General features: G+C 41.9%; 49 protein-coding genes. 21 read left to right on the top strand and 28 right to left on the bottom strand.

Annotated elements, in window-relative coordinates; all coding sequences use genetic code 11:
- Positions 1–278: 278 nt before the first annotated feature.
- Both V7L07_RS31730 and V7L07_RS31725 read left to right on the top strand, forming a co-directional pair.
- Positions 279–719, top strand: coding sequence for a DUF2127 domain-containing protein (locus V7L07_RS31730; protein WP_335063438.1), 441 nt, complete (start codon positions 279–281; stop codon positions 717–719).
- Between the two features lie 240 nt (positions 720–959).
- Positions 960–2366, top strand: coding sequence for a 1-acyl-sn-glycerol-3-phosphate acyltransferase (locus V7L07_RS31725; RefSeq protein WP_335063437.1), 1407 nt, complete (start codon positions 960–962; stop codon positions 2364–2366).
- 774 nt (positions 2367–3140) lie between these two features.
- On the opposite strand, the gene V7L07_RS31720 is transcribed toward V7L07_RS31725, so the two are convergent.
- Complete coding sequence (locus V7L07_RS31720; RefSeq protein ID WP_335063435.1) at positions 3141–4319, bottom strand: sulfate ABC transporter substrate-binding protein; 1179 nt, start codon at positions 4317–4319, stop codon at positions 3141–3143.
- 297 nt (positions 4320–4616) lie between these two features.
- On the opposite strand from V7L07_RS31720, the gene recQ reads away from it, so the two are divergent.
- Positions 4617–6776, top strand: a complete 2160-nt coding sequence (gene recQ, locus V7L07_RS31715) for a DNA helicase RecQ (RefSeq protein WP_335063893.1) — start codon at positions 4617–4619, stop codon at positions 6774–6776.
- A gap of 149 nt (positions 6777–6925) precedes the next feature.
- Here the strand turns inward: recQ and V7L07_RS31710 are convergent, their stop codons facing one another.
- The 3 genes from V7L07_RS31710 to V7L07_RS31700 all read right to left on the bottom strand — a co-directional run bounded on the left by V7L07_RS31710 (position 6926) and on the right by V7L07_RS31700 (position 10222).
- Positions 6926–7096, bottom strand: coding sequence for a hypothetical protein (locus tag V7L07_RS31710; protein WP_335063433.1), 171 nt, complete (start codon positions 7094–7096; stop codon positions 6926–6928).
- Between the two features lie 4 nt (positions 7097–7100).
- Complete coding sequence (locus V7L07_RS31705; RefSeq protein WP_335063431.1) at positions 7101–8702, bottom strand: AAA-like domain-containing protein; 1602 nt, start codon at positions 8700–8702, stop codon at positions 7101–7103.
- A 113-nt stretch (positions 8703–8815) separates the two neighbouring features.
- A complete protein-coding gene (locus V7L07_RS31700; RefSeq protein ID WP_335063429.1) occupies positions 8816–10222 on the bottom strand; it encodes an AAA-like domain-containing protein in 1407 nt (468 codons plus the stop codon).
- Between the two features lie 713 nt (positions 10223–10935).
- Between V7L07_RS31700 and V7L07_RS31695 the strand changes: the two genes are divergently transcribed.
- The 3 genes from V7L07_RS31695 (at position 10936) to V7L07_RS31685 (ending at position 13490) form a co-directional block, all read left to right on the top strand.
- Positions 10936–11895: a protochlorophyllide reductase gene (locus V7L07_RS31695; protein WP_179067186.1), complete on the top strand. Its 960-nt coding sequence runs from the start codon at positions 10936–10938 to the stop codon at positions 11893–11895.
- 174 nt (positions 11896–12069) lie between these two features.
- Entirely contained in the window at positions 12070–12522 is a 453-nt protein-coding gene (locus V7L07_RS31690; protein WP_335063427.1) for a DUF29 domain-containing protein, read from the top strand.
- A 347-nt stretch (positions 12523–12869) separates the two neighbouring features.
- On the top strand, positions 12870–13490 hold the full coding sequence (locus tag V7L07_RS31685; RefSeq protein ID WP_334768679.1) for a TMEM165/GDT1 family protein: 621 nt from the start codon (positions 12870–12872) through the stop codon (positions 13488–13490).
- A gap of 74 nt (positions 13491–13564) precedes the next feature.
- On the opposite strand, the gene V7L07_RS31680 is transcribed toward V7L07_RS31685, so the two are convergent.
- A complete protein-coding gene (locus tag V7L07_RS31680; RefSeq protein WP_335063425.1) occupies positions 13565–14458 on the bottom strand; it encodes a tetratricopeptide repeat protein in 894 nt (297 codons plus the stop codon).
- 379 nt (positions 14459–14837) lie between these two features.
- Between V7L07_RS31680 and V7L07_RS31675 the strand changes: the two genes are divergently transcribed.
- Positions 14838–15863 carry a hypothetical protein gene (locus tag V7L07_RS31675; protein ID WP_335063423.1) on the top strand — a complete coding sequence of 342 codons (1026 nt, stop codon included), beginning with the start codon at positions 14838–14840 and terminating at the stop codon, positions 15861–15863.
- Positions 15864–15974: 111 nt separating this feature from the next.
- On the opposite strand, the gene V7L07_RS31670 is transcribed toward V7L07_RS31675, so the two are convergent.
- A complete protein-coding gene (locus V7L07_RS31670) occupies positions 15975–17144 on the bottom strand; it encodes a homocysteine biosynthesis protein (RefSeq protein WP_335063891.1) in 1170 nt (389 codons plus the stop codon).
- A 698-nt stretch (positions 17145–17842) separates the two neighbouring features.
- Here V7L07_RS31670 and V7L07_RS31665 point away from each other — a divergent pair.
- Positions 17843–18721, top strand: coding sequence for a DUF4231 domain-containing protein (locus V7L07_RS31665; protein ID WP_335063421.1), 879 nt, complete (start codon positions 17843–17845; stop codon positions 18719–18721).
- A 348-nt stretch (positions 18722–19069) separates the two neighbouring features.
- Here V7L07_RS31665 and V7L07_RS31660 read toward each other — a convergent pair whose 3' ends face one another.
- Both V7L07_RS31660 and V7L07_RS31655 read right to left on the bottom strand, forming a co-directional pair.
- Positions 19070–19753, bottom strand: a complete 684-nt coding sequence (locus tag V7L07_RS31660) for a pentapeptide repeat-containing protein (RefSeq protein ID WP_442936102.1) — start codon at positions 19751–19753, stop codon at positions 19070–19072.
- Positions 19754–19950: 197 nt separating this feature from the next.
- Complete coding sequence (locus V7L07_RS31655) at positions 19951–20625, bottom strand: cadmium resistance transporter (protein WP_334980547.1); 675 nt, start codon at positions 20623–20625, stop codon at positions 19951–19953.
- 758 nt (positions 20626–21383) lie between these two features.
- On the opposite strand from V7L07_RS31655, the gene V7L07_RS31650 reads away from it, so the two are divergent.
- A complete protein-coding gene (locus tag V7L07_RS31650; RefSeq protein WP_179067769.1) occupies positions 21384–21851 on the top strand; it encodes a Crp/Fnr family transcriptional regulator in 468 nt (155 codons plus the stop codon).
- On the opposite strand, the gene V7L07_RS31645 is transcribed toward V7L07_RS31650, so the two are convergent.
- Positions 21838–23262 carry a cobyrinate a,c-diamide synthase gene (locus tag V7L07_RS31645; RefSeq protein WP_335063419.1) on the bottom strand — a complete coding sequence of 475 codons (1425 nt, stop codon included), beginning with the start codon at positions 23260–23262 and terminating at the stop codon, positions 21838–21840. The two genes, V7L07_RS31650 and V7L07_RS31645, sit on opposite strands and share 14 nt — an antisense overlap.
- Positions 23263–23934: 672 nt before the next feature.
- Positions 23935–25854 (bottom strand): ATP-binding protein, encoded by a 1920-nt coding sequence (locus V7L07_RS31640; protein ID WP_335063417.1) that lies wholly within the window; start codon positions 25852–25854, stop codon positions 23935–23937.
- A gap of 316 nt (positions 25855–26170) precedes the next feature.
- Here V7L07_RS31640 and V7L07_RS31635 point away from each other — a divergent pair, with 316 nt between their 5' ends.
- Together V7L07_RS31635 and V7L07_RS31630 are read left to right on the top strand one after the other, a co-directional pair.
- Positions 26171–26374: a hypothetical protein gene (locus V7L07_RS31635; RefSeq protein ID WP_179067772.1), complete on the top strand. Its 204-nt coding sequence runs from the start codon at positions 26171–26173 to the stop codon at positions 26372–26374.
- Positions 26375–26661: 287 nt separating this feature from the next.
- Positions 26662–27516, top strand: a complete 855-nt coding sequence (locus V7L07_RS31630) for a cyanophycinase (protein WP_335063415.1) — start codon at positions 26662–26664, stop codon at positions 27514–27516.
- 250 nt (positions 27517–27766) lie between these two features.
- Here the strand turns inward: V7L07_RS31630 and V7L07_RS31625 are convergent, their stop codons facing one another.
- The 7 genes from V7L07_RS31625 to V7L07_RS31595 all read right to left on the bottom strand — a co-directional run bounded on the left by V7L07_RS31625 (position 27767) and on the right by V7L07_RS31595 (position 34015).
- Positions 27767–28318 carry a hypothetical protein gene (locus tag V7L07_RS31625; RefSeq protein WP_335063414.1) on the bottom strand — a complete coding sequence of 184 codons (552 nt, stop codon included), beginning with the start codon at positions 28316–28318 and terminating at the stop codon, positions 27767–27769.
- A 349-nt stretch (positions 28319–28667) separates the two neighbouring features.
- Entirely contained in the window at positions 28668–29582 is a 915-nt protein-coding gene (locus V7L07_RS31620) for a M23 family metallopeptidase (RefSeq protein WP_335063412.1), read from the bottom strand.
- A gap of 370 nt (positions 29583–29952) precedes the next feature.
- Entirely contained in the window at positions 29953–30954 is a 1002-nt protein-coding gene (locus tag V7L07_RS31615; protein WP_335063411.1) for a phycobilisome rod-core linker polypeptide, read from the bottom strand.
- A gap of 533 nt (positions 30955–31487) precedes the next feature.
- The gene (locus V7L07_RS31610; protein WP_335063409.1) at positions 31488–31793 is read right to left on the bottom strand and encodes a CpeR family transcriptional regulator; all 306 of its coding nucleotides are present in this window, start codon (positions 31791–31793) and stop codon (positions 31488–31490) included.
- 29 nt (positions 31794–31822) lie between these two features.
- Positions 31823–32452, bottom strand: coding sequence for a chromophore lyase CpcT/CpeT (locus V7L07_RS31605; protein ID WP_335063407.1), 630 nt, complete (start codon positions 32450–32452; stop codon positions 31823–31825).
- An 88-nt stretch (positions 32453–32540) separates the two neighbouring features.
- Positions 32541–33077 carry a phycobiliprotein lyase gene (locus tag V7L07_RS31600; RefSeq protein ID WP_335063405.1) on the bottom strand — a complete coding sequence of 179 codons (537 nt, stop codon included), beginning with the start codon at positions 33075–33077 and terminating at the stop codon, positions 32541–32543.
- Positions 33078–33256: 179 nt separating this feature from the next.
- Entirely contained in the window at positions 33257–34015 is a 759-nt protein-coding gene (locus V7L07_RS31595) for a phycobilisome rod-core linker polypeptide (RefSeq protein ID WP_335063403.1), read from the bottom strand.
- Positions 34016–34736: 721 nt separating this feature from the next.
- Here V7L07_RS31595 and V7L07_RS31590 point away from each other — a divergent pair.
- Positions 34737–35399, top strand: coding sequence for a HEAT repeat domain-containing protein (locus tag V7L07_RS31590; RefSeq protein ID WP_335063402.1), 663 nt, complete (start codon positions 34737–34739; stop codon positions 35397–35399).
- A 581-nt stretch (positions 35400–35980) separates the two neighbouring features.
- Positions 35981–36181 carry a hypothetical protein gene (locus V7L07_RS31585; RefSeq protein ID WP_335063400.1) on the top strand — a complete coding sequence of 67 codons (201 nt, stop codon included), beginning with the start codon at positions 35981–35983 and terminating at the stop codon, positions 36179–36181.
- 101 nt (positions 36182–36282) lie between these two features.
- On the opposite strand, the gene V7L07_RS31580 is transcribed toward V7L07_RS31585, so the two are convergent.
- Complete coding sequence (locus V7L07_RS31580; RefSeq protein ID WP_335063399.1) at positions 36283–37107, bottom strand: pentapeptide repeat-containing protein; 825 nt, start codon at positions 37105–37107, stop codon at positions 36283–36285.
- A gap of 116 nt (positions 37108–37223) precedes the next feature.
- On the opposite strand from V7L07_RS31580, the gene V7L07_RS31575 reads away from it, so the two are divergent.
- The 3 genes from V7L07_RS31575 (at position 37224) to V7L07_RS31565 (ending at position 39642) form a co-directional block, all read left to right on the top strand.
- Entirely contained in the window at positions 37224–37802 is a 579-nt protein-coding gene (locus tag V7L07_RS31575; protein WP_335063398.1) for a phycobiliprotein lyase, read from the top strand.
- Between the two features lie 221 nt (positions 37803–38023).
- Positions 38024–38758 (top strand): 15,16-dihydrobiliverdin:ferredoxin oxidoreductase, encoded by a 735-nt coding sequence (locus V7L07_RS31570; RefSeq protein WP_335063396.1) that lies wholly within the window; start codon positions 38024–38026, stop codon positions 38756–38758.
- A 137-nt stretch (positions 38759–38895) separates the two neighbouring features.
- A complete protein-coding gene (locus V7L07_RS31565; RefSeq protein WP_335063393.1) occupies positions 38896–39642 on the top strand; it encodes a phycoerythrobilin:ferredoxin oxidoreductase in 747 nt (248 codons plus the stop codon).
- A gap of 58 nt (positions 39643–39700) precedes the next feature.
- Here V7L07_RS31565 and V7L07_RS31560 read toward each other — a convergent pair whose 3' ends face one another.
- Positions 39701–40597, bottom strand: coding sequence for an ATP adenylyltransferase family protein (locus tag V7L07_RS31560; protein WP_335063391.1), 897 nt, complete (start codon positions 40595–40597; stop codon positions 39701–39703).
- A 440-nt stretch (positions 40598–41037) separates the two neighbouring features.
- Here V7L07_RS31560 and V7L07_RS31555 point away from each other — a divergent pair, with 440 nt between their 5' ends.
- Positions 41038–42300, top strand: coding sequence for an HhoA/HhoB/HtrA family serine endopeptidase (locus tag V7L07_RS31555; RefSeq protein WP_335063390.1), 1263 nt, complete (start codon positions 41038–41040; stop codon positions 42298–42300).
- A 181-nt stretch (positions 42301–42481) separates the two neighbouring features.
- Here the strand turns inward: V7L07_RS31555 and aroF are convergent, their stop codons facing one another.
- The 5 genes from aroF to V7L07_RS31530 all read right to left on the bottom strand — a co-directional run bounded on the left by aroF (position 42482) and on the right by V7L07_RS31530 (position 47098).
- On the bottom strand, positions 42482–43540 hold the full coding sequence (gene aroF, locus V7L07_RS31550; protein ID WP_335063388.1) for a 3-deoxy-7-phosphoheptulonate synthase: 1059 nt from the start codon (positions 43538–43540) through the stop codon (positions 42482–42484).
- A gap of 430 nt (positions 43541–43970) precedes the next feature.
- Positions 43971–44441, bottom strand: a complete 471-nt coding sequence (locus tag V7L07_RS31545; RefSeq protein WP_335063386.1) for a PAM68 family protein — start codon at positions 44439–44441, stop codon at positions 43971–43973.
- 11 nt (positions 44442–44452) lie between these two features.
- Positions 44453–44722: a 30S ribosomal protein S15 gene (gene rpsO / locus V7L07_RS31540; RefSeq protein ID WP_094343580.1), complete on the bottom strand. Its 270-nt coding sequence runs from the start codon at positions 44720–44722 to the stop codon at positions 44453–44455.
- Between the two features lie 216 nt (positions 44723–44938).
- Positions 44939–46882 carry a DNA primase gene (gene dnaG, locus V7L07_RS31535; protein WP_335063384.1) on the bottom strand — a complete coding sequence of 648 codons (1944 nt, stop codon included), beginning with the start codon at positions 46880–46882 and terminating at the stop codon, positions 44939–44941.
- 90 nt (positions 46883–46972) lie between these two features.
- Entirely contained in the window at positions 46973–47098 is a 126-nt protein-coding gene (locus V7L07_RS31530) for a hypothetical protein (protein ID WP_335063383.1), read from the bottom strand.
- A 126-nt stretch (positions 47099–47224) separates the two neighbouring features.
- On the opposite strand from V7L07_RS31530, the gene tftA reads away from it, so the two are divergent.
- The gene (gene tftA, locus V7L07_RS31525) at positions 47225–48577 is read left to right on the top strand and encodes a hormogonium tapered terminus morphoprotein TftA (protein WP_335063381.1); all 1353 of its coding nucleotides are present in this window, start codon (positions 47225–47227) and stop codon (positions 48575–48577) included.
- Between the two features lie 366 nt (positions 48578–48943).
- On the opposite strand, the gene V7L07_RS31520 is transcribed toward tftA, so the two are convergent.
- A complete protein-coding gene (locus V7L07_RS31520) occupies positions 48944–50788 on the bottom strand; it encodes a tetratricopeptide repeat protein (RefSeq protein ID WP_335063379.1) in 1845 nt (614 codons plus the stop codon).
- Between the two features lie 221 nt (positions 50789–51009).
- Here V7L07_RS31520 and V7L07_RS31515 point away from each other — a divergent pair, with 221 nt between their 5' ends.
- Positions 51010–51300: a Nif11-like leader peptide family RiPP precursor gene (locus V7L07_RS31515; protein ID WP_335063378.1), complete on the top strand. Its 291-nt coding sequence runs from the start codon at positions 51010–51012 to the stop codon at positions 51298–51300.
- 186 nt (positions 51301–51486) lie between these two features.
- Positions 51487–54795 carry a type 2 lanthipeptide synthetase LanM family protein gene (locus tag V7L07_RS31510; RefSeq protein ID WP_335063376.1) on the top strand — a complete coding sequence of 1103 codons (3309 nt, stop codon included), beginning with the start codon at positions 51487–51489 and terminating at the stop codon, positions 54793–54795.
- A gap of 223 nt (positions 54796–55018) precedes the next feature.
- On the opposite strand, the gene V7L07_RS31505 is transcribed toward V7L07_RS31510, so the two are convergent.
- A complete protein-coding gene (locus V7L07_RS31505; protein ID WP_335063374.1) occupies positions 55019–55141 on the bottom strand; it encodes a hypothetical protein in 123 nt (40 codons plus the stop codon).
- An 83-nt stretch (positions 55142–55224) separates the two neighbouring features.
- On the opposite strand from V7L07_RS31505, the gene V7L07_RS31500 reads away from it, so the two are divergent.
- Positions 55225–56340 (top strand): type I restriction endonuclease, encoded by a 1116-nt coding sequence (locus V7L07_RS31500; protein WP_335063372.1) that lies wholly within the window; start codon positions 55225–55227, stop codon positions 56338–56340.
- Positions 56341–56433: 93 nt separating this feature from the next.
- On the opposite strand, the gene V7L07_RS31495 is transcribed toward V7L07_RS31500, so the two are convergent.
- Positions 56434–56760 carry a helix-turn-helix domain-containing protein gene (locus V7L07_RS31495; RefSeq protein WP_335063371.1) on the bottom strand — a complete coding sequence of 109 codons (327 nt, stop codon included), beginning with the start codon at positions 56758–56760 and terminating at the stop codon, positions 56434–56436.
- A complete protein-coding gene (locus tag V7L07_RS31490) occupies positions 56757–57143 on the bottom strand; it encodes a type II toxin-antitoxin system RelE/ParE family toxin (RefSeq protein ID WP_335063370.1) in 387 nt (128 codons plus the stop codon). The genes V7L07_RS31495 and V7L07_RS31490 overlap by 4 nt, the downstream gene beginning before the upstream one ends.
- Positions 57144–57671 lie beyond the last annotated feature (528 nt).

Raw genomic sequence — 57671 nt, 5'->3', positions numbered from 1 at the left:
AAGGTGAGATGCTTCCATCAACTACTGCTACAATAAGCGTCTGAGTTGGCATAATCCAAAGCCAGCTAATTAATTTTTGACAATACTCAGTCCTGAGTGTTGAATAAGTAAAAAACTACTCAGCACTTATGTACTTGGTACAAGCCCCGCCTCTTGTAGGCGGAATCTTCATGCATTGAGAGAAGGTTGATACCCCACCCGCAAGTGGTGTGGTCTTTTAACTCAGCACTCAGCACTCGGAACTCAGCACTCTTCATTTAGTATACTTAGGGGGTTGTTTGGAAAAGCGTCCATTGGGGTTAGTGGCAATTGTTCTTTACAAATCATTTGCCGCCTTGCTGCTTATGGTTACTTCGATCGCTTTATTATTGACATTAAAAAATTATCAAACTCTAGAGGCATTTTCAGACGACTATGTTTTAGAAGGTAAATCGATAATTATTGATTGGCTTTTAAGGAAAGTTATTAACTTAAATCCTAGAACTCTGGCATTTAGTGGTATTGGATCAGGAATCTATGCCATCGTTACGGCTATTGAAGCCGTTGGTTTATGGTACGAAAAGCGTTGGGCACACGTCTTGGTATTGGTGCTTGTCGGTATCAGTATTCCACCAGAGATTTATGAATTAATTCGGGGAATATCTCTGATAAAAGTAGTTGTTTTTGTGTTGAATTTAGCTGTATTTGGCTATTTACTCCGAAATTTTCCTAAACATTAAAACTAATTTTTTATGTTAACAAAAATGAACAAGGCTGAAACCCTCTTGACTTGAAAGTGCTGGGTGCTAAGTGCTGAGTGCTGAGTGATGGTGAAATAACTCCTGCCCCCCGCCCCCGCTCCCTGCCTTATCCCAACAACCTTATGGGGATTGAAATGTTTGACGACAAGAGGCTACAGGTTTACGCAAAACCAAGACCCCACGTTGTACAATCACTAGAAATACAATCGGGAGAGCGACTTGCCTAGATCGATTCAGTCTACTCAACCACCACTAAAATTTATTCCCCAACGGTTGAACCCGCTGGTACTCCAGATTGTTAGGTGGTTATTGCCGATCGCACTACGGTTTCGTACTCGCCCTTGGCTACCGGCTGGAATTGTCAAAATTGAAGCCCAGAATGTTGAGGTATTAGCTGAACTTTATCAACAATTCCAGGCTGGAAAAATTCGCCTTTTGTTGGCATTTCGCCACCCAGAGGTGGAAGATCCCCTCTGTATGCTGTATTTGCTTTCTCGCATTGTACCAAAAGTTGCTCGTCAAAAAGGGATTACACTACCATCCCTAGTTCACAGCTATTTTCTTTACGATCGCGGTATGACAGTTTGGGCAGGAAAGTGGCTAGGTTGGCTGTTTTCTCGCATAGGAGGTGTGCCCGTTCGTCGCGGTAGGCGACTAGATCGGCAAGCGATCCAAACTGCACGGGAGTTGTTTGCTAATGGCGAACTACCGATCGCAGTAGCACCAGAAGGCGGTACTAATGGTCATAGTGGTATTGTTAGCCCCTTGGAACCTGGTGTTGCTCAAATGGGTTTCTGGTGTGTAGAAGACTTACAAAAAGCTAACCGGACTGAGACTGTAATCATTGTACCGATCGCTATCCAATATAGTTACGTTGAGCCACCTTGGTCTAAACTAGATTGGCTATTGAGTCAGTTGGAAGCTGATAGCGGCTTGGTAGTTAGGGAAATTGATTCGGGTAATCGCGAAGAGATTTACTATCAACGTCTCTTTAGGTTGGCTGAATATCTGATTACCGAGATGGAAGAGTTTTATCGTCGCTTCTATCATCAAGACATCCCTAAAACCATCTTAATTGATGAATCTGCTAATACTAATCAAGTATTAATTGCCCGACTCCATCGTTTACTAGATAAGGCTTTACAAGTTACTGAGCAATATTTTGAAGTTCAAGGACAGGGTAATTTTATTGACCGTTGTCGCCGCTTAGAAGAGGCTGGCTGGAGTTACATTTACCGAGAAGATTTGCCAGATATTAATGCTTTAGCACCCTTCAAACGCGGTTTAGCAGACTGGATTGCAGAGGAAGCCGACTTGCGAATGCGACACATGCGGATAGTGGAAAGTTTTGTTGCAGTCACAGCTACTTATATTCAGGAAGAACCAACGGCGGAAAGGTTTGCAGAAACAGCTTTGCTTGTATTCGATATGCTTTCTAGAATTCAAGATACAACACTTCCAGGACGACCTCGGTTAGGTCTGCGACAGGCACAAATCACTGTGGGGGAGCCAATTTCAGTTACAGAACGCTCTCGGAATTGTCAGGGCGATCGCCAGGCGGCTAAACAAGCTGTGAGCGATTTGACAAAAGATTTGCAAATCGCTTTAGAGAAGATGATTAGTTGAAGAATTCAGAATCAAGATGCTCGTGAATGAACAAGGCAAAAGTAAAAAGTAAAAAGGTAAAAGAAAGAAAAAATTGTAGGTTGGGGAGCCACTGCGTTGCGCGGGTTAAGAGCGTTGTAGCAAGTGGCGTTGGAGGCTTTGCGTAACCCAACATTCTGATATATGTTGGGTTGCGCTCCGCTCCACCCAACCTACGTCTAATGCACTTTTTACTTCTTAATCACTATCCGCCAGGCGTACAGAATTCATTCTGACTCCTGACTCCTGACTCCTGAATTCTGTTCGATAAGGGAACTCCAAGAAATAAATTATCCAATATTGTGGGGTGGGCATCTTGCCATAGGTGTCAAGTTAAGCTCAAACTTTCTATGTCAATAAGCATTTATGCTGATAAATTCGGTTTGAAAGGGAAAAAAAACGAACTTTTTCAGGGACTATGAATGCTTTGTTTATTAGCATTACTCCCAGCTAGCGTCTAAAAGTCAGAAAAAAGTTCACCTTTATACTTCGCTCCTAACAAAACCCATCGTTGACAAATGGGTTTTAACCTTAAGTTGACACTAATGGCATCTTGCCCGCCCAGTCTATAGGGCAATACAGTTCAGTTAAGCTTCTCTTCCTTTGCGTCCTTTGCGTCCTTTGCGTCCTTTGCGGTTCGTTAAAAAAAAGAATTTTAGCCTTAACTGAACAGTATTGGTCTATAGGGCTATCGTGTCGCCCACCTCACAAGAGTTAATTGGATATTTTTTTATTTGGAAGTCCCTAACAAAAATTCTAAGACTTTTTCGCTCGAATTTTGTCAAAGATTGCACCTTCATCAAAGAATTTTTTCTGAATCTCGTCCCATCCTCCTAAATCTTGAGCTTTAAAAACAGTTTTAATTTTGGGAAATTTACTTTCCACTTCTTTGGTAACAGTCAAGTCAACGGGACGAAATCCTAATTTGGTAAACTCTCGTTGCGACTCTGGGGTGTAAAGAAATTTGATAAATGCTTCTGCAATTGCTCTAGTACCATGTTTATCGACATTTTTATCTACAACAGCAACAGGATTGTCAATGGAGATATTGACATCAGGCACAACATACGAGATTTTTTGGCCATTTTTTGCTAACAAAATCATCTCGTTTTCGTAGTTGAGCAGAACATCACCTTTATTATCATTGAAGAATAGTTCAGTGGCATTTCGAGCCGTTTTAGGCAACAAAGGGGCATTGTTATAGACTTTAGAGGTAAAGTCTATTGCTTGATTTTCATTTCCGCCGGTTTTTGTCACAGAACCCCAGAGACTAAGGAAATTCCAGCGAGCGCCGCCAGAGGTTCTAGGATCAGGTGTAAGTACATTTACGCCATTTCGAGCCAAATCTGCCCAAGTTTTGATATTTTTGGGATTACCTTCACGAATAGCGATCGCATCTAAAGATTTGGTAACAATTGCATCATTAGGCGCTTCTTTTTCCCAACCTGGTTGAATAAAACCTGCTTGCACAAGTTTATTAATATCAAGGGCAAGTGATAGGTGTACCACATCAGCTTCTTTACCATCAATCACGGCAAGAGTTTGGGAACCTGACCCATCATAACTTTGATTGAAAGTGACATTTTGATTATGTTCTTTCTTCCACTGTTCGATAAACTTGGGAATTATTTGCTGGTATGCTGCATTAGTAACTGAGTAAGAAACAAAGTTTAAGGTTACATCACTTTGGGAAGTTGTACCAGCATTATCAGTAGGATTATTGGCATTAGGTGGAGAGCAGGCAGCCATCACGATACTCAAGCTAACTCCGACGAAGAATAGGGACGCAACACCCCACGAAGAATACTTATACAACCAATTTCCTATTAGTTGTACGCGCCATTGTCTGGCAGCGTGTAAAGCTTTCACAATATAAGTCTGAACTAATTCAGTCAAATATTTCCTTGATTTAGGATTACGTTGCCCCTGGTTCATCAAATTTTCCCCTGAATCTGCGATAACTTGAGCAAGATGCTGTAGTTAAGGGGCATTATAAAACAATGGTTAAGGATAAATAACTTTTTATTAACCTAAATTTAAACAAGTTATTTAAGGGAAGTGGGAGGCTGTGAAAAGTCAGAAAAGCCTACTTGATACCAAAAAGCATAGTAGAGAAAGGCAAGTCTGACCAAAGCTAACGATGAAGTGAGTTAAAATCCTGATATCTTCAATAACTAACCCACGCAGAACGCCCCCGAAAAAGCGTTGGCAAAGCCCACCGTAGGTATCGCTATGCTTCAGTACCCCAATCTCGAACAAGCGCTAAAATATCACTTCGGTTACGACAGATTCCGCCCCGGACAACGGCAAATTATCGAAGATGCGCTGCAAAATCGAGATTTATTGATTGTTATGCCTACGGGCGGGGGTAAATCTCTGTGCTTTCAGTTACCTGCATTGATCAAAAAAGGTTTAACGGTGGTGGTGTCGCCATTAATCGCTTTGATGCAAGACCAAGTGGAAGGATTGCGGAATAATAACATTGCTGCCACATTTTTAAATAGTAGTCTGAATCCTTATAAAGTGCGATCGCGGGAAGAAGCCATCCTCAGCGGCAAAGTGAGATTACTTTACGTTGCCCCAGAACGTCTGTTGAGTGAAAGATTTCTCCCATTTCTCGATTTAGTTAAGGAAAAAATTGGCATTGCGGCCTTTGCCATTGACGAAGCTCACTGCGTCTCTGAGTGGGGACACGACTTCCGCCCAGAATACCGTCAGATGAAATCTCTGCGGAAACGTTATCCTGATGTTCCTACCCTTGCCCTGACTGCCACAGCAACCGATCGTGTCCGGGCTGATATTATCCAACAATTAGGGCTAAAGCAACCCAGTATCCACATTGCTAGCTTTAACCGTCAAAATCTTTACTATGAAGTTCGTTCTAAAAGCAAGTCTGCTTATGCTGAATTATTAGAACTAGTTCGAGAAAGTGATGGTTCAGCAATTATTTATTGTCTGACGCGAAAAAAAGTTGATGAACTCACCTTTAAATTACAAAATGATAAGATTGCCGCCTTGTCTTATCATGCCGGATTAACTGATGAAGAACGCAGCAGCAATCAAACTCGATTTATTCGAGATGATGTGCGTGTCATGGTGGCAACAATTGCCTTTGGGATGGGCATTAATAAGCCAGATGTGCGGTTAGTAATTCACTTTGATTTACCGCGTAATTTAGAAAGTTATTATCAAGAATCAGGGAGGGCGGGAAGGGATAGCGAACCATCACGTTGTACACTTTTTTTCAGTTTTAGTGATATTAAAACCATTGAATGGAGTATTGATCAAAAAACCGATCCTCAAGAACAGTTGATAGCTAAACAACAACTGCGTCAAGTAATTGACTATGCTCAAGGTACTGTCTGCCGCCGGACAATTCAGCTAGGTTATTTTGGAGAACGTTTTCCGGGAAATTGCGGTAACTGCGATAATTGCCGTTATCCCAAACCAATGCAAGATTGGACAATTGAAGCCATGAAGTTTTTATCTTGTGTGGCACGTTGTAAAGAAAGATTTGGGATGCTGTACATTATTGATGTATTGCGGGGGGCAAAAAGCCAGAAAATCGTCCAAAATGAACACGATCAACTTTCTACCTACGGTATTGGCAAAGATAAAAGTGTGGATGAATGGCGAATGTTGGGGCGATCGCTTTTACATCAAGGATTGCTAGAACAGACTAGCGATGGTTACTCGGTTTTGAAGCTTAACCCTCTCAGTTGGGAAGTGATGCGGCGACAGCGTACAGTTTCCCTTGCTGTTCCGGTAGCACAGAAGATTAATTGGGAAGAAGGCAGTGAAAAAGCTGTTGAAGCGGAGATATTAATGCAGAGGTTGCGATCGCTCCGTAAACAACTTGCCGATGAACAAGCCGTTCCACCTTACGTTGTCTTTCAGGATTCTACCCTGAAATTAATGGCACAGCAACAGCCTACAACAATAACCGAATTTGGTAAACTTTCAGGCGTTGGCAGTCACAAACTTTCCCAATATGGCGATAAATTTCTCACAGAAATTCGCGCCTACCGCCAAGAAAAAGGTTTGCTAGATCCACCACCGGCTAATTTTACACCCTCTATTAGTTTACCTTCCGACACAGAAGTATTCACATTCCAATTGCATAAACAAGGTTTGAGTGTTGATGAAATTGCCAAAAAACGCAACATTCGCCCTACAACAATTATTCGTCATTTGGCAGATTTAATTGAAAAAAATCAGCCTGTAGATTTAAATCAGTTAGTATCTCTTGAACATCAACAAAAAATTTGGCAAGTTTTAGAAGTGCTTGGTGATATCTCTTTGACACCAATTCGAGAACAACTAGGTGAAAGCTATAGTTTTGATGAAATTCGCTTAGTACGCGGTAAGTGGCGGCGCGAAAATCGCAAGTGATCGTATTTTTCTCTATTACCTAATTTTCTTGAGCAGAATTCAGGAATCAGGAGTCAGAATGAATTCTGTACGAGTGGCAGATAGCCCAGCGTAAAGCCTTACGTCGATCTACTTAAGAGTATTCCAAAAAATAAATGATCCAAAACCCGTCATTGCGTTCGCTTCGCTTCGTTCGCAATTGTTGTGTAGCCTGAAAGCCTTAGTGATGTGAAAGTTTCATCTCCCCAATAAATCTTTTTATCTAAATTCAGTAGACCGAAAACTTTTGCGATCGCACACAGAGCGATACCTATAAAGCCGACTGTTGTCAAAAAAACCATATTCTTAGATACATTTTTTAGAAAACTCCTTGAGCAACTTTAAATAGCATCCATCTAACCGAGAATTTGTATTTATTACTTTACCCTCATGCTCCATCTGCGTGCATTTTAACTGTGATTCTAAAGCATCAATCTTTCTTAAAAGCGACACTCCCCACAATATAGAAATCACCAATTTAATTGTCATACCCGCCAGCAAAAGTGTCACGATTGTAGCAGCTCTCTTTTGTTGAGCCAGTCTTTTTTGTTGTTCTGTAAGTCGTGCTTCGACTTCTTTGGCACGTTCAGCTTCTAATGCCTGCTGCACTTCTCGCCGATCTAATTCTTCACTAGCAGCTAAAAATCGATAATCTAAATTGCTCAAGCTTTTACCATTTGCCCAAGTTTGGGCATCAATCAAGGCTTGTCCGCGCAATAGGCGAGATTTATCCTTTTCCTTTGAGGCTACCCAGGCATTGAAGGCTTCATAGTAGGGACGCAAATAAGCTAATTTTTTTCCAACCCATTCTAAATTGAAAACTTCTTGATAAATGCGGTTTTTGATTTGGAGAAAACCTTGCTTTTTAACCACCAAACCAGAGAGCAACAGTTCTACCTGTTCTCGACTATCGTCGGCTGCTACTTTTGCTCCTTGGAGAATTTGCTGATAGATTCCTAGCAATCTAGCGGCAATTTGTTCGTTTCTGAGGATGCGATCGCGAATTGTTCGCAAATGCTCCGGTTCGTCTTGTGATTCCCATTTCTCGATCATGTACGATCGCACCACATTTTCTATCCAAAATTCTTCTGTGCCAGGGGGAATTTTCAGCTTTCTACCAACATCATCTTGAGATAAATTTACCAGTAACCGACACAGCTTTTGAGTAAGAAATGGTTGCCCTTCTGTCCATGCTAATACTTCTTTCAAAACTTTCTGGGGATGATTGTCTTTAATATCCAGCCCCAAAGATAGTGGTTGAGCTTCTTCAAAAGTGAAACCATTTACTTGGATGGTTTTACCAAGATTAAATGGGGTGGTATGATTTCTATTTAGAATTAAGTCTGAAGGTGTCGCAACCCCAAAAATTGCAAATGTAATCCGATGATACTCTGGATCAATTGCTCTTTGATTATAACAGAACCGAATCAAGTTAAAAAAGTCATCGACAGAAAAATCAAGGCTGAGAATACTATCAATTTCATCAATAAAAATAAATAATCTTTCGTTAGGAAACTGAGCTAAGAGATTTTCTGTAATAAACCGACTAAGTTTCTGAAGCAAAGAAATATCATTGTGTTCTTGCCACCAGCTTTTTAAATTGACTTTTCCTAATAGTTTAAAACTTAACCAGATATCACCAACAACTCCCTTGTACCATTGTTCTGGAGTTATATTTTCACAACCAATATTAGTCATATCAACGGTGGCACATCTAAAGCCCTCTTGTTGCAAGCGGTGCTTTGTTTTTACCATGAGTGAAGATTTCCCCATTTGCCTACAGCTGAGAATGTAGCAAAATTCACCCTGTTTCAATGCTTCATAAAGCTCTATATCTGCTCTGCGCTCGACATAGCTAGGAGCATCACTGGTGAGCGTACCACCAACTTGATACCGATAATTATTCATTTTATTGATTTTAAATTCGTTTTATATCTAAATCAAGGAATTTGTCTTGGAAAATCTGAGAAAATTTATATAGTTATTGATAGTAATCAAGTTCTTATTAAAAACCCTCAAAACTAGCTTAAAAACTTCCTAGAAGCATTAGCGTCATTTTGCTTTCCCAACTGTTGGCTAAAATAAAGACGGTATAACTCACACATGGCGCTAGCTTGATTGCCGTTCAATTGAACCAACCCCATACTTTCTAATTTATAAGCTGCGATCACCTCTAACTCCACTTTTTCATCTGTTGCAATTACTTGTTGCATAGCTGACATTAATTCTGGTTCTCTTTGCAGTAGTGTCAACAGTTCTCGTAAATGCTGACCGTAAATTCCTATTGGTGTAGATGCAGTTTCTAATAACACCTCCAGCGTCATTTCTCCCTGACAGAGATGATAAAATGCAAGGCTTACCAGATAGGGATGTCCTCCTACCATTGCTTGTAGGGATGCAAGGCATTTTACCCCTTCCGAGTTTCCTGCACAATCTAATCCGTAACGTAATGCTAAATTCTGTACCTGCTTGAGGGTAAATGGTGGCAGTGTAATTGTTAGCCCTACATTGAAAGGCGATTGGTTGAGTTTCAGCGGAATATAAATTTCTGTGGTGTGAACCACTACCATCCGCAGTTTTTGCCAAGTTTCATCTTGCTTTGCTTGTTCATGCCAAAATCGCAGCATTGGCAGAAAGTCTTGGGCAATATTGGGATGTTCAAAAACCCGATGGACTTCATTTAAAGCCAAAACTATAGGATTATCATTAACGTATTGCAACAGATATGCTTCAAAATAGATTTTGCAGCTTACTTTGCTACCCATTTCTATATCCCAAAAATCATCTAGACAGGGAAAAAGATTGAATTGCCTACTGACATTTATACAAAACCAACGCAAAAATTTATCCAGGGAAGCAAAAACGTCTTGATCAGCTTCTTGAAAGTCTAAATAGACAATTTGATAATCTCGCTCTCTAGCGTAAGCAATCATCCGATTCAGTAGAGAACTTTTTCCCATCTTTCTAGGTGCTTTGATGCGGATTAAGCAACCAGGATGTAAAATCTCATTACAGACAAGTTCTTCCAGGGAAGGGCGATTGATGTAAAGAGGAGAACCCAAGGCAACAGGGCCGCTAGGAAATTCTATCTTGCTTGCTGAAAAAAAGTCTGGAGAAACCATTTCTAAGCTAGATTCTGCGCCGAACTTTGGTTGGATCTGATTTTCTTGATTACCGATCTCGTCTTGCAGGTGATTGTTCAAGGCTAAGTGGAGATTTTTTTTCGTTACTCTTTTTCCAAGTGCGATGGAAAGGTCTTGCCATAACTCAGAGCCAACTTCCTTGATGTAATTGTTGCCGTAGCCTGATGCCTCTGCCATTTCACCGTAAGTTTTGCCCAACCATGATTGATATAGCACAAACCACTGAATTGAACCGAGAGGCTTGTCTTGCAGAATTTTTTTTACAGATTGTAGAAGCTTATCCACAGCGTATAAATTGTTAAGCAGCTAGGAAATTTACTTATACTTTTTAGAGGATGTTTGAAAAGTATTGGGCGAATACAATGAGACTGTTGGTCAATTCACGGTGGGTTTGACCCCTCACCCCTAAAACATTGGTTTGGCGTTGCTTTCCCCCCCTGAAATAAATTTCGGGCTAATAGCTCAAGTCCGTTGAAACAGACCCAAATCAGAGTAATCAGGAATGATGGGTTAGACCCCCTATTAATTCGCCAACAGTCTCATAGAATTCGCTACTACACAAAACTTAGTCCACCTTTCCTGCGGAACGCTACGCGAGCATAGACTAAGAGAAAATCAAGAGTTTTTAACCCACGGACGTGGGTTTGGTTTGTGTAGCCGCGACTTCCAGTCGCCCGATGAATAATAAATTAGACTTTTCAAACAACCTCTTAGACTATTTAATAATATACATCTGAATACATCTGAAAAAATACTTAAACACACAAAAATCCCAGATTGCATTGATACAGTTTTCAACTCTATCAATACATCACAATGATTATTCTATTTATATATTTTTAAATATTCTTTGTATAATTATATATTTTTATCTTAAAGATTAGTCCTTGCTACTTGGAGTAAGAGGTTAGTTCAGCCGAATACAACTTTGAAAAGCTAGTGATAACGATGGTTCACTGGTGTGAGATCCTAGAAAGAGTCAATGGAGTGCGAACAAAATGGAACAACATCAGAAGCCAACGGTTGTAATTACGGGTGCCTCTTCGGGGGTGGGTTTATATGCTGCAAAAGCTCTTGCTGACAAGGGATGGTATGTAGTACTCGCATGTCGGGATTTAGCGAAGGCACAAAAAGCAGCCCAAGCTGTGGATATCCCCTACAACAGTTATACCAGCATACATATTGACCTTGGCTCCTTGGAAAGTGTTCGACAATTTGTGAAGAACTTCCGAGCAACTGGAAAGTCTCTAGACGCTTTGGTGTGCAACGCTGCAATTTATATGCCCTTAATCAAGGAGCCGTTACGCAGTCCAGAAGGCTACGAGTTAACTGTCACCACCAATCATCTGGGTCATTTCCTATTGTGCAACCTAATGCTAGAGGATCTGAAGAAATCATCTTTAGAGCCAAGGCTCGTAATTTTAGGAACCGTCACCCATAATCCAGACGAACTGGGTGGGAAAATTCCGCCACGTCCTGATTTGGGAGATTTACAGGGTTTTGCAGAAGGGTTTAAAGAACCGATCGCAATGATTGATGGCAAGAAATTTGAGCCAGTCAAAGCTTACAAAGACAGCAAGGTTTGCAACGTACTAACTATGCGAGAACTGCACGATCGCTATCACGAGTCAACTGGTATCGTCTTCAATTCTCTCTATCCGGGATGTGTTGCCGAAACACCGCTATTTAGAAACCACTATCCCCTGTTTCAGAAAATCTTCCCATTATTCCAGAAGTATATCACTGGGGGATACGTGTCTCAGGAGTTGGCAGGAGAAAGGGTTGCTGCCGTGGTTGCCGATCCTGAGTATAATCAATCCGGTGTCTATTGGAGTTGGGGAAATCGCCAGAAGAAAGATGGTAAGTCCTTTGTACAAAAGGTTTCTCCTCAAGCCCGTGATGATGACAAAGGCGATCGCGTATGGGAACTCAGCGCTAAGTTGGTTGGACTTGCGTAATCAGACAGGAGGTAGTGTTAACCTTGTGCATGATTCATTGATTTATTTTTTTGAATGAATTGGCATTGTGTGCAATTACTTTAGCCCATAGGGTGCGTTACACTGTGTCAACGCACCAATCTTAATTGTAAAAAGATGCGAAAAGTTATCTAAACATTTCTTATAGAAACTGCCATGTCTTCCCTAAAGGCGCATTCCCAAACCCTATATGAGACTGATTACTTGCAATGGCTAGAAACGACTGTAGAAAAATTGCAAAATCAGGATTACGCAAATGTTGAGTGGGAGAACCTAATTGAAGAAATTGCCGATATGGGAAGGAGTGAGCGCCGCAGTCTCAAGAGTAATCTGATTGTAATTCTGGTGCATTTGCTCAAATGGCAGTTTCAGCCTGACAAAAGAAACGGAAGTTGGGAAGGAAGCATTATTGAACATCGTAGACGTGTCAAAGAAGCTCTAGATGATTCACCAAGTCTCAAATCCTATCTTGAGATAGTTTTTGCTGAGTGTTATGCACAAGCGGTTAAGCAAGCAAAAGCTAAAACTGGCTTGTCAATGGAATCCTTTCCTCTGAACTGTCTATACCAGCTAGCAGAAGTCACAGATGATGAGTTTTTACCTCAGTAAGCCCTGAATCGGTCTGTATAGCAAAAGTTGCTGCCCAGATCCCCGACTTCTCGAAGAAGTCAGGGATCTAAATCTAGGTTAAGTAAGTGCTATTTGTCCCTAAACTTGACTGATACATGTAAAATATTGTATGATCGTAAACGCATAGAAGGGGAGTAGCTGCTGGCTAAAAAAAGCCAGTACATCTGAATCAACATACTGGCGATGAGCCTGGTTCAGGTGGCAAATAATAAATATTTGATAGCGAGACCTTCACTAAGTTCACACCGAAAAGTGTAAACTTGGTGAGGTCTTTTGGCTCTCATCAAGCTTCACATCGGTAAACGATTCTTTAGGAGCTTGAGAGAGTGTTAACAGCTTTTACCGCAGCTTTATTACTAATTACAGTTTCAGAATTAGGCGATAAAACATTTTTTATTGCTGTAATTTTGGCAATGCACCACCCGCGGCGGCTGGTATTTATCGGTGTTACATCTGCTTTGGCAGCGATGACAATCCTTTCGGTGATATTTGGACAAGCGGTATCTCTGTTACCAAAAGTTTATATTCATTATGCCGAAATAGCTTTATTTATTGCCTTTGGAATCAAGCTGCTATACGACGCTAGTAAAATGTCCGCTGCTGCTTGTGATACCGAAGTTGTAGAAGAAGCCGAAGCTGCGGTGAAACAAGCAGATTTGCAATTACCAAAGCATAAGACATCCTTGGCAATTATCATAGAAGCCTTTGTGTTGACATTTATGGCAGAGTGGGGCGATCGCACCCAAATTGCCACCATTGCCCTAGCCGCAGGTAATAATCCTGTTGGAGTGACAATAGGTGGAATTTTAGGACATGCCATTTGTGCTGCGATCGCAGTTATCGGTGGCAAAATGATTGCCGGACGAATTTCTGAGCGTCAACTTACCCTAATTGGCGGATTCCTGTTTTTAGTCTTTGGTGTCGTTGCCGCCATTGAGGGAGCGTAAGGGGAAGCAGGGGAGGCAGGGGAGGCAGGGGGAGAATTAATAATCAATGCTCAATCCCCAATCCCCAATCCCCATCATTTCGGCTTACTTTCCAATGAAGGCGCGGAAGATGGAGCAGATTTAGGAATAGGAGGAAGCGTTGCTGCCTTTTTAATTTCGTCTTTGTACTGAGCAGGTGCTAAAGCTGCGGCACTATCAAACAAAGGTTTTGCCTCTGCGTCTTTGCCCTGTTGTTTAAAAAGCATGGCTTTTGCCACAACGGGGCGAAAATCCTTGGGATCTTTCTTAATTGCCTGGTCATAAGCAGAGCTAGCTTGAGCATAGCGTTTCTGAGAAGCATGAACAGAACCTAACAGCACTTGCACGGCTACCGTATCTACACTTCCAGGCTGGATTGTATTTGCTTGGGCTGCATTAGAAAGGGTTTCTTGTAACAAACCAATGGCTGCTTCGGGGCGTTGTTGACTCATTAACAGAGCCACCATTCCTTGCAAAGCCTTCAAATCGCCTGGCTTTGTAGACAAAATCGAGCGATAAGCTTGAGCGGCTCCTTCGCGATCGCCAATTTGCTGTTTGGCTTGAGCTAGTAGCACTGAATACTCAGACTGTTCGGGATTTAGCTTGGCCAGCTTTTCTAGTGGTTCAATGACTACTTGGATATCAGCAGGTTTTACCTCACTTTTTTCTTTTTGACTTAATAGTTGCAGCCGCGCCTGTAATAGGCCCTTAAGCGCAGTCTGATTTTCTGGTTCCCTTTGCAAAACCTGTTCATAACCTCGTGCTTCGTCTTCCAGTTTTGATTTTTGGTCAGCGGGGGACAAACTGCCTTTGGTGCTAGCAGTATTTTGACTTGAGGATGGCGTATTATTAAATGCTCCAATTATGGGAATCACCGAAACACCCACAAAAGCAAGAATTGCCAGCGCCAAGATGACTTGAACTATCCAGCGATTGCGTGTTTGAGACACAGTTTTGTCTTTCTCCTAAATTTTAATGACATGAGCATTTACACAAATCGTAAAGTTAAAAATTTCCAAAACTTTGCGGAATACTGCCAATTGCCTGTGAATTTTATAACAATTAACTATCTACACTGCTAAAGTAAGTGATGACTTTAGGAGGAGCCGTCAAAATTGTAGCTATGATATGCTTCCGAAACTAGTGTAAAGCCGCTAAATTAGACATTTAGTGTTTATACACTAAATTTAGCGCCTTTAGGATTGTCTAGAGTACCCTGGTGTGACTTTGTGAAAAGCCAATATACTTTCAATCAGTCGCACAAATGCTCTTTCCAGCTGCCTTTGTAAAATCCCACAATGGGATGTGTCTCCGCCGCAAGGAGTTTTTATGAATTCCGACCTGATGCCGTTGCCTGAATCTTCCAATTCTTCTGCCTCTAACCAGGGCCCAACTAAAATAGAGGCAGCCGCTAATGTTCATCACATAGCAGCCCACTCCTCTAAACCTGAAAATTCGCCTGTCAAACCCAGCGAGACTGACTCAAATGGGAACTTGATCAATCGACAGCAACCGATTCCGCCTCCCAGTGAACCGATGCAGTATCGAGCGATCGGATTAGTCCGGGGTCGCTATCATGCTAGCAGCGAACAATTTACTCAAGGTACTCTGCTGACCGCAGATGGTGTAGAACTCAATGCCGTCCTCCTAGGCCGGATTATGAGCTTAGTCAAGAATCACCTAGACTTAGAAAAAGAACACCTTTGGGTAGTATATCCACGTACAAGACAAGAAAATGATACCTTGCACATCCAAATCGTCGGAGTTTGGGAGCCAGAAAATCTGGCTAAAAACTCAACAGATGAGGACGAGTCAGATTTGGAATTGCAAGATTTACAGACACCCGATGATGGCTTATCCGAAAATTCTGAACTAAACACAGCCATAATACCCTCATCAGAAGTTGCAGATGGTGGTTTTTCTGTTCGTGGTGAAGTAGTATACCAGTCTTTTGATGCTAAAAGTTTGGTAGTCAAAATTAGGCAGGCTCCACGCAAATCAACTGATAAACCCAAATATTTTAAGTTGAAATTGAGGGGTGTGCTGACCACTAAAGCAGTAGGAAAATTCTGGGACTTCCAAGCCAAGCGAGAAGCTGACGTTTTGATCGTAGAAAAAGCTGAGGCGATCGCTGATTTGCCCAAAAAACGCAAACCACCATTCAAAGGTGCGCCTCGTGCTGGCGGTGGTGGTGCTGGTGGAAGAAAACCATTCCCCCCCAGACGCAGCAGTGGCGAAACCCCTCGTCCCATCAAGAAAACAGGCGTAAGCAGCGACCCCTCTGTGGTGTCAAAGCCTATACCAAAAACACCCACTCCTAAACCCATCAAGCGACCGAAACCGACTCAAGAGTAGGGATTGGGTATTGGGTACTAGGGATTAGGGATTGCGGATTAGATTAAATACTACAGTTCAACTAATTTTTCCAGTCCCCAGTCCCCAGTACCCAATACCCACTCCCCAGCCTCAAAAATCCGTCCGCCGGTCTTGGGGTAGAAAAGATCGCTCCATTGGAATTGGAGAAACTGGTTCTGTAAGGGTAAACGTACCTGCTTCGATCCACTTTTTCAACTCTAGAGCGACTTGCCTAGAAAAAAACAAACTTGCTAAGGGGGCAGAGCGTATAGCTTTGCCCTCTATAGTGATCCGACCAGATTTGAGTTGAGCGTAACTCACCAAACCAAAGGTGGGACGGACACGCCGGGGAATAGAAAAATCCACTATTGGCGCGACTAAATCTTGATCTTGCACAGCACAGTATTCAACTACTTGTTCATTTAATACAGGGAGTGGTACACCAACACCTAGCATTAATGAGGGGCCATAACTTTTGAAGTAACACCCCCGCACCCAATGAGCATCCATTTGCTTGGCATCACCAATTAAAGCTAAAGTCGCAGAAGGCCCAATCGGTGTACGATTAGGTAAACGCTTTTGTAAGGGAAAATGCTGAGTACCTTCCCAGGCAACATAGCCAATACCACCGCCTAAAAAAATTCGAGTACCTATACCAACGAGTTGCAAATCGGGGTCGTTGAGTAAAGGAGAAATAGCACCAGGGTTAGAGTAAACGGCATTCCCTAGACGTGGTTGCAATGGGCCGAGATAGGTAAAAAGGGGGCGATCGCCACCATTTACACCAACAATAAAATTTTGATAAAGATTGCGCGGATTGAATAAATAAAACTGATTAATCGTTTCACTGGTAATTGTAGTTTCAAAATTTGCTCTGGGGTAACAATCTGTTACTTGTCCTTGGGCTTTTACGTGTATGGGTTTACCAGCGATCAAATCTTCGATTACATGACCGCCGCCACGTTCTCGGACTTCTTCACCGTCCATCGCTTCCATAGCACAACTCGCACCCAAATATAAATCTACTGCCCCAAAACCAGAGTATGCTGGCACGCCATCCAACCAGCAGCGACGAATTTTGATTGGGGGATCAGTGTGTCCCAAATTAATAATTGCACCACTTGACTCCATCGGCTCAAAAGTGCCAGTGGTAATTACATCAACTTCTTTAGCAGCTTTAGTAACACCGATTTCTACAACTCGTGCTTTTAACTCTTCAGTTGTCAACACTACTGCACGTTGGCGGCTGATTTTCTCGTTAATTTCTGCAATTGTTCGCATTTTATCAGTGCTAGCGCTTCCTGGTGAATGGGGAAAAGAAATCTTCATTGCTCATTGTGAGCGCAGATTATGGAGACTCTTGTATTGTTTCATCTTGAAATAGTTGTCGCCAATCTCTGCGCGAAAGATTAACACTCTAGATGAGGTTAAAATCCATAAAAAAATAATTCAACTATTGCAAAGTCCAAATCATATATTTTTTTGGGGCAAGTACAATACTTATGTTAAAAATATCTTTTATCTAAGTAAAATTACTATCTAAAAAGCCTTGCATTATCAATCAAATGTATGTATGGTTAAGATTGATTAGACTTACTGGACTTAAATGATTTTACGTAAACCAAAAGAAACATTTCTGTCTTTGGTAAAGCATTCTAAACCATCTAGTCGATCGCAAAATGCAAAACAATAGCACATTATAGAAAGTTTTGGGAAGGGAGAAACTACTTAAGAGTGGGAATAAAAGGGATGTTGCCAAAGTTAGAAGGCTAACTATTTATAGTGAAGCTGCTCTATATGGCGGTTCTCGTTCACGTGAGGTACACCAGTAGGGGCAATACCCTGCGGGAAGCCGCAACTTTTGGAGACGCACTCGCGTTCGCGTCTACATGAATTGCCCTTACTCCTCAAAGCAATTCTACTTGTTGCTATTCGTTTTATTGCTACATTTCACCCCATAACGAATTGAGTAAGAGGCAATGACTACTTCTGAATTAACTAATTTTGACCAAAGAAACCAAAGTAAGATTTCCAATAGAATTGAAAACTTATCTTCACCATCAGATGAAAAAAAGTTGTTTAACTTGAAAGTAATAGAATATTTGTTACTTGCAGCTTTTTTCTCTGCTGGACTCATTATTATTTTTCTTTCAGATGATAAAGCAGTTGTAATTTCTGGGGCGGTATCTCTGACTTTTTTGTTTTTCTTATGGCTCATCAACAAACAAGTATTCCAGAACTATAAACAGGCTGCTTATCAGTCTGAACTCACCAAAAAAGCTGAACTTTATAGTTATCTATTGACCAATCCTAATTCTTGGGATAAAGATACGCTGACTCTGACAAGAGGGAAGGCTTTACAATACAGTCAAGACTTGATTGACGATTATAAAAAAATTAGGAGTGTATCAAGGAACCTTTATTATAGTTTACAAATTTCGACAGTGATTTTATCAGGAGTCACACCAATTTTAGTTCTGGTAGATAAATTAGAAGCAGGACAAGCTTGGCTCAAGTGGCTCCCTGTGCTTTGTCCAGCTATTGCTTCTATAGTCGCTAGTATAGTTACGTCTTTTCCTTTTCAGAAGAATTCACTTGCTGCTAATACAGCTGTTGAATTGCTAGAAGCTGAACAAGAGAAATTTATATTGGGCGTGACTCCGCCTTATCGTTGCTATGATATATCTGACGAAACCCAACAGCAACAAAAGGCAAGTCAAGCATTAGAATACTTTATTGTTCAAGTGAACAATATTCATCTCAACCAATTGCAGCAAACAAGTGAGACGCAATCAGAGAAGACAGAATCAGCTTCATCTAATGAGTCAAACAAAGTAGGAGCAGAGGTAACGAAATAGAAGGATAACTGATTAGCTATTAGCTAATTTTAGTCAATTAATTTTGGATTTTAGATTTAACAGTGTCGCAAAGCTCCCCAATTCTGAAAAGGTTGGGGATTTTGTTGTTCATAAATAATTAGAATACTCTAACCATTTATCTTTACAGGGAGGCAAGCAAGTTGTAGGGGCACGGCAGTGGTCATTGGTGTCAACTTAGGGACTTGCAATTAAATAATGTACCGATATACCAATCAGGTTTTACCGTTTTATGATGGATTCAGGGTTTTCAACTGGTACTTTATTTTAGCGCGAGTCCCTAAGTTGACACAAATGCCCATTGGTGTGCCCCTACCGTGTGGTCTGTAATTACTGAATAGCGAATCCTTCTGGTCTGATTGCATCGTCCAAATCAACACCCATCAGGTTAGCTCCCTGGATGTTTGCATTTGTGAGATTTGTATTTTCCAAGTCTGCGTTTTGTAAGTTAGCAGTTTGCAGATTTGCCCCCAAGAGGTTGGCTTTTTCTAGGTCTGCATCAAATAGGTTTGCTCCTACCAGATTTGCTCCCAAAAGGTTTACTTTGCCTAAATCTGCTCCTTGAAAGTTAGCCCCTTGTAAGTTTGTTTGCTGTAAGTTAGCCCTTTCTAAGTCTGCATTTTGTAAGTTAGCACCCTCCAAGTTTGCCGCTTGCAGGTTTGTATCCTTTAACATTGCGCCAGTCAGGTTACAGCCGACACATTCATTGGTTTGTAATAAATGTCTAACGTTTGCTGCTACAGAGATTATTGGGGGTACAACCGGTGATATGACTGGTGCTGTCACAGGCTCCATTGGAGGTACAACTGGAGATATTACTGGGGCGGTTACAGACTCCATTGGCGATTCAACTGGAGCTAGTTCAGATTCCGCAGATATCGATGGTGTTAGTGTTTGCGCTCTAGCGCTGGGCTGGATAAGCAGAGTAAATCCGGCTATAACTACCAGAAATACTGCTTTTACGAGCCACTGAGTTAATTTTTTAGAGTTTGATTGATTCATTAGTTCCTTCATAATCTGATTCCTATTGGTGGGCTTGCTTTTATAAGAGCCATTGATAATGTGCTTTATTCTCACTTTAAATAACTTGATTGATAAGAGCAAATATTATTTGTATTCATATTGATAAATTTAAGTGATTAATAAATCTTTGTGGATGGGAAACGATCGCTGATTTTTTGTTTACATCAGGAATTGCGATCGCCTCATACTTAGTTCCCAAGCATTGCCAGACTAGGTAAAAGTCGATATGTTTCACTTTTAATCAAGATGGAGAGTCCCAAGTAAATTAAGACAAAGGGGAAGATTTTCCGACCATAGCGAGTTAAAACGGGAGCCATGAGAGGATTACGAGTCAGGTTGTAAGAGAGAAAACACCATACCCCAACAGTGAAATAGCAAACACACAGAATTACGCCCAAACTTGGAAGATTGCTACTGGCAAACAACGGTACATAAATTCCAATGTTGTTTCCTCCATTGGCAATGGTGACACTGGAAACACGGTAGGTTTGCGGATCGCGGATGGTTGCTAATAGTGATTTCTTCTGGCGTCCAGATTTTGCAGGAGAGGTTAAATCAACTGATACCGCTTGTACTGTCTCTCCTTCTTCTTCTCGATTGATGAGATTACTGATACCAATAGCCACGGGAAGCAAACCTAGCAAACCAATCCAGGTAGTGGGAATAATCAAACCACCAAAGAAACCAGGCAGACTAGCAAACACTAAGGCTGTGAATCCCAGAAATTCACCGATCACAACATGCTTAGGACGAAAGCTACGATTGACTTTCCCGAAGAAGGCAGTCAAGTATAAATTGTCGTCAAAGGTGGTTGCAAAAGCAGCAGAGATTCCAATAATTAACGTACTAATTAGCCAACTCATAATTCTTACTCACAGTAATTCAATGCTGTTTGTCTTAGTCCTTCTCTGCTTCTGCCAATGAGAGCAGTTAAGGAAATTTTGTGGCTGTTTTACCTAACGACAACTGATCGATATTCGTTGTTAATTAGCCAATTACCCAATTTTTAGAGGCGATCGCCTCTAAAAATTGGTACTTTTTTCTCAGCAAGGTACCTTGGGAGCTCATGGACTCAATATTATGACTTTCAAGGAAATAAGGTCAAATACTCTTGTTTTTTAAAAGGATAAATAAAAGTGATTGACAAATGTACTGTAATTAACAAAAAGACTTTTGGCTAAACCGCATAGGGGTTCGTCAGCAAGAGGAAAAGGGGCAGGGGGAGAACCCCATACATAAATGTAGGAGCTTGAACTAAGGACGCATTATTTCTCTCTACGAGACGCAATCATGCGAACGCGCTGCGCGTCTTGAAATAAATATTTAAAATTTTGGGCATAAATAAATTTATTGGCTCTGAAACCCAGATGGCAGAGGAATTCCAGAATTTTTCTCCCCTGCTCCCTGCCTCTTTGGTCATACCGAATACTGAGTTAATATCTGAGAAGTTTAGGTGCGTAGTTTACCGCCGTAGGCATCGCTCCTATAGAAGAGAAACCCGATCAAATGCTAAAGGCTGAGATATTCTTGGCGGCTAGCATTCAACATCGGTTAAGATGACTAATTGCCCTCTGATTTCAGTTTTGAGATGTTCAGTAATGTTGGATTTTAACTTGTAATTATGCTAACTAGTGTTGACCGTTTATTATTTGTCCGGCGAGTCCCGATTTTTAAGGAATTGCGGGATGATTTTATTGTGCGGCTCACTTCAGTGATGAACGAATTGTCATTTCCAGCTAATTACACCATCTTTCGACAGGGAGAAGAAGGGCGATCGCTCTATATTGTGGTATCAGGTCGAGTTAAAGTTCACATTGGGAACAAACAACTTGCAGAAGTGGAACAGGGAAAATACTTTGGTGAGATGGCAGTATTTGATACCCAACCCCGATCCGCCACTGCCACGACTTTAGAACCTTGTGAATTTTTAGAACTGACACAAGAGCAACTTTATGATGCGATCGAAGAAACTCCCGAAATCGCGGTGAATATCATTCGTGAGTTATCCCGTCTGATTCGCAGATTGAATGACGACATGAGTGTAACGAATCCCCCGCGAACAAATCCGGGGGTTTTTAGCAGAGAGTAAGATCGGAAATGAGTGCCGATCCCATAGTTTCAGCTTTCAAAGATGCTACTTTCAGACATTCTTTAAGAAACTGCTGGGGAATCTCTACACTTTCTCCCCAATGCAGATGCACATAAGAAGCATGAACATTTGCAGGCAAACCCCATCCCTCGTATCCCATATTTTCGTCACAGTCGTAGCGAGAAGTTGCAAATAGGGGCTGAGTGGGAGTTGAGGTTAAATGGGAACGGTGAAACTCATGTCCGTAAACAGTTGTACCTGTATTCACTAACAGATTATCTTGCAAAGCTATTGCCCGACGATACCCCAAAGTTAAACGCCCACCCATCACAGCAGATGTCGGTAAAACTCCCGCCATTGGCCAAGATTTACCCTCAAAATCGACAATTTGCTCACACAAATACATTAATCCGCCGCATTCGGCAATTGTGGGCATTCCTTTAAGTATTGCTGTTTTCACTGCATCACGAGCGCTGATATTTTCTGCTAGTTGCTGGGCAAAAACTTCCGGGAAACCACCACCAAAATACATTCCTTGTACATCTTTTGGGATGTCAGCATCCTCTAAGGGACTCCAGAAAAGCAGTTCTGCGCCAAGCTGTTGCAGCAAATCGAGATTGTCTTGGTAGTAAAAATTAAAAGCGCGATCGCGGGCTACTGCAATTTTAACTGGGGATGAGGGAGATGAGGGAGATGAGGGAGGTGAGGGGAGAGGTTTTGATTTTAATAAAGGTAATAAGCGTTGCCAGTCGAAGCAAGTATCTCCTAAATCGGCGAGGCGATCGATTAAAGCATTGAGTTCGGGGAGTTCGGCGGTGGGTACTAAACCCAAGTGGCGATCGGGAATTGTGATGTTATCTTGACGGCGCAGTACGCCGAGAATGGGCAATTGTAAAGGTTCTAGGGAATCTTTGAGGAGAGAGAGATGGCGATCGCTCCCGACGCGATTTAACACTACCCCAGCTATTTTAATTCGGGGATCAAAAGATCGATAGCCGTGAGCGATCGCAGCCACAGAACCAGATAAACGACTACAATCAATCACCAACACCACAGGCAAATCTAAAAGCCGCGCAATATGTGCAGTACTCGCAAAGTCTGTTGATTTTTGCTTTTCTTGCCCATGCCCAACTCCATCAAATAATCCCATCACCCCTTCCACGAGTGCATATTCACTCAGTTGACTATGATCGGCAAAACATTGCTGAATGTAGGCTTCGGAAGTCAGCACGGGGTCTAAATTGCGACAAGCCCGACCAGTTACGTGTTGATGAAACATCGGATCAATGTAGTCTGGGCCTACCTTGAAAGATTGTACCAAGCAATCGCGACAACGTAAAGATGCTAAAAGGGTGAGCGTGACTGTTGTCTTGCCCACCCCACTACGTTCCCCAGCAATGACTAAAGCCATAAATGAAACAAATTAGGTTTTGATGCAGCAACTATTTTGACTATTAACTGTGTGTCTATCGTCGCTTTTTGCAAAAGCAGATGCACCAGTTTCTCAAACCGACTTACTCAAACTTATACCAATAAGAAACAAGAAAACCAGCCAATTAGGGGAGTTAGGCTGAAAACAGTCTGTCTTAACGTGAGTTCGATGAACCTCTCCCTCCCAACCTCCCTCTCCGAAACGGAAAGGGAGGAGCAACGAAAAATTAAGCTTTTTGCTCCCCTCTCCGTGTCGGAGAGGGGCTGGGGGAGAGGTCAAATAAGACTTGTCGAACTCACATTGTCTTATAGTTGGAGATTAGCCGAGACTTAATACTGTTCGGTTCAGACAAGAGACACGATGAATCGCCGTCTCTACAATAAATCAATCTTTTGTAGAGACAGGGATTTATCGCGTCTGTATAACGTGCCAGTTTTTTAGACGCTATGAATCGCGGCTTAGAGTTAAAAGACCGCCCACCTTCGCGCAGCATCTCCCAGAGAGGCGCGGGGCTTTCACCATAGTGCGAAAGTACTGAGTACTCAACTTCAAAACTCAGCACAGGCTAAACGCCCCGCTACCGCTAACAGCACTCAGCACTCAGTATGGTAAACCAGGGACATAAATTGTATGTTATTTAACTTTCATTCCTTAGTTAACTCCCAAAATCGTCCCGGTTTCTTTCAAATAAACCCGCGTAAATGGTTCATCTTCACCCAAGGTATAATCTTCAATCAACCCTTTGCGACGAATAGAAATACCGTTGCCTTTTCTAATTACCACACTCGAACTATCAAAAACATCCCGCACCAAAATCATCTCAGTTTCGGTGGGATTATCCAAAACTACGAGATTGCTATTCTGGTAAAATATGCCCTGTTCTTCGAGGATGTCTTCAGCGTACTCGGCAATCAGCAAATCAAGTTTGGGATGACGCAGCAAAGTTTGGACGTTACTGTTGTAATCTTTGCTTAATACTTTTTTCGAGCGATTCAAAAAAACGGCATCACGACAAACAGCGCCTATTGTCCAGTTGGGATTTTGCAAAAGGATATGGTCAATTGTTGCTTGCAGTTCTTCAACTGAGATTTTGTTAAAGGTAATAATTGGTATCCTGGCATCTGCACCCGACTCAAAAAAGGTTTCTAAAATATGAGAAGGGACATCAACACTTTCACCAACAGAAGGTTTAAGATGCATTAAAACCCCTGGTGCAGCATTTATTTCCAGGATGGCAAAGTTACTAGACTTCCAAGATTCTGCGAGACTTTTGGTAATGACATCAATCCCTAGACAAGTCAACTGGAAATGTTGGGCAATATCTTGGGCCAAAATAATATTGTCAGCATGAACTGTTGGGGTTGCATCAATGCTTATACCTCCGGCTGAAAGATTGGCGACTTTACGCAGGTAAACAGTACGTCCTTTCTCAATTACGCTTTCTAGTGATAAGCGTTGTTCCTCTAGATAGAGTTCCATCGCTTCATCAATCTGAATTTTACTCATCGGCGAAGTTGGTGTGTCTAAACGTGCAGGTTTGCGGTTCTCTTGGCGAATTAACTCTGCAAGCGTTAAATACCCATCACCAACAACTGATGCCGGACGGCGTTCTGTGGCGGCGACGAATCGACCATTGACACACAACAAACGAAAATCTGATCCTGAGATGCTTTTTTCAACAATTATTCGGGTTTGCTGATTTTCGGGAATCGCTGCCAGTGCCCGATTATAAGCAGATACTAGTTCTTTTGAGTCTTGCACATCAGCCGTGACGCCAATTCCTTTGTGACCTACCACTGGCTTAACTGCCACTGGGTAGCCAATTTCTCTTGCTGTTGCTAAGGCTTCTTTCTCGAAAAAGACAATATTACCTTCAGGAACGGGAAAACCCAAGGTTTTGAGAAATGCCTTACAGTCATCTTTACGGGTGGTAAACTCCGAATCTAGATGGCTATCACAGTTAAATGTTGTTGCTACCCCCCGGACGTGTTTTTTTCCCAAACCATATTGCATCAATCCTTCTTCCCACAAATAAAAGGCGGGAATACCTTTCTCGTAGGCTGTTCGCAATAGGGCGTAAACCGTGGGGCCACCGTAGACAGATGCGCGGAATCTATCTTGCAACCTCACCAATTGCTCATCAAAGGTGAAGTCTTCGTCTTGGGTAATGGCTTCAAACCAATCCCAAACAAAGTAAACTACTTCTCTAGTTGTGCGTTCATGTAATGATTGGACACTAATCCGGGTGAGATGTGGATATGGCTTAACACTCCAGTGGTTAAGGTGTAAATCCATATCTAACTTGCCGACTTCGGAGACAACTTGAGCAAAGAGATGGGCATAAGACTCGTAGGTTTGATCGCGAAGATTTGGATAGCGATCGCCAATGCTCGCTATATAATCTTCAATGGGCAAAGGCTCTCTAGAGTCAATTAGAGCAAAATCGAATACTAGCGCCCCAATATCTAAATAGGGGTTGGGCCCAATATAATGCTTGAAATTGAAAATATCGAATACATCCGTTCTTCTAGCATTAACGCGGACTAATTCACTGCTTTTTTGTAGAACCATTGATTACGAACCTTTGGCTAAACACCCTTAAATTTAAATGCTGAGTTATGGTTACTCAGAATTGTTGATTGCAGATTAGTTGACATTTATTTTGGAGAGTAATGGCTTGGCCATTCAACTAATCAGAACCTAAGTTAACTTTATTAGTAAGCATTTTCAACTATCTCAAGGCATAATTAAATCCCCATCCCTTAGCCAGGAATCAAGAACAGTCAATTCATCCTCATGAATCATCAGAGATATAACTTTTGAAAGGTGCAACACTCACTTAAGAAAGTGTATAAATAAATGTGGGGTATCAAAAAGACAGCAAAGTATGAATAGCACACAAGCTGCTCTAAGAGATGAAATTCGAGAACTTGCTGAAGAAGCTTTTCACCAAAAGCTGATTTCTGGGCATGGAGATGGGGCAGACATGGATGAGTATCAAATTGTTTACCAAGGTAAACCCAGGCATCTCCCACTAGAACAAGCACGTTTTTTCTTAACTAACTTGCTTTACAGAAGCCGGATTCATTAGCATTTGCCATTAAATATCATCTAATTGCACCCAGCTAGAGTTATATACAAATTACTCTTAGTCACATAGCCAACAATGCCTCTAGAAAATACTTCTAGAGGCAGTTGACGTTGTGGATTTTACTGAGTCAACGAAAATTTAGGTACTTTTTAGGATAAATCTTTTGGTCTAATTGCGACCGCAAAATGTTAATCCTATTTGTATCAAGTAATCTACCAAAGGGATGATTTGATAGTTTTAATTGTCATGGTTTAGTGAAATTTATTAACTCAAATTCAGAGGGAGTCATGGTGGAAAGTAATATCAAACGGCAGTTGGTAATTATTGGGGGAGCCGAAGATAAAGAGGGAGATTCCGTAATTTTGCGGGACTTTGTACGACGTGCTGGCGGTACAAAAGCGTACATTGTGATTCTGACAGCGGCCACAGAACTACCAAGAGAAGTGGGAGAAAATTATATCAGAGTGTTTGAGCGACTGGGAGCCGAAACTGTTCGCATCATTGATACAGAAACCCGTGAAGATGCCTCTTCATCTACCGCATTGGAAGCTATTAAAAAAGCAACTGGGGTATTTTTTACAGGCGGAGATCAAGCTCGGATTACCAGTATTCTTAAGGATACTGAAATCGATGCGGCAATTCACCAGCGCTTCTCTGAAGGTGTAGTTATCGCAGGTACAAGCGCGGGTGCTGCTGTAATGCCAGATAAAATGATTGTAGAAGGTGACTCCCAGACACATCCTCGGATTGAAACTGTTGAAATGGGCCCAGGTATGGGATTTTTGCCTGGGGTAGTAATTGACCAGCATTTTTCTCAGCGCGGACGCTTGGGACGCTTAATTTCAGCTTTAATACTAGAACCTGCTGTCTTGGGATTTGGTATTGATGAAAATACCGCGATGGTAGTTACAGATAATCAAGTTGAAGTGATTGGTGAAGGTGCGGTGACGATTGTTGATGAATCAGAGGCTACATATAACAATATGGGCGAAATTTTGAAGGATGAGTCTTTGGCAATTTGTGGAGCAAAGCTTCATATTTTGCCACATGGCTTCAAATTTGACCTGAAAACCCGCCAGCCTATCCTAAATAATGGCTCTGTGCCAAATAGCTCTGTGCCAGTTGCTTCAGTCAGTACCTAACTTTTAATAGATGTATTTAAACTGCAAGTTTTATGCTTCGTGGCGGCTGCTACCGCTAACAATAAAGTTCGGTTAACAAAATCCCAAAATTTTACTTTATACATTAGTAGTGGTGTACATCTGTACGCCACTACAACCGATTAATAATTGTGCTGCACAGATTTTTGAAAAAAATAACACCAATTGATGGAGATTTCTAGGACTAAATTTCCGCATAACTGCTTATAACTGTGTCTCTAATGACCAACGACTAATTTTGAGAATTTGCCTCAATTTTGTTTAACCAAATTACTAGGTCATCTGCATGAATTTCTATCTCACTTCCTAAAGTTTTGACATATAGAAGTCCATCACTAATACTTAAATCTCTGATTGGATACCATGAATCTCTTGTCTGGATTAAAAGATCAGATGAAATTCCTAGTTGTAAAGTATTCTTGCGATATTTCCACCAAGCTCGCCATAAAAAGACAGATTTAGTACATTGCAACCTATAGCCCTGAGGAACTTGGCAGTATTGATAGCAATAGAAGCCATGACCATCTATGTCACCCTTAAGAATGTAATTGTATTCTGCTAAAGTCTGATTCAGCAATTCCCAATGAGATGATTTAGACAAAATCAAAAATTCAGATGTTGTAGTATTCAGTTGGGAAGTGCTAATTATACCTTCAGCTTTTGCTGTCAAATGGTTAATTTTATAAACTGTTTGTGCTGTTAAAGACGGATTTGCCAATAAAATATCTTTTTTCTGGATAGAGTTGCCTACAAACTCCCTAACTAAATCTAAATTAGACAACATAAAATTGTTGATACTAAGTGAATTGGTATTGTGATTTCTCTAACACTCTGTAAATTAGTATCTACACTGATTTTGTTATGAGATCAGGATAATTCTGATCTATATAGCGGTTCTCTATTGCGTTAAATACAGACCTAACCCCCAGCCCCTTCCCTGCGAGGGAAGGGGAGTGAGCATCAAAGCCTCTCTCCTTTTAGGAGAGAGGTTTGGAGAGAGGTCAAAATGTATTGCTTCCATTCGAGAAGCGCTATATTTATACTGTCTTTGTAGCGGTAATTTACCAAGGACATTGGTATTGAGTACTTTTACTTACTCACCACTGAGTAGCAATTTCTAGTCGCCCAATACTTTATGGCGATTTTGTTAAAGTATAAAAACTGTCAGAACGAATCTGACTGCCATTTCGCCAAACTTCCACTCTTTGAGGAGTGATTAAATAAGAAAAACTACCATTATCTGCTCGATATCTGCTTTTACCAATATGCGAAGCTTGTATCTTTATCGGCTGACTTGAATCTTGCTTTAACTGCCCAATATAAAATAACTGACCATTTTCTTCACAGACTTTTACACGAGTGGTTGCAGTCTCACCTTCAATGATGGTAGTTCCGTTGCACTTAGTATCACTGCTTATAAATACAAAATCTCTTGGAATTGGCTGTGAAGGTGAAATTTGCTTTGCTACTGGTGGTTTCGAGACTGAGTGATTTGGGTTATCCACTTGCTGAACTCTAGAACCAGAACCAACACTTGCAGTTACGGATGTCAACAGACGAAGGGGGTCAACTGCTATTTGGCCATTTGGATGAACTTCAAAGTGCAAATGAGGTGCTGTGCTATTGCCTGTAGATCCCATCTCGGCAATAATTTGACCTTGAATGACCTGTTGACCCTTGCTCACCAACAAACGGCGATTATGACCATAAACAGTAGTGCTACCGTCGAGATGTTTAATGGTTATGGCATTTCCCAATCCCCAATTATCCCAACCGACTTTGATAACTATACCTGATGCAGCAGCAACAATAGGAGTTCCAGATGACCCGGCGATATCAATTCCTTCATGTTGATATTTGCGGAAGCCTTGAGAAATAAACCCTTGAGTCGGCCAGATTAAGTTAGAAGCAGGGATAGGAGTTTGCCCAATTGGGGAATCGCCTGCTAACTGTGTTAGGGCAGATGTAGCTGTACTTAATATAGTGGTTAAGGATATTAACCCAATTAGTCCATAAGTACGATATCGATAACTGATAGCTTTTTTCATAAGTCGCAAGTCTATTAAAACAATAATTCAGACACTTTCTGATATTTGTTGTTTCAAGCCGACTCAGAAAATATCAGGAAATAAAAGAGTTTAGGTGTGCTATTAGTGTTGAGTGCTGAGTGTTGAGTGTTGAGTGCTGAGTGCTGAGTGCTGAGTGTTGAGTGCTGAGTAACAATGAAGATTACTCAGTACCTCTGTACTATAGTAAAAGCCCCGCCTCTTGTGGCGCGGAATCTTTTTGTATGGGGTTGGTTGATACCCCTCCCCTTGTGGGCGGTCTAACACTCAGCACTCGTTACTCAGTACTCAGCACTATTTCGGTGAGTTAAGAAAAGCCTAACCCACCCGACAAAACTAAACAATAGAGAAATTAGCCATTAAAAACGCGACTGCGCCACTTATTCAACCGGGCTTCTCCAATTGTGGCAGACCGTCGAGAATCAGCAATTTGCTCTTGCAAAGCTGCAATCTGTTTTGCTTGGGCGTCAGCTTGCTGTTGCAAAGATGTATATTCGCTTGTGCTGCTAACAGAACTGGAAGACTGCCAACTACTACTAAATTTTGTTGTACCGATGCTAGCAAAGGGTCTTAAGTCTGCTAGTTGTTGTTGCAAAGCTGTAATCTGGCTTTCTTGGTCTTGAATCTTTTGCCGCAAGCTTTGTTCGCCTGCTGTGGGAGTTGCAATAAAGGCTGGAGCATTAGTTTCTGGCCTTGGCTTAAATATTTCAGCAAGTATTGCACTCACATCTGTGGGTTTCAGTTTACCGTAAGGAGTGTTGGTAATTAGCGATCGCACCAGTTGGGGTTCATTATTCGTTACTACGTTCTTATCACTGCTAGAATTACTCCGCACAAGTTGCAGCATATTGGTAAATTCCAATATCTTTTTACCCGTTTGGGTTTTGTAACCCCGGTAATATGGCACTATGTTATCCCCAAAGGCATCTAGATACTCGTCGCTATCAAGATAAGAATCAATATCCGCCTCAAAGCCTTTCTCATCTAAAATGTTGCTGTGATAAATTGTCTCGGAGTAGTCATCGGGAGCGCGGCCCAGTAGGTGTTTAAAGTTCAGTTCAATTGCACGGTAGCGGTAAACATTATTAAAAAATCTCGAGCGATACAACTCTGATTTAGCTATTTGACGCACAAACTCACGGACATCGATTATGCCTTGCTTGAGTTGGGATTCTGGAACGATAAGCCGCTCACTTTCCATAATGTAGGCATTACCCAATACTTGCCGATAAACTGCCCGAATTACAATTTCGATGTCATCAGCTGAAGCAATAGTCCATAGTTCGATGGGTTCTGTTTGGGAAAATGCTTGATATTGGCGTTGGCTAGTTTTGTCGTCGATGAAGGTCTGCATATTTGGGTTTGTGTGGGTAGGAGTAACTAATGACTTTTAAAGGTAATGGGAGCTAGTACCGCTTCTCTTACGAGACACGCAAGAAACGCAGAAGTCAAAAGTGCCGATGCGTTAGGTTAAGAAACTTTGGAGAACCTGCAAAATGCAACTGGCTCTCAAAAATCAAAAGTCTAAAAATTTCTTTGCCTAAGCTTTCAACCTGTTATTATCTGGCTGCTTACTTTTGCCCAACAATACTAAATGGTTGTTAGTTTTTAGTTTTCAGCACTTAGTTTTACCAATAACTACTAAAGCTTAACTACTAAGCTTTGCTAATTCCCTTTACAGTCACGATTAATTTATCAAGTTTTGGAGAGCTTTTTAGTTACATTTTCTAACAAACTTAGACGGCTAACTGTTAATAACTAACAGCTAATCAGGATCATAAATTAGCAATTAGATATTAACAATTAGCCGTCAACCCCCTTGGGGAGTATTTAAAATTCAAAATTTAATTTTGAAATGTCAGAAAAATTTCCACAGGATAGGCACTCTCAAGGACGCTCATCAAATCTAGTGTAGAAAGCACCGTATTTTATCCAGTATTGTTTCAAGGTATGATGAGGCGTATGTAAACTAGCTTTTGCCTGATATAAGATAACTTGACGATGATCGCCCATCCAAATTTTATTAATGGGGTCAACGGATATTGTTGTTCCTCCTAAAGAAGCAACACATTGAGAGAATCTCTCAATCGTTGTATATTCTAATGTCTCGAATATAAAAAAATTACCCAAACAAATCAAGTGGCGGCTGCGAATCCAGCAGCGCATCTTTTTTTCAGCCTGTGGAGGTAACATTTTGGCTTTAATAGATTATTCCAGCTGAATTAACATAATGCGCTCATCGCAAGTAATTCATCAGCAAAACTTTCTCGTTTTTCAAATTGCAATGGGCCAGCAGTTGATCCCCATATTTGCTGATGGGTTTCAATATCCATGCCTTTATCTAGACTTAGCCAAGTATTTTCGGTTACTTCTACTTCGCTGATTAGATATGTTTGGCATTCATTACGCTTAATCAGACATTGATTGCCTGGTTCTACACTACCTCGAAACATTTCACCTTCTCGTTGGAAAACCATTGAACAGTGATAACGCCGTTCGATGCTCTCTGGGGTGATGGTTTTGAGGATATCTAATTCACGAGCAGCGCCCGCATAGAGTATAGGATCTTTTAAGCTGTAATTTTCGATATAAATGCGATCGCCTAAATCAACTAGTTTATGTACTCCCTGGCGATAGGGTGTCCATAAATCATGATCGTAAGCTTGTTCTGAATAAAAACCGATGGCAGAAAAAAATTCAACCGGTAAAGGACGAAAATAAATGTGAATGTGGGCGTAATGTTGCGGATTTGCAAAAGATTGCTTGTAGTTGCTAAAATCTCCTGCCATCCAACAGGCTAAGGTGAGCAAATCGCTGGCGTTGGTGCTAGATTCACTGGGCGCTATAGTCACGTCGCTTCGCTCCAAATTCAAAATTCACGTATTACAATCCCCATAAATATAGGAGCTTGTATCCTTTTATGTTTTAACCTGATATTTTCTAACTGGTTGAACTTGACAAAGAGCGAATCTCTGAAGAAAAGGAAGCTGTTGTCACACCTTTACCATCACTGGTTTTAATCATCGCTACCCGAAATCGGAGATTTGGGTTAGCAAACCAAATTCGCTCCTCAGCAGCAGCAAGTTCATATTCTGTTAGCAGGGTAAAAACACCATCGTCACTCAGATGATATTTAGCCACTGCGGGAATCGTTTCGGCGTATCCCTTGTCTCGTAGTAATTTGCCTCTAGAAGGATTTTCGATATCGGGAATTGGCACTAGCACAGTAGTACCAGAGATTGGTTTATCATCCCAGTCTGACTCACCTTCCCAAGTCATCCGAAAGGGGTGGGTGATACTGGTGGGGTCAGTGCCATACAATTGACAGATTGCTATTACTGCCGGATCATCGGTGGATAGAGACTCAATGTCAATGTTAGACAGCACTTCTTCAAAATGGGCGAATGCTAAATGATGACCGCTACGCTGCGATCGCCATCGTCCAATTGAAAGTTCAAAGAATTCAGTAATTTCCATTAGAAAATTTATCTTAAAAAGTAGCTTAAAATCCAAGAGATATCTTGACTAAAAAGTTTTTCTCCTAGCCTATATAATAGTAGCTTCCTAGATCACAACTGCATTTAGGAGTACTGAGTGCTGAGTGCTAAGTTATTATTCTCCCCCCAGTCCCCAGTCCCCAGTCCCCAGTCCCTTACTTAAGCAACTTCAGTGATACTGATAATTTTGCCGCCTGTCCGATGAATGTTTTGCACTTGCCCAGACAGCTGATTGTAGTTAACTACATATTCCTGCTTGCCCAGACGGGTAGGGAGATTCGCTGAACCTTTGACTGCCTTAATCAAGAAACGTTTGCTGGTGCTGTTTACACTAGAACCAGCAGCGGGAGCCTTGATGGATGTGGGTAGATTTGAACCAACATCGCTGATCAGTTTAGCTTTGCGATCGCTATCGCTGCTAGCTACTCCTCTGAGTAAGGTAAAGGTGCGGTTAAAGGTAACATTCTTAATTCCAATTTGGGAGCTAGTGCTACGAACATAGGGAACAATATTCTCGCCAAAATTCTTCTGATACTCTTCACTATCGATATAGGATTCGATCTCAGCATCATAGCCCTGTTCGTTGTAGATGCGGACGTGTTCAGAAATTTCTGCCTGATCGGCAGGAGGACGGCCTAGCAGATGTTTGAAGTTCAGTTCAATGAACCGATACTGAGAAGAAGAACTGAAAAATAGGGATTGATAAAGCTCTGATTTGGCAACGGTGTTAACGAATTCACGGACGCTGATTTTGCGATCGCGCAATTGCGATTCTGCTGTGGCTAGTCGCTCACTTTCCAACAAGTGAGCATTGCCCAAAACCTGTTTATAAACTGCCCGAATTAGTGTTTGTAATTCACTTTCGCTGGTGTTCGGACGCAGTTCAACATTAGGTGAATCAATTACCCAAAGTGACATTGAATTATCTCCTGAAAAATGCTAATTAAATTTCCGAGCATCCTACCCCTTAGAGAGGTGGAATTTCCCTTCAGTTGTCAGTTATTTTTGCTACTGACTAGCTTTTGTAAAACTTTAGGTTGTAAAAATGCGTTAAATATCTTCGTATATGACAACTGACGGCGGAATTTATCAAACCTCAAATAGTCTTACCAAATCCTCATTCCCCATTTCCATAGAGCAATTCGACCACAGATCAATAGAATCAGTATCTTCAAACAGAGTGATCTCTAACCGTGATGCTGGTCTGAAAGCCATTTAAACTATCTCCCAGTTAACAACTAAATTTTATGAGAAGGATTTTCACAAAATGTAAAAAAACTTTATATCATTCTGACCAAAGGGAAGCCATAAAGACTTTAAACCCTTATTAGTCTTGATGATTTTTAGTTTTTGTATTGTTTGACTTTATATATTCTGATACGATGATGAAGCTATATCTATTAAAATTTATTAAGTTAAATAATACTTTAGAAAAATTTCAGCTTTTTTTTAGTATTTGATTGGGGACTGGGGGAAGAAGCAAGGGAGCAGGGAGCAGGGAGAAGAATTTTCCCCTCCGCACCCTGCCCCTCTGCGTCTTTTCAATGCCCAATGCCCTTGGCTCAATCTTCTTAGAATGCGATCGCTATTTGGTGGCATCTGTAAAATAAAGTAAAGAATAGCTGTAGTAAATGCACCTATGGAAATCCATCAAATCCAAGCTGAACTGAAGAACCCAGATTTTCAATATCGTCTGAAGGCGATCGCTGCCCTCGATAATTATGAATCAGAAGTTGCAGTTCCTCTGCTCACGAGTAAACTTCATGACTCAGAATTTTTGGTGCGTTCTTTTGTGGCCAGGGGTTTGGGTAATCAACAATCAGCCGAATCTTTTGCGGCTTTGATGCAAATTATGAAATTTGATGATACTCCCAACGTGCGCGCAGAGGCAGCAAATTCTTTATCGCTATTTGGTAGAGTCGCAGTTTCTCATCTGGTTCTAGCATTTTATCAGGATGACCACTGGTTAGTGCGGCGGAGCATTTTGGCTGCGATCGCTGAAATGGATTGCCCTGAAGAACTATTTGATATCTGCATTCAGGGTTTAAAAGATGAAGATTTTACCGCTCAAGAATCTTCTGTGGATGCACTCGGCTTACTAGCTAATTCTAGTCAACATACTGCGGCATTATCCCAAATACTAACGTTAGTGAATGCTGAATCTTGGCGGATGCGTGTGCGAGTTAGCTATGCCCTCAAACGATTTGACGAGCCGGAAGCAAAAGCAGCCCTGAGCCAACTCCGACAGGATGAGGATCACCGAGTTGTCGGCGCTGCTTTAGAAAACTTATTGCCAAATTGAAGGAGGCAGGGGCAAGGGGGCAGGGGGCAAGGGAAGCAATTCTCTGTGGTAGCAGACTACAGTGTACACACAAGTCAAAAAAGCTTGATTTCCCATTGTTCTTTCGTTTATCTCGTTTTATTTCCTTCCCAGTCTCCGACTGGGAACGAGGAAAGTCTTGTAAATCAATACAGTTCAGAATGAGCAACAAAACACTTGTAGAGACGGCGATTTATTGCGTCTCGAAAACCCAAAATTGTTGCCAGTAGCCCTTAACCCAAGCATATTTGCGCCAGAGGGCAGATAGTACAGCAGCATTTACGAGTCTGCAAGCGTCGGGCAGTTTTTCTCCTGCCTCCTGCCCTCTGACTTGAAAGTGCTGAGTGCTGAGTGCTGAGTAAAAATACCAATCCCCAGTCCCCAGCCCCCAGTTATTCTTTCATTCAAGGCTGTGAAACTTGTTTCATCAGGACTGCCTTTCTTTATAAAACTGATTTGAATGATGTTAATATACTATTTTACCTTAAATTTGACAAAAATATCCGGTTAATCTGCCAAAATCTGGAATAAAAGATCAACTTTTTCGAGATGAGGAGGCATTTGTGACTGATATACAAACTGGTCAAATGACTTGGCGACTACCAGGTTCCTCAGAATGCGCCTTACATTTACGGCATAATACTTCAGAACCCTGGCGATCGTATAAAGAATTTCCACAATATGTTCTACCTGATCCGCCTGGCTTTTCCGAAGGATACGCTACATTTTTAGCGCTCCTGAAAAAAAACTGGCAGCCTTTATAAAAAGTGCTGAGTGCTTAAAAGTTGCTGTATGTGTCCATTAACAGCACTCCTGAATTCGACTCAGGACTCGGAACTCAGCACTCTCTAGGTACTCAGTTTGCTCAAGTACTCAAACTCTCACGAGTTGTTTTGCGGGTGTAGGCGTTCCAAACGTCGAGTTCTGAATATGGACGGCTGGACAGCATGGCTCTAGTTGCTTCTGTCAGTCCTTGAGCAAGAGTGAAATCTGCTCCAGCGATACTTTGAAGATGCTCCATCTCTGCATCACTGAGGTCAGTTGCTCGCAGGTCTGTATCCCGCAAATCGGCTCCAGTCAATCGAGCATTTCGCAAACAAGCCCCTGTCAAATAAGCTTTCGTCAGGTCAGCCCCACTCAGAGAGGCATCTTGCAAATTAGCTCCTGTCAAGTCAGCACCACTCAGATAGGCTCCACGCAGATTAGCACCTTGTAAATCTGCATTTCTTAAAGAAGCTGTATTCAAAAAAGCACCATTGAGATTAGCACCCGGCCCTACCGCTCCAGAAGCTTTGTAGTTATATTCTGGGGGCCATTTCGTTTGTGAATCATAACGCGCTACTTGGAGTTTGGCTCCCTCCAAATTTGCGCCACTGAGATTTGCTTGTTGAATATCTGCACGGTTTAAATAGGCTCCCTGCAAATCAGCCCCACTTAAATCGGCTCCTCGCAGATTTGCACCTCGCAAATCTGCCCGACTCAAATCGGCATGACTCAAAACCAACCCACTGAGATCGGCTCCTAATAGCTTGGCTTTACTCAAGTTAGCTTTTTGTAAATCGACTTCTCTTAGGTTGAATTGGTACAAATCTACCCAATCCACAGCAATTCCGGCTTTGAGGGCTGTTAAGATTTCTGGAGTTGGACTGAGGCGAACGCTTGTAATAAGTTGAATTTCACTATTTGTCATCAGCTGATTAAAATATAACTTTTGGAGTTATTCTACACTTTAGCTAAATCGGAACTTCATCTCATAACTCAGTATTTAATAACGCCAAAATTTGATAAAACGAGGTTTCAAAACAGATGCATATAATACCACCCTTGGCAATGATCGAATTCTTCCGTAAAAGTGAGGGTACATGGTTTACGGAACGTTCCGTTCATCATTTTGACTCGGCGGCAGATGAGTCGGGGGAGTCGAATTTGATTATTAAAGTCCTAGAAAAGGATGATCCAAAAGTCCAAGAAGTTTGTATAGCCCAAGGGATAGATCCTACGAAAGCAACAGGTGGTGCTAGTTTTTCATGGCAGGCTAATCTGGATACCAGGCTCCCAAATACTGATAATGCCGCTATTTTGGTTGATGTTCCCGACGAAACGAGACGTTTTGGAAAACTGATCCGCAACCAGGGCTATGTTGAGAGCATCCCAGTTGTGAGTCGGTATCGGTTTGCTGATGATGGAGTGCTAACCATTGATACTGACTATGACAATAATCAAGGTCAGGAACGTTGTTGGTTTGTTACGGATGATTTTCGTGTCAGGGTCAGTACAGTACGAATGATGAACGGAGTCAACTTGATGACTTATTGTTCTGAACGTCGTTGTATTTCCCAGGAGGTGTTGGAGCAAATGATCAGTCAGAATTATGCTAGGCGTTAAGGGGGATTAGGGATTGGGGACTGGGGACTGGGAAAATGAGCGGACAAGGAAGCAGGAGGAGATGAGGAAGAATAACTAATCCCAATGCCCAATGCCCAGTCCCCAATCCCCAATGCCCAGTCCCCAATCCCCCATTAAGGAATGTTGCTTTGTTTCTCATAAATGAGACGTGCATGATTGCCATAATTTATTTTCATGCAAGGGTTAACAAATCATGCTCCATGTATAAGCCTTTCCTGGAATTTTTAGAAAAAGAGCTATTTCAGCGGTTTGATTTACAAAGTAGGGTTATTCCCCCTGGTTTGGAATTCAAAGTTAGCGATCGCGGCAGAAACCCAGCAACTATCCGCAGTTGGTGTTACCAATCTCAAGAGTTGCGGAAAATTCGCTATACCTATATTGATGCCGGGGAGAGTGCCCAAATTTTTAACAGCGTAGTTTATCCCAGTCATAACTACGATCTACCTCTGTTAGGGATTGATTTTTTATCCTTTGGTAAAGTCAAAAACCTGATTGTGCTTGATTTTCAGCCTTTGTTTCAGGATGAAGATTATCAAAACAAATATATCGTTCCGCTAAAATCTCTCCACCATAAATACCCGGATTTGGCACAAAACTTAGAAATGAAGTTTTATGATGCGAACCAGTATTTTTCTAAGTACCTATTGTTTGCCAAAACAGACCCGGAAACAGTGGCAACGCGAGTCTTTGAAGCTTTTCAAGATTATTTAAACTTGTATTGGCAAATGCTAGCAGATGCCCAACCGCTCCAAGATCCAGAAGATATCCAGCGAATTGTCAAAGCCCAAAAAGATTATGACCAATATAGTGCAGACCGCGATCCTGCATCTGGTTTGTTTAGCAGCTACTTTGGCCATGAATGGGCAGAGTGCTTTCTCCATGAATTCTTATTTGAAGATTCTGTTCCTTTAGCGGTTGCTGCCGGCAAAAGATGACTATTGTTGGGAATTGGGAATTGGACATTGGGCATTGGGAAAGAGGAGGCAGAAGTTCTTTAATTTTGAATTTTGTTAGCGCAGCGTTAGCGAGTCTGCGAGCGTCATTTTGAATTTTGAATTGGAGCGAAGCGACTGTGACACTGTATCAGCCATTTCTCGATTACGCGATCGCCTATATGCGATCGCGCTTGGATTTACAACCTTATCCGATTCCGACTGGGTTTGAATCAAAGAGTGCTGTTGTGGGCAAGGGAAAGAACGAAGAAGAGGTTGTCACCACCAGTTATGCTTTTCAAACCACAAAATTACGGCAGATTCGTGCAGCTCATGTACAAGGTGGCAATTCGTTGCAAGTACTGAATTTTGTAATTTTCCCCCACCTTAACTACGATTTACCCTTTTTTGGGGCGGATTTGGTAACATTACCAGGCGGGCATCTCATTGCTTTGGATATGCAGCCCTTATTTCGTGATGATTCAGCATATCAGGCAAAATATACTGAACCAATTCTGCCCATTTTCCACGCTCATCAACAGCATTTATCTTGGGGAGGGGATTTTCCTGAAGAAGCACAGCCCTTCTTCTCTCCCGCTTTTTTATGGACTCGTCCCCAAGAAACGACTGTAGTCGAAACTCAGGTGTTTGCCGCTTTCAAAGACTATTTAAAAGCTTATCTAGATTTTGTGGAGCAAGCAGAACCCATAACAGATTCCCAAAATTTAGAAGCCATTGAGCAAGCCCAACTGCGATATTTAAGATATCGGGCTGAAAAAGACCCAGCACGAGGGATGTTTAAACGCTTCTACGGTGCTGAATGGACTGAAGAATATATCCACGGCTTTTTATTTGACCTAGAGAGAAAATTAACAGCTATCAATTAGAGGCTCTTGTACAGGAAGTCAGGAGCAAAAATATTCAGATGATACGCATCAATCGTAATTAAAATACAGCAACGTTTTTGAGGATGGTCATCGGCCCTTCAGCTTTGAGAATTTCCATTTCTGCTGCATTTCGCACTAGCAAAGCACCAGCGAATCCCAATGAATTTACAGAGATAGAGTGAAAATGCTCCTGCGATCGCGGTACAATCAACATCCATTCTCGTGTCGCTAGCAGGTTGTAAGCACCAGATTGCTTGGCATCTAAACCCACAGCCTGACGCAAAGTGCGATAAACTTCCAGTGTTGCTTGTGCCCCTGTAAATGGCGACTGCACCCAATTGGAATTTAGTGGTGCGAAAGCGTGTACAAAAGGAAGTTTTAGTGAAGTTGGATTCGAGTTCTGAAATTGTGCAGACTTCACAAGAGGTTCAATAGGCATCTGCGGCCCTTCAGGTGCAAGTGGTAGAGGAACTAATTGTAAGTGCTTGTGTCGCTGACTAGCACCTGCGGTTTTGCCACTGTTGTAAAATACTAGACCATCGAAATCAGCCAAACACGCCCACATCGCCGCAAAATCTTCCAAGGTGAGTAAACTTTCCTGTTCCTCAAAGACACGGGTGATGATTAGGAGGTGATAATCAACAACATTGAATTTATTTAAAATACATAAATGAGTATCAGATATATCCGCTACAAATAAATCTTCTTCGTAGGGCAAAAAAGGATTAAACTCTTGACCAGACGTAACAGATTGTTTTTTCTGTTTTTCGTCGGCTGCTTTTTTGCGATTCAGGTTAGACAAAATCCGCACTAAAAAGCGCACGTTATCCTGTTCGACAAATTCAAATTCCGTCGGTATGGATAGCAACGCCCCGCATTGCAAAGTATGTTCTGTCCGTTTTTTGACACTTTTCCATAAAGTACCAGGTTGAAGTAAGATTTTACCCTGTGCCATTTTATTCCTTCAGACATAGATATAACACGCGATCGGGGCGTACATCTGTTCATTGGTGTCAACTTAGGCTCAAACGCTTACCCGATATACGTTTTACCCCACCCCCAACACCTCCCCTTGCCAAGGGGAGGGGAGGTTTTGCGTCAGCAAAGCCGGGGTGGGGTAATGCGGATCGTGATAGTAAGTGAGTGAATTGAAGATCATGTCTTGACAAGGGTTTCACGTTAAGTTGACACCAATGACATCTGTTGCACCCCTAAAAATAACTATAGAGAAGGAAAGCTTCTAATAATACTTTTCCCTACCCCTGCCTTTCTGTATCAGGTGAGATGCGGTAAGTAAAATACCAAACCTTTCACAATAACGCAATACCCTCGCAACAAAACTGTCATAAATAATATCTACATTAGTAATACATCTAAATATCTTTCCAGACAGCAATGCAAAACCAATCTCACGATGGAGAAAACCCATCAGATAGCATTTTATCCAACACTGCTGACACCAAATACCATAATCGAGCGCCCTGGAAAAAGGCTGCCGCCTCTCTATCGCTGGTGCTACTGGGATCAGGTATGACATTAGCAGGTGGCTATATGGCTGGACATTCTCAGCAGGTGTCTGAGACTGCATCTAATTTGGCGGTGAGTCGAGTCAGCGCTGCTCCTCCATTAGCAGCAGGTACAGATCCTAACTTTGTTACACAGGTGGTACAAAAGGTTGGGCCAGCCGTGGTGCGAATTGACTCTTCACGAACGGTAAAAACCCAGTTACCAGATGAATTTAACGATCCAATTTTCCAACGCTTCTTTGGCTCTCAACTACCACAACAACAAAATCGGGTAGAACGGGGTACTGGTTCAGGTTTTATTATTAGTGCTGATGGTCGTATTCTTACCAACGCCCACGTAGTCGATGGTGCTGATACGGTGACAGTTACACTCAAGGATGGGCGTAGCTTTAAAGGAAAGGTGTTAGGAAAAGATGACTTGACTGATGTTGCTGTTGTCAAGATTCAGGCAGATAATCTACCGTTAGTAGCTTTGGGTAACTCAGATCAGCTACAACCCGGAGAATGGGCGATCGCGATCGGCAACCCTCTTGGACTAGATAATACAGTAACTACCGGAATTATCAGCGCTACCGGACGCAGTAGCAATCTAATTGGCGCTCCCGATAAGCGAGTCGAGTATATTCAAACCGACGCAGCGATTAATCCTGGTAACTCTGGTGGGCCCCTACTAAATGCCCGTGGCGAGGTAATTGCTATGAATACAGCCATTATTCAAGGCGCACAAGGATTAGGCTTTGCTATTCCCATCAACACAGCACAACACATTTCTAGTCAACTAATAGCTACAGGTAAAGTACAACATCCTTATCTGGGAATTCAGATGGTGGGGTTAACGCCTCAACTCAAACAAAATATCAACTCAGATCCCAATAGCGGTTTGAGTGTGAATGAAGATAAAGGTGTATTAGTTGTGAAAGTCGTGCCAAATTCCCCAGCTGCTAAAGCCGGGATACGTGCTGGTGATGTGATCCAAAAGCTTGGCGGCCAAGCAGTTACAGATGCCAGCAGTGTTCAAAAGGCAGTAGAAAATAGCCAAGTTGGGGGCGATTTACGTCTGGAATTAAGTCGCAATGGGCAGAATATTAACATAGCTGTGCAACCTGGTGCTTTCCCCACACAAGTACAATAATCACTGTGATTTATCAGGGTGGAAATCTTGATTACAAACTTTAGTTTTTTTATGCGTATAGCAATCCTATTTGATTTGTAAGAATTACAACCCGAAAGATCCCCGACTTCTTGAAGAAGTCGGGGATCTTTTTTCTTACAGATGATTCAAAATTGCTATATCAAGAGGTTGCAACTAAATTTTAAGCTAGAGCTACTGCTGGTTGCTGCCAACGTCCGACAGCCTTACCAATTACTGCTAATTCTTGCATCAAGTGATCGAAACGGTCTGGTGTCAGAGATTGGGGCCCGTCAGATAAAGCTTTGGCAGGATTGGGGTGAACCTCTATCATCAGGGAATCTGTACCAGCTGCGATCGCAGCCATTGCCATTGAAGGCACAAATTCAGACCAACCTACGCCGTGACTAGGGTCAATCATGATTGGCAGGTGAGTCAGCTTTCGCAACACTGGCACTACTGATAAATCCAGTGTGTTTCGCGTATACTGGCGGTCAAAGGTGCGTATTCCCCGTTCACACAAAATTACATTAGGATTACCAGATGCCAAAACATACTCAGCCGCCATTAACCAATCTTCAATAGTAGCCGCCATTCCCCGCTTTAAAAGAACTGGTTTCGGCTGCGCTCCCACTTTTTTGAGCAAGGAGAAATTCTGCATATTCCTTGCCCCCACCTGAATCACGTCAGCAACTTCTGCTATTTTATCCAGGTCAGCAGCATCCATCACTTCTGTAATAATACCTAGTCCGCTGACTTCCCGCGCCTTTGCCAACAAATCCAAAGCACTCTCACCGTGTCCTTGGAAGGCGTAAGGTGAAGTCCGGGGTTTATATGCCCCTCCACGTAAAAATAAGGCTCCAGCAGCCTTGACGCGCCGCGCTGTCTCCACAATCATTTCTTCATTTTCTACTGAGCAGGGGCCAGCCACAACTACCAAAGGCTGATGCTCACCAAATACTACGGCTCCATTGGGAGTATTAACCACTACTTCCGAAGCTTCACCGTGGCGGTACTGGCGGCTGGCTCGTTTGTAAGGTTGCTCAACCCGCAACACCTGCTCAATCCAGGGGCTAACTTCTTGAACTTGTAGCGGATCTAAGTTGGCGGTTTCGCCTACTAGACCAATAACTACTTTGTGTTGACCAACAATTTTTTCTGGAGTTAGCCCCCAGCTAGTTAGTTCCTCATCAATGCGGTTTATTTCCGCCTCTGGGGAACCACTCTTCATTACTATAATCATGTTAAAGTTCCTAATTAATTGAGTAAAATTTTCTGTAAATGGGATAATTTTATCGTAAATTAAAGGGTTTAAGACCTTCAGTCGGGGTTTGTCTTGAGAAATCGCTCCACTTGGGCAAAGCCCAAGACCGCGTTTCTCGCTAAATCCCCGTCTGAAATTTCTTTAATTTTGAATTTTGAATTTTGAATTTTGAATTGTTAATGTTGCCTATTGGCTAGTTACGAGTAGTTGAAAATAAAATTTGTTTACAAAATAAGTCAGTAAAGTGTGGCGCTCAGTCAGTAGTTTCACTACTAAATAACTTTATATTGGGTATAAAAAAAGATTTTATAATTTTAATTAGCAATGTTGAAGTTATAAAATTTCAACTTCAACATTCACTTTCTCATTTACCCAATACCGCCGTTACCTAATTCCTGAGCGCCGTTCGTTATAAGTTTTTTTGCCGAGTTTCGCGCCAAGCGGCCACCATTCGTCCCCAATTGGTGTTGAATTCACCAAAACCCAGCAAACTTCCAACTTTTTCTTCATCCCAAGAGGCAGAGAGAACGCCATAAGTTATCCCTAAGACCCCCAAACCAAATAATCCCATATTCACCAGTAACACGACGATGGGAGGTAGTTTGATGTCGGAGTAGATAGCAAGCAGATAGCTGACTACCAGAGCGCTAATGCCCAAAGCTGTTGGTACACCACAGAACCCAGCAACCCGTCGAATCATCCGCTGGCTGACTACTTGGGGAATTGCCATTTCTTGTTTGGTGTAACGCGCTTTTTTCTCAGCCTGTTTGGCAGATTCTTTTGGCTGTGCTGCTGGTTTACTTTGAGTTTTTGCGGGTTTTTGGCGCTTTTTGTTTGGTTCAAAGGGCAAGCGACTGCGTTCAGATTCTTCAGCAGACATAAGCGGTAGTCCTATCCACGAATACCGAGGCGAGCAATCAAAGCTTGATACTTTTCCCGGCTTTCCTGCGATATATAAGCTAGAAGACGCTTGCGCTGACCAATTAGCTTCAACAGTCCTCGACGGGAAGAATGGTCTTTTTTATTTGCCTGGAGATGTTCGCTGAGGCGGTTAATGCGCTCAGTGAGCATGGCAACTTGGACATCGGCCGAGCCAGTGTCGGTTTCGTGAACTTGGTAGGTGGAAATTATTTCTTGTTTCCGCAGTTGCGTGAGGGCCATGATCGATTCAGTTTCTAGTTTTTCTAAATGTATGTAGCAGTCTCCCATAATATCACAGCCCTCAATCTGGATGTGAAATGACCTGTGTTGCAATAATTTGTATTTTTTTATACTAAATAATCAATAGGTCAAATCCCTATGATACTTCGTTTCCATCTCTACTGTTGATTGCAAGCGATTTCTAATCGCCGAAAACTTTTCAAACATCCTCTGACGTCAAATTAATTCTGTAATGGAAAATAACCGTTGTCGGTCTATTTTTTGAAGCTTGATTTTTTCAGCGTAGAAAGCCTGATAATACGATTGATACCGCTCTGGTTCCGCTTCTGGATCGGTTTGTTGCCATAGTTCCAAAAAGTGACGATAACGTTTTTCAAGCATCACCAAATCCATACAAGCGATCGCAGCTTGAACTACTTGCGGAGTCCGAAGTATTTCTTTCTGGTTTTTTTCATCGACATGAAATAAATGGGAAATTAACCCGATCTCACTGTCAAATTCTAAAAACTGGTCTTGCAGGCGGGAAATTAAATTTGGTAAAGACACTAAATTTTTCGTCTCTCGATCACCGGATGAAATTTCTAAAATCTGTTGCCATAAAAATCGGTGGTGGGAAAGGCTAAATTGTAAATCTCGTTCCTCCAGTTCGTGAATGATCGCTTGACGCTGTTCAGGACAATGCAAATAAATTCGCAATAATAACGCCTCTGCATGTTCTAAAAGGCTGCGTTCTGTGGGGACTGGAGAATGAGAAACGTTGCTACCTCCCCATGCCTTCTTAGCTGAAACAGGTTTAGAGTATATAGCCGCAGCCGGAGCAATTTGAGTTAGCAGATTTTCGACTCGTAGAGGTATAAGTCTGGTATCTCCCAAACTGAGTATTTCTGCACAATAAGAAACATAATAATTTCGTGTATCGCTGTTAGCTATATTTTTAAGTAATTTGACTAATTGCTGAGTTACTTGCTGAAAATCAGTAGCTTGTTTTAAGTCGCGGTCTTGAATAATTTGCTGAATCTGCCAATCTAGCCAAAGTGGCGCATTTTTTAGCAGTTCTCCATAATCTTCTTGGGTATGGCTATGCAAATATTCATCAGCATCTTTACCATCGGGTAAATTGAGAATTCTTAGCTGAACTTCGCCCTTATATGCTAATTCGGCAATTTCACCGATCGCCCGTTCGGTGGCATTAGTTCCGGCTTTATCAGCATCAAAGTTGAGTACTAATTGTTTCGATTCGGTGTAGCGTAATATCAACCGGACTTGTTCTAAACTTAAGGCTGTACCGAGTGAGGCAACGGCGTTATTAATACCAGCAGCGTGGAGAGCGATCGCATCAAAATATCCCTCTACCACCACCGCTTGATCGAGTTGGGAAATCCCACCTTTAGCTTGATCGAGGGCAAATAAGGTTTTACCTTTACTAAAAAGTTCGGTTTCTGGTGAATTTAGATATTTAGGCTGCTCATCAGTCAGAGTTCTACCACCAAAGGCAATAACGCGCCCTTGAACATCGCGGATGGGAATCATGAGGCGATCGCGAAATACATCATAATAACCGCCTCCTTCCTTGCGTGGCTTAATCAATCCCGCTTTTTCCAGTATTTGCACTGGGTAATGTTTATCTTCCACCAAATAACGATAGAGAGTTTCCCAACCTGCGGGAGCAAAACCTAAACCAAATTGCTGTATGGTTTCTTCTTTGAATTTGCGGTTAGATTGTAAATATTGAAGTGCCTTTTGCCCTTGGGATTGTCTCAGGGCGTGTTGATAAAACTGTGCTGAGGAAGCGAGAACTTCATATAACTGCTCACGCAAAGATAGCTGACGCTGTAATTCTTGGCGTTGTTCAGGTTCTAGGGTTTGTACAGGTACTTGGTAACGTCGTGCTAAATCTAGCACTACGTCAGCAAAAGAGCGTTTCCCCAATTCCATAACAAACTTAATGGCATTTCCCCCAGCTTGACAGCCGAAGCAATAGTACATTTGCTTGGTTTGGCTGACGGTGAAACTGGGAGATTTCTCGTCATGGAAGGGGCACAAACCGACAAAATCCTTTCCACGTTTGCGTAAAACTACGTATTCCGAGACGACATCGACAATATCAGCCCGTAATTTAACTTCCTCAATTGTGTCTGGGTGCAAGCGGGGGATTTGCATATCTTAGTTACTGGGGACTGGGGATTGGGGATTGGGGATTGGGGATTGGGGATTGGGCAAAAGAGTTACGTTAGCGGGGCGTTTAGCCCGTTACGAGTTCTGAGAAATTCCCAACTCAACACTCAGCACTTCTGAAGGGCCATTGGGAATTATTGGGTATGTGTTATCCCCCTTGTCTCCTTCATCCCCAGTCCCCAATCCCCAATCACTAGGCATTAACTTTGGAGAAATACCAAAGGATAAATGACTTTAAACTTCTGATAGCTATTATATTCTTGTTGCTAGACCAAGAATGATGTATAGAATTGCTTAGACTTAATTTTATCAGAGGAAATACTGAAAATGGGGCGTATTTTTATATCAGCGGCTCATGGAGGCAAAGAAGCGGGAGGAATAGATCAAGGTGCGATCGCAGGTGGTACAACTGAAGCAAAAGAAATGATTCTGCTGCGGGATTTGATTGTCACGGAACTGAGGGCGCGGAGTTTGGAAATTTTGGCGGTTCCTGATGACTTGAGTGCCGCCCAAACTATCACCTGGATCAATTCTCGTGGCCGTCGGGGTGATGTCGCCCTAGAAATTGCGGCTAATGCGGCTAGTAGCCCTTCTGTGCGGGGGGCTAGCGTCTTTTACATTGCTAATAATAGCGATCGCAAGAGTAATGCTGAACAGTTGCTAGTGGGGTTATTGCGCCGCGTACCCCAATTACCAAATCGGGGGGTCAAGCCAGATACAGATAGTGGATTGGGTAGTTTAGCATTCTGTCGTCAGACAACGCTTGCAGCTTTGGTGATACAAGTGGGGTTTCTCAGCAATCCAGAGGATCGGGCTTTGCTGCAAACTCGCCGCCGTGATTTTGCTTTGGGAATTGCTGATGGACTAGTAACTTGGAGTCGCGTGATTGATCCCAGTCCTGGAACTCCGGCGGAACCAAATTATCCGCCAATTAATATTAATATTAATGGTCAAAGTTACTCAGAACAAGGAGTTTTAGTTAATGGCAATGCTTACATTCCTATTGATTTAGTAGACCTGCTGCGGATTGACCTTTCAAAAGCGACTAATGTCAATCGGATTACCTATCACAAAGTAGTTTATGTCAAAGCAATCGAACTGCGAGATTTTAATGTTGCAGTCAGTTGGGATGCAGCGACGCGTACTGTTAGCTTGCGATCGAATTTGGTAGTTTGCCCCGGTCAATTTTCGCGGGTGATGTCAAACGGTACTACTTCTGAAATACAGTTACAATTATTCCTGAGAAATAATAATCAAAATGCTTTAGCCAAGTTTCCTGATATCCCAAAACTTTATCGTGAAGAAGCAGGTATAGAGGGAGTGAACTTTGATATTGCCTTTTGCCAAATGTGTGTAGAAACTGGATTTTTACAGTTTGGTGGTGATATTAAACCTGAGCAAAATAACTTTGCTGGCTTGGGTGCGATCGGTGGTGGTGCCGAGGCTGCATCTTTTCCAAGTGCCAGAATTGGAGTGAGAGCGCACATCCAACATTTGAAAGCTTACGCCAGTTTAGAACCTTTGGTACAAGAAGTAGTAGATCCCAGATTTCGCTTTGTTACACGGGGGATTGCGCCATTAATTGATCAGCTAGCAGGGCGATGGTCAGCAGATTTAGATTATGGTACAAAGATTTCAGCAATGCTCAAACGATTATATGAGTCAGCAGGACTTCTTTGAGTGCTGAGTAACCCCACATATAATAAATCTAGGGGATTGAAGTAAGGACACATTAAAGTTGAAAGAAGTGCGATCGCATTTCTTGCTTCTCTCTTCAAACGCTTATTTTCAAGCCTCTGCCTATAAATCAATAGAGTTCAGTTAAGCTTCTCTTCCTTTGTGTCCTTTGCGTCCTTTGCGGTAGCCTGCGGCAAGCCGCTCCGCGTCTACGTTAGAAAAAATCACTTTGACAAAAGATTTTAGCCTTAACTAAACCGTATTGGCTTATAAATGAGGTTCATTAGGCTGCTGCTGAAGTCAAGAGGCGGTACTCAATGAGGGGCATTCCCAGTCTCCGACTGGGAACGAGGCTGGAAATGAATCAAATTACATATCTTGCTTATATTCTTCTAACAATTGCGGAATGTGATCGTACCCATCTACACCGATAACTGCAATCATTTTCGGGCGATGTTGCTGTAATAACTTTTGGAAAGCTTCTACCCCTATTTGTCCTTGTAAAATTGTCAGTAACCCTGCTGGTTGTCGCCACTCACGAGAAGCAATTTGCTGTAAAAGATACATTCCCAAGCAGCCTGTATAAACGGTTTTTTCAGAATTTTGTAAATGATAATAAGCTTCTGCTAAATAAGCTAAGTTTCGACCTTGCAAATACAAATCACCAGAAACTTGTGCCGTTTTAAAACCATCTTCAAGATATTTAATTGCCGTTTGATGTTCTCCGATTACTAAATAAGCAATTCCTAAGCTGCTCACACATAAGGCTTTACTTTGAATATCGCCTAATTTTTCGGATAATTTTAAACCTTGTTCCAAATAGTTAATTGCGGCTTCATAAGTTTCAGGTTCTAAGTTTTCCAATTCCTGAGCCTGCATAACTTCGCTGTAACCTAAATTTACCAGCGCGTTTGCTTCTCCAGTGCGATCGCCTGCTTGCCGACTCAGTATTAATGCTCGTTGACTATAGTTAATTGCCTCAGCATAATTTTGCTGTTGCACGTAGGTACGGCTGAGGTGGTTGAGATTGGCAATTTCACAGGCGCGATCGCCTGCATTCCTGGCGATCTCTAGTGCCTGCTGATGAAAATCAATTGAGCGCTGGTATTGTCCCAAAGCACGTTGAGAATAGCCTAAAAGTGTCAAAATCCGTGCCTTTTCTTGGGTTCCCTCGCCTCGTAGCAGTGGTTCATCCAGATAATCTAAGGCATCTCGTAAATAAGTACCAGTAAAAGAGGCAAAAATCCCGCCGTAAAAGGGAAAATATGGACGCTGGGCAAAGGTTCGCAATATCTGGAGCATAATTTGAGAACAGGCATCGCTATATACTGTCCCAATGCTGCTAAAACCACTTGCTAACTGACTCCAAATTACTGCAAAGGTCAAAAAAGTGGAAATGGATAACTTTGGCCCCGCCTTCACATCGTAAGCTTGTTGGTCAAACCAGTTAATTAGTCCCCGTTGCAAGAACTGTAAAATCAATGCCATTTCTACCCAATCTCTGAGGGTGATACCCCGTTGTCGCTGGGCAAACTCAATTGCCGATTCTTCTCTAGCTAAGGTGCGAAGTAATGCTTGGGGTAACTCGCTACTGAGTTGTTTCGCCCAACTTGCCCAAGGGCCACGTTCTCCCGGTACGCCGCCAAATCCCAGAGATTCTTTTTGTTCGTACATCCAACTAAGCAAGTTGTCTTGCAATCGCTGCCAAGAAGCTAAACCACGGGTAATTCCTTCGGAAAATTGTTGTAAATCAGAATCAGCTTGAGCAAATTGCTGCAATGCTTTTGACAATTGCTGTAGCTGTTGCAAATTTAGCGGATACTTCTGATTGGGGTCAGTAACCCGAATAAATGTCGCCAGACGCTCGTTAGCGGTAGCTGTGGTAATTTCTGTAACTGCGGAGGCGATCGCTTCTGTGGATTTATTTTGCTCTTGCCAGCGTTGCCATTGACTTTGAATCGTCTTAATGGCTCTCAAACTGCGAGTCGCCTTGGCTTTCTTGAGTTCGTCTTTTTCGCTATCGACTTGGCTTTGGAAGGCATTCAGGCGATCGCTCAAAGCTAGCTCAAACACTTCCCCTGTCCCGGAAGTGATACCTTTTAGCAGCATTTGATACACCTGTTCTACAGAGCTAATTTTGCCCTTGAGGGTGGTTTCGACAATTTCATCGATTAAGGCAAGATAGCGATCGCTTAATGGCAGAGAGTCTGGCACTTTGGCTACTAGGAGAATGTCACATCAATTCTAATTCTAGTCTTGGCAGCAAAAATGGGAAAAATAATTAGCGGCAAAAAATTTTTCGGTTATTGCAAATATTTACCCTAGTTCTCCCCCATTATTCTCTAAATTCAAATCAGAAGAGCAGAGAAAACCGCCCAAAACGAGCGCAGAACCTCTGCTGCTTAATTAAGTCAACAAAAACGGAGAGTAGGCAAATGTTACACCAAATCAAAGAACTGCTTCAAAACGCCCAATTACAACAGCAAGTCAAAGCAGCCGCTAACCAAGCAGAAGCCGTCAAAGTGTTAGTGATCGCTAGTGCAGAGAAAGGTTATAACTTCACAGTCGAAGCTATCTCTCAAATGCTGGCAGAATTGACCTTTGTGGATTCTAACGAACTGAGTGAAGAAGAATTACTCAGTGTTAGCGGTGGGATGATGTCTGAGAGTGCGCCCAAGCTATGTCATACAGATTCTTGTGGTGGTGGACACGGGGGCTGCTGCTAAAAAAGGTAGCTTCTCTTTCTCTTTGGCATTAGACATATAAAGAATTGGTGTAGGGACAATTCATGAATTGTCCCTACAAAGGGTTTCAGGTAATGCATCTGTTCGATAATTCCACTTTTTATTCAACAAATTTAAAACTAATTTTTCTGCATTCTATCTTAACGATTAATACTGAGAAATCTAGCTATGGTTCAACAAGTTGTTCGCTTATCCCAACAGAAAACACCAGACGATTTAAGGGCGATCGCAGCTAATGCTAGCTTTCTCTGGGAACGCCTTGATGAAAGCAGATTTGCGATCGATGTCGATCGATTTAATGAAAAGGAAATTCAGGAACGGCGCACTCGCTGGTGTCAAATCGCAGCAGAAGGTAAATGGAATACGTTGCACAAACGCTTACAGTGGGAAGGGCTAGACCTCGATACTGTTAGTTCGAGATTGGGAACTATCGAGTTGATTGCCGATCAACCTTTGCCAGAGTGGGCAGAAACTTTACAGCAAATCATCCAAACCGCGACAGAATTTAATTCTGCAACCGAAGTATTTTTACCAATCGATTCACAAAATCCGATCACCTTTGAAGATATTCTTTTGCCTGCTATCTTAGTAGCCAGACAGCAATTATTGATTCGCTGCGACAGTCAATTCACCCAAGATTGTCTTCCCTTATCGATTCTTTCTTACGACGCTTACAGTTCTCTAGAACGTAGTCTGTTACAACGACTAGCAGGAATTTGCACGAAGACATTAGATTTTGAATTCTCTCAGGTGCGTCCCTTTGGTCAAAGCTTGCTCGGCTTGCTAGGACTGGAGACAGAAAACAATAACACTCACTACACCAAGTTCGTCAATCAACTCTTGGAAGATGGAATGCTGAGGTTCTTCCAAAAGTATCCAGTTCTCGGTCGCTTAGTGGCAACAGCCGTCAATTTTTGGGTTGAGTTCACTGCTGAATTTCTTGAACGTTTAGTTGCAGATAGGACAGATATTCAACGAACTTTTGATCAAACAATCGTCCCATTTTCTCAAAACAAAGTTACCGAAATTCAAACCTCTCTCTCCGACCCGCACAAGCGCGGACGGACGGTGATTTTACTCACCTTTGAATCTGGACTTAAACTTGTCTATAAACCCAAAGATTTAGGATTGGAAGTTGTCTTTAATCAATTTTTGGGTTGGTGTAATCAACACAGCAATCTTTTAGATTTTAAAATCATTCAGGTGTTGGAGCGTAAAGGTTACGGTTGGGTGGAATATGTTGAACAGTTACCTTGTGTGGATGAAGCCGCTGCGAAACGATTCTATCAGCGTTCTGGGATGCTGTTGTGTGTGCTTTATGCCCTCAGAGCTACAGATTGCCATTATGAAAACTTAATTGCCAATGGCGAACATCTGGTGCTGATTGATATGGAAACACTGCTGCACCATGAACCGAATCTGATTGAAGACTCACCCCTTACCCAAGATTTGGAAGCAACCGCCACACGACAATTTTGGGATTCCGTACTCCGCACCGGACTTTTACCGCGTTGGGACTTTAGTGGCGATCGCAGTGTGGCTTATGATATTAGTGGTCTAGGCAGTACAGATCCTCGATTATCTCCCCGCAAAGTGCCGCGCTGGCAGAACATTAATACAGATAATATGCAGCTGTTATCTGAGTCTGTAACCTTGCCCATTGCAAAAAATGTCCCATGCTTGGGTGAAGTTCCTCTGTCTCCAAACGATTATCAACTACAAATCACCACTGGATTTGAGCAGATGTATCGCTTTCTGATGGCGCACAAAGATTTCTTACTTTCACCCCAAAGTTTACTATCTGCGATGCAAAATCAGCAGGTGCGCTTTATCTTCCGCAACACCCGGATTTATGGCATCATCCTCCAAAAAGCTTTGTCACCCGATTACCTCAAACACGGGGTAGATTACAGTATTCAACTCGATGTTCTCAGTCGTGCCTTTCTAGTTGCTCAAGAAAAACCAAATGCCTTTCCTGTTTTGAGTGCGGAACTGCGAGCGATGGAACAATTAGATGTTCCCTTCTTCACTGCTAGCGCTGTGGTTGATGAACTGAGTTTAAACGGTTCTTCTGCCATTCCCAACTACTTCAAGCAACCCAGTTACCAAGACTTGCTCAATCAGTTGCAATCTCTGGATGAAACCGATCTAGCTCGACAAGTAGCGATTATTCAAGGTTCCTTCGATGCTAAAATCGCAACCACCCATAGCCGCAAAGGTGGGCAATGGAAGGGTGAATCCTTAGCATTCTTGAGTTCAGAACAATTGATTGCCGAAGCTCAGGAAATCGCTAACGAACTTGAAACTAGAGCTATTTCCGATCCTGACGGGAGCATTAACTGGATTGGTTTAGACTTTGTGCCTCGCGCCGAACGATATCAACTGCAAGTATTGAATAATTGTCTCTCTGATGGGCGCTCTGGTGTGGCCTTGTTTTTAGCTGCACTCAGTCAAGTCACAGGTGATTCCCGTTACCATGATTTAGCATTTAGAACATTACAATCTCTGCGTCGCCAAATTCACACCGTTGATCCAGAAACTTGGCAACGAATGGCTAGTTTTATGGGTGTTGGCGGGGCAACAGGTTTAGGATCAATGATTTATAGCCTGGTGAAAATTAGTCAATTCTTCAACGATGTAACGCTATTACAAGATGCCCAAGTATTAGCCGATTTGATGACACCAGAATTAATTGCTGCCGATGAACACTTGGATATTATGAGCGGAGCATCTGGGGCAATTTTAGGGTTATTGTCGCTGCATCAAGCCACAGGAGAAGCAAGTGTTTTAGAAAAAGCGATCGCCTGTGGACAACATTTAATCAACCGTCAAGTTAGCCACAACGGTGCGCCCAAAGCTTGGCATACCTTTTGGGACAAGCCTTTGACTGGTTTCTCTCATGGAGCCGCAGGCATCTCTTACGCCTTGCTCAGACTCTACGCCGTCACCTTAGAGAGTAAGTATTTAGAAGCAGGTTTAGCAGGAATTGAGTATGAGCGTAGCGTCTTTTGCGAATCTACTGCCAACTGGCCAGACTTCCGCAGAATGGGACAACCAGGGCAACCTGACTTTGCAAATAAGTGGTGTCACGGTGCAGCCGGCATTGCTTTGGGACGCTTAGGCAGTTTGAGAATCGTGGAAACGCCGGAAATTCAACAAGAAATTGAAATTGCTCTCCAAACTACTCAGAGTTTTGGCTTACAAGCGATCGATCACTTGTGCTGTGGTAACTTTGGTAGGGCAGAAGTGCTGTTAGTTGGTGCAAAAATCTGTTCCCGTCCTGACTGGCATCACATTGCTCACCAGAATGTAACAAATGTTGTAGCTAGAGCCAAACGAACTGGAGCTTATCAACTATTCCCCAACTTACCCAATTCTGTATTTAATCCTGGCTTTTTACCCGGTATATCTGGAATTGGTTATCAATTGCTGCGTCTGGCTAACAATGACTTGCCTTCAATATTATTGTGGGATTGAGTTTGTTATTTATACCCAAAAATAGCTTTTGACTAAACCCTATTAGCGTAAATTAATAGGGTCAGAACTAGCCCTTTCAAAGTATTGGCTGCTGATAAAGACCCAAAAGCTAGTCATCTCAAACTTTTTAACATTCTGCTGGTTTCTGTGTGACTGAGGCAGTTGGATTTAGATTTCTGTGATTATGCCAGAAGAACTGTGAACCACCTACAAGTTTCAATGCCTAATAGGGATTTTGGTTAATTGCAATCTTGGTGGTAGATGCGATCGCTCTTAGCGGTGGCGTAAGAGTATAACGATGGGGATTGGTATTTGGAGTGAAGGATTGAGACGTTTCTAAGTACATCAGTATTTATTTTCATAAATTGGGCAAAATTAATCACGTGTGCTATTTTAGTAAAAACCAATACAAGTATGAGATAAAAAACTATGGATTTTATTGATGCGGTTAAAGATGTTGCCCAACATATTGAAAGACTAAAAGATTCGGTACAGACAGAACAAGCTGCAAAAGCTGCTTTCGTTCTACCTTTAATTCAAGCTTTAGGATATAAGATTTTTGATACAACTGAAGTCTGTCCTGAATATATAGCTGCTACACCAGGCTTAAAAGGTGAAAAAGTTGATTATGCTATTTTAATAAATGGAGTCCCATCAATTTTAATAGAATGTAAATTTCATAAAAACGATTTAGCACATCCCAAAAATTCCTCACAATTATTCAAGTATTTTAGTGCAACACAAGCAAGATTTGCCGTGTTGACTAATGGAATCCATTATTGGTTCTACACGGATACAGAAAAAACTCACATTATGGATGATAAACCTTTTTTTGAGTTTAATATATTAGATTTTAATGAGTCGTCAATAAATGAACTTAAAAAATTCTCTAGGGAAGTATTTAACCCTGATGAAATGGCTAGTTGTGCAAGACAGCTTTTATATAAAAAGGAAATTAACCGATTAATATCAGAACAGTTTACAAATCCTTCTCCTGATTTTGTTAAGCTTTTTGCTGGTCAAGTGTACAAAGGGCACATGGTTGCATCAGTTGTAGAAAAATTTACTGAAATTTTCAAAGGTTGTCTTAAAGATTATATTAACGAGCGAATTAATGACAAGATAAGATCCGCTATGGATATTGATATTTCTGATACAACAAAAACAGAAGTACCAGACCCGGCTAAAGTAACAATCAATCTCAACACCGAAGTTATTGATACTATTGTAACTACAGCAGATGAGATGGAAAGCTTTTACATTATTAAATCCATGTTGCGTGATGTTATCGAATTACCTCGCATTCAGTATAGAGATACCAAAAATTATTTTGGAGTTAACATTGATGGTAAAGCTGGCAAAACTATTTGTCGTTTATGGCTTAATTCTGAGAAAAAATATATTGGTTTTCTGGATATAAATAATAAAGAAGTTAAAACGCCAATTAACTCTTTAGACGAAATTTACAAATTTGCAAAAATCTTAAAAGATAGGGCAATATTTTTAGCTAAAAATAAGATAGAAGCAGAAGTAACTGAACAATAAGATTTTTGCAAACAAGCTGAGATTATAGGCGTATCTAGCCACAGCTTCAGGCGTAGCGCGCTCACCCATCTGTCACGATTTTTTATCTATTGATTAGGAAACAACTGTTGTCCGAGCTTGCTTGCGGTCTTCAGGCTTTCTTTTGATAATAATTTCTACATCATTATCTAAATCATTCAAAAATTGAAATAGTCTATCAATTGAAAAACCTGAAAGTCTACCTCTAACTAATGCTGATATTTTTGGCTGATCTATTCCTAAAAGTTCAGCAGCTTGGACTTGTGTTAAATTGCGGAAAGTAATAGATTCACTGATTTTACGTGCTAATTCAGCTTTCACTAATCTTTCTTCAGAATTAGGTAAACCTAAGTCAGAAAAGACATTTCCACTGCTAGTATAAACGCTATTTTCTTTAGTCACTCATCTACTCCTTTTTCTTTAGCAGCTTGTTCTAAATAGTCTTTCTGGGCGGCTTTTAACCTCTTTTTTACTAAATCTATATCTTGTTGTGATGTACCAATACCGTGCTTTGATTTCTTTTGAAATGCGTGTAATAAGTAAACAACCCCCGCAAATTTCACAGTGTACACTGCCCGGTATGTATCTCCATCAAAATCATCTACGACCTCTAAAACCCCACCCCCTTTAAAACCATGCAAGGGTTTTGCATCAGGATGTTTACCCCCATGTTGTGCTAAATCAAGAGCGTAACCCATTACGTCCTGCACGTCTTCAGGGAAATCCTTCAAGTCATCTAAAGCGCTTGCAATGTATTTGAGAGGTTTTTGGTGAGTTTCGCTCATGTAATAGTTAGTATGCTAAATATAGCATACTATGTCAATAAGTGGATCAGTTGTATCAAAACCAGTACACTACCACCAATATTTAATCAGGCCACCGCCCCCAGTTCGTCTAGCAAAATTTAATCAGGCCACCGCCCCCAGTTCGTCTAGCAAACAAGCATTACAGGTCTAGAGAATACCTTACAAGCAAGGTGCGATCGCTCCTCAATGCCCCACTTGATCGCAAAGCTCGTCCATAGGGCTATCGTGTCGCCATTGGCGTCAAGTTAAGGCTGGTTCCCAAATGTCAAGTCCTATGCCGTTTGCGAACAGCTTTAACAAGTCCCATTGAGCGATGATTTTCGATAAGCCAAGGTATAAGTTCTAACTGTGGGTTCTGCAAGCATGCACGGTTAAAGAAATACAAACTGCGGAACACCATCTCAATAGAAATGCATCAGTTAAAGCATCAAACCACTCAAATCCATAGAAACCCATATCTACTAATAACAAACCATTTACTGGCAGAATTGATAATAAAGATTTCCA

The organism is Nostoc sp. (assembly GCF_036916985.1).
Classification (GTDB): Bacteria; Cyanobacteriota; Cyanobacteriia; order Cyanobacteriales; family Nostocaceae; genus Nostoc.
The sequence above is the reverse complement of the archived record's forward strand: the minus strand, read 5'-3'. Positions and strand labels throughout refer to the sequence as shown.

What these genes read in the sequence shown, in the direction of transcription:
- V7L07_RS31720 (WP_335063435.1), bottom strand. Translation starts at nt 4,319, where the DNA reads ATGAACCAGGGGCAACGTAATCCTAAATCAAGGAAATATTTGACTGAA.
- recQ (WP_335063893.1), top strand. Translation starts at nt 4,617, where the DNA reads ATGCTTCAGTACCCCAATCTCGAACAAGCGCTAAAATATCACTTCGGT.
- V7L07_RS31710 (WP_335063433.1), bottom strand. Translation starts at nt 7,096, where the DNA reads ATGGTTTTTTTGACAACAGTCGGCTTTATAGGTATCGCTCTGTGTGCG.
- V7L07_RS31705 (WP_335063431.1), bottom strand. Translation starts at nt 8,702, where the DNA reads ATGAATAATTATCGGTATCAAGTTGGTGGTACGCTCACCAGTGATGCT.
- V7L07_RS31695 (WP_179067186.1), top strand. Translation starts at nt 10,936, where the DNA reads ATGGAACAACATCAGAAGCCAACGGTTGTAATTACGGGTGCCTCTTCG.
- V7L07_RS31690 (WP_335063427.1), top strand. Translation starts at nt 12,070, where the DNA reads ATGTCTTCCCTAAAGGCGCATTCCCAAACCCTATATGAGACTGATTAC.
- V7L07_RS31675 (WP_335063423.1), top strand. Translation starts at nt 14,838, where the DNA reads ATGAATTCCGACCTGATGCCGTTGCCTGAATCTTCCAATTCTTCTGCC.
- V7L07_RS31670 (WP_335063891.1), bottom strand. Translation starts at nt 17,144, where the DNA reads ATGCGAACAATTGCAGAAATTAACGAGAAAATCAGCCGCCAACGTGCA.
- V7L07_RS31665 (WP_335063421.1), top strand. Translation starts at nt 17,843, where the DNA reads ATGACTACTTCTGAATTAACTAATTTTGACCAAAGAAACCAAAGTAAG.
- V7L07_RS31660 (WP_442936102.1), bottom strand. Translation starts at nt 19,753, where the DNA reads ATGAAGGAACTAATGAATCAATCAAACTCTAAAAAATTAACTCAGTGG.
- V7L07_RS31655 (WP_334980547.1), bottom strand. Translation starts at nt 20,625, where the DNA reads ATGAGTTGGCTAATTAGTACGTTAATTATTGGAATCTCTGCTGCTTTT.
- V7L07_RS31650 (WP_179067769.1), top strand. Translation starts at nt 21,384, where the DNA reads ATGCTAACTAGTGTTGACCGTTTATTATTTGTCCGGCGAGTCCCGATT.
- V7L07_RS31645 (WP_335063419.1), bottom strand. Translation starts at nt 23,262, where the DNA reads ATGGCTTTAGTCATTGCTGGGGAACGTAGTGGGGTGGGCAAGACAACA.
- V7L07_RS31640 (WP_335063417.1), bottom strand. Translation starts at nt 25,854, where the DNA reads ATGGTTCTACAAAAAAGCAGTGAATTAGTCCGCGTTAATGCTAGAAGA.
- V7L07_RS31635 (WP_179067772.1), top strand. Translation starts at nt 26,171, where the DNA reads ATGAATAGCACACAAGCTGCTCTAAGAGATGAAATTCGAGAACTTGCT.
- V7L07_RS31630 (WP_335063415.1), top strand. Translation starts at nt 26,662, where the DNA reads ATGGTGGAAAGTAATATCAAACGGCAGTTGGTAATTATTGGGGGAGCC.
- V7L07_RS31625 (WP_335063414.1), bottom strand. Translation starts at nt 28,318, where the DNA reads ATGTTGTCTAATTTAGATTTAGTTAGGGAGTTTGTAGGCAACTCTATC.
- V7L07_RS31620 (WP_335063412.1), bottom strand. Translation starts at nt 29,582, where the DNA reads ATGAAAAAAGCTATCAGTTATCGATATCGTACTTATGGACTAATTGGG.
- V7L07_RS31615 (WP_335063411.1), bottom strand. Translation starts at nt 30,954, where the DNA reads ATGCAGACCTTCATCGACGACAAAACTAGCCAACGCCAATATCAAGCA.
- V7L07_RS31610 (WP_335063409.1), bottom strand. Translation starts at nt 31,793, where the DNA reads ATGTTACCTCCACAGGCTGAAAAAAAGATGCGCTGCTGGATTCGCAGC.
- V7L07_RS31600 (WP_335063405.1), bottom strand. Translation starts at nt 33,077, where the DNA reads ATGGAAATTACTGAATTCTTTGAACTTTCAATTGGACGATGGCGATCG.
- V7L07_RS31595 (WP_335063403.1), bottom strand. Translation starts at nt 34,015, where the DNA reads ATGTCACTTTGGGTAATTGATTCACCTAATGTTGAACTGCGTCCGAAC.
- V7L07_RS31590 (WP_335063402.1), top strand. Translation starts at nt 34,737, where the DNA reads ATGGAAATCCATCAAATCCAAGCTGAACTGAAGAACCCAGATTTTCAA.
- V7L07_RS31580 (WP_335063399.1), bottom strand. Translation starts at nt 37,107, where the DNA reads ATGACAAATAGTGAAATTCAACTTATTACAAGCGTTCGCCTCAGTCCA.
- V7L07_RS31575 (WP_335063398.1), top strand. Translation starts at nt 37,224, where the DNA reads ATGCATATAATACCACCCTTGGCAATGATCGAATTCTTCCGTAAAAGT.
- V7L07_RS31570 (WP_335063396.1), top strand. Translation starts at nt 38,024, where the DNA reads ATGTATAAGCCTTTCCTGGAATTTTTAGAAAAAGAGCTATTTCAGCGG.
- V7L07_RS31560 (WP_335063391.1), bottom strand. Translation starts at nt 40,597, where the DNA reads ATGGCACAGGGTAAAATCTTACTTCAACCTGGTACTTTATGGAAAAGT.
- V7L07_RS31555 (WP_335063390.1), top strand. Translation starts at nt 41,038, where the DNA reads ATGCAAAACCAATCTCACGATGGAGAAAACCCATCAGATAGCATTTTA.
- aroF (WP_335063388.1), bottom strand. Translation starts at nt 43,540, where the DNA reads ATGATTATAGTAATGAAGAGTGGTTCCCCAGAGGCGGAAATAAACCGC.
- V7L07_RS31545 (WP_335063386.1), bottom strand. Translation starts at nt 44,441, where the DNA reads ATGTCTGCTGAAGAATCTGAACGCAGTCGCTTGCCCTTTGAACCAAAC.
- rpsO (WP_094343580.1), bottom strand. Translation starts at nt 44,722, where the DNA reads ATGGCCCTCACGCAACTGCGGAAACAAGAAATAATTTCCACCTACCAA.
- dnaG (WP_335063384.1), bottom strand. Translation starts at nt 46,882, where the DNA reads ATGCAAATCCCCCGCTTGCACCCAGACACAATTGAGGAAGTTAAATTA.
- V7L07_RS31530 (WP_335063383.1), bottom strand. Translation starts at nt 47,098, where the DNA reads ATGCCTAGTGATTGGGGATTGGGGACTGGGGATGAAGGAGACAAGGGG.
- tftA (WP_335063381.1), top strand. Translation starts at nt 47,225, where the DNA reads ATGGGGCGTATTTTTATATCAGCGGCTCATGGAGGCAAAGAAGCGGGA.
- V7L07_RS31515 (WP_335063378.1), top strand. Translation starts at nt 51,010, where the DNA reads ATGTTACACCAAATCAAAGAACTGCTTCAAAACGCCCAATTACAACAG.
- V7L07_RS31510 (WP_335063376.1), top strand. Translation starts at nt 51,487, where the DNA reads ATGGTTCAACAAGTTGTTCGCTTATCCCAACAGAAAACACCAGACGAT.
- V7L07_RS31505 (WP_335063374.1), bottom strand. Translation starts at nt 55,141, where the DNA reads ATGTACTTAGAAACGTCTCAATCCTTCACTCCAAATACCAATCCCCAT.
- V7L07_RS31500 (WP_335063372.1), top strand. Translation starts at nt 55,225, where the DNA reads ATGGATTTTATTGATGCGGTTAAAGATGTTGCCCAACATATTGAAAGA.
- V7L07_RS31490 (WP_335063370.1), bottom strand. Translation starts at nt 57,143, where the DNA reads ATGAGCGAAACTCACCAAAAACCTCTCAAATACATTGCAAGCGCTTTA.